The sequence below is a fragment of the Thalassotalea insulae genome (genome assembly GCF_030161395.1).
GTDB classification, from domain to species: Bacteria; Pseudomonadota; Gammaproteobacteria; order Enterobacterales; family Alteromonadaceae; genus Thalassotalea_E; species Thalassotalea_E insulae.
This window is the reverse complement of record NZ_BSST01000001.1, coordinates 2,305,424-2,363,094: the sequence shown is the minus strand read 5'-3', so window position 1 is coordinate 2,363,094 and position 57,671 is coordinate 2,305,424. Positions and strand designations below refer to the sequence as shown.

At 41.5% G+C, this 57,671-nt stretch carries 46 protein-coding genes, 1 pseudogene and 1 riboswitch (2 of these 48 running past the window's edge); of the genes and pseudogenes, 16 read left to right on the top strand and 31 right to left on the bottom strand.

Translation table 11 applies throughout. The features are described 5' to 3' along the window. The 5 genes in view from QQK06_RS10730 to QQK06_RS10710 are tightly spaced (at most 44 nt apart) and all read left to right on the top strand, a layout consistent with a single transcriptional unit that may run on beyond the window. Positions 1-596, top strand: the 3' portion of a protein-coding gene (locus QQK06_RS10730) for a glycosyltransferase family 4 protein (protein ID WP_284244658.1). 556 nt of this gene lie to the left of the window's left edge; 596 of the gene's 1,152 nt are visible here — the last part of the coding sequence; its start codon lies off the left edge, out of view; it ends in the stop codon at positions 594-596. Continuing rightward, positions 597-1,196: a sugar transferase gene (locus QQK06_RS10725; protein ID WP_284244657.1), complete on the top strand. Its 600-nt coding sequence runs from the start codon at positions 597-599 to the stop codon at positions 1,194-1,196. Continuing rightward, the gene (locus QQK06_RS10720; protein WP_284244656.1) at positions 1,189-1,815 is read left to right on the top strand and encodes an acetyltransferase; all 627 of its coding nucleotides are present in this window, start codon (positions 1,189-1,191) and stop codon (positions 1,813-1,815) included. Before QQK06_RS10725 ends, QQK06_RS10720 begins: the two co-directional genes overlap by 8 nt. Positions 1,816-1,838: 23 nt before the next feature. Beyond that, a complete protein-coding gene (locus QQK06_RS10715; protein WP_284244655.1) occupies positions 1,839-3,023 on the top strand; it encodes a DegT/DnrJ/EryC1/StrS family aminotransferase in 1,185 nt (394 codons plus the stop codon). 44 nt (positions 3,024-3,067) lie between these two features. Then, the gene (locus tag QQK06_RS10710) at positions 3,068-4,972 is read left to right on the top strand and encodes a nucleoside-diphosphate sugar epimerase/dehydratase (RefSeq protein ID WP_284244654.1); all 1,905 of its coding nucleotides are present in this window, start codon (positions 3,068-3,070) and stop codon (positions 4,970-4,972) included. A 9-nt stretch (positions 4,973-4,981) separates the two neighbouring features. Here QQK06_RS10710 and QQK06_RS10705 read toward each other — a convergent pair whose 3' ends face one another. Together QQK06_RS10705 and QQK06_RS10700 are read right to left on the bottom strand one after the other, a co-directional pair. Further along, a complete protein-coding gene (locus tag QQK06_RS10705) occupies positions 4,982-6,070 on the bottom strand; it encodes an MltA domain-containing protein (RefSeq protein ID WP_284244653.1) in 1,089 nt (362 codons plus the stop codon). A 7-nt stretch (positions 6,071-6,077) separates the two neighbouring features. Further along, the gene (locus tag QQK06_RS10700; RefSeq protein WP_284244652.1) at positions 6,078-6,626 is read right to left on the bottom strand and encodes a glutathione peroxidase; all 549 of its coding nucleotides are present in this window, start codon (positions 6,624-6,626) and stop codon (positions 6,078-6,080) included. A 57-nt stretch (positions 6,627-6,683) separates the two neighbouring features. Between QQK06_RS10700 and QQK06_RS10695 the strand changes: the two genes are divergently transcribed. From QQK06_RS10695 to QQK06_RS10685, 3 genes are all read left to right on the top strand, one after another. After that, positions 6,684-7,757 carry a M28 family metallopeptidase gene (locus QQK06_RS10695; protein ID WP_284244651.1) on the top strand — a complete coding sequence of 358 codons (1,074 nt, stop codon included), beginning with the start codon at positions 6,684-6,686 and terminating at the stop codon, positions 7,755-7,757. 212 nt (positions 7,758-7,969) lie between these two features. After that, on the top strand, positions 7,970-9,055 hold the full coding sequence (locus QQK06_RS10690) for an efflux RND transporter periplasmic adaptor subunit (protein ID WP_284244650.1): 1,086 nt from the start codon (positions 7,970-7,972) through the stop codon (positions 9,053-9,055). Further along, positions 9,055-12,159, top strand: a complete 3,105-nt coding sequence (locus QQK06_RS10685; protein ID WP_284244649.1) for an efflux RND transporter permease subunit — start codon at positions 9,055-9,057, stop codon at positions 12,157-12,159. Before QQK06_RS10690 ends, QQK06_RS10685 begins: the two co-directional genes overlap by 1 nt. 33 nt (positions 12,160-12,192) lie before the next feature. Here the strand turns inward: QQK06_RS10685 and QQK06_RS10680 are convergent, their stop codons facing one another. The 7 genes from QQK06_RS10680 to QQK06_RS10650 all read right to left on the bottom strand — a co-directional run bounded on the left by QQK06_RS10680 (position 12,193) and on the right by QQK06_RS10650 (position 19,535). Continuing rightward, entirely contained in the window at positions 12,193-13,113 is a 921-nt protein-coding gene (locus QQK06_RS10680; RefSeq protein ID WP_284244648.1) for a tetratricopeptide repeat protein, read from the bottom strand. A 154-nt stretch (positions 13,114-13,267) separates the two neighbouring features. Continuing rightward, positions 13,268-14,164 (bottom strand): choline/ethanolamine kinase family protein, encoded by an 897-nt coding sequence (locus QQK06_RS10675; RefSeq protein WP_284244647.1) that lies wholly within the window; start codon positions 14,162-14,164, stop codon positions 13,268-13,270. Next, complete coding sequence (gene pnuC, locus QQK06_RS10670) at positions 14,161-14,784, bottom strand: nicotinamide riboside transporter PnuC (protein WP_284244646.1); 624 nt, start codon at positions 14,782-14,784, stop codon at positions 14,161-14,163. The genes QQK06_RS10675 and pnuC overlap by 4 nt, the downstream gene beginning before the upstream one ends. Next, a complete protein-coding gene (locus tag QQK06_RS10665) occupies positions 14,784-15,050 on the bottom strand; it encodes a hypothetical protein (RefSeq protein WP_284244645.1) in 267 nt (88 codons plus the stop codon). The genes pnuC and QQK06_RS10665 overlap by 1 nt, the downstream gene beginning before the upstream one ends. A gap of 23 nt (positions 15,051-15,073) precedes the next feature. Next, positions 15,074-17,167 carry a TonB-dependent receptor gene (locus QQK06_RS10660; protein WP_284244644.1) on the bottom strand — a complete coding sequence of 698 codons (2,094 nt, stop codon included), beginning with the start codon at positions 17,165-17,167 and terminating at the stop codon, positions 15,074-15,076. A 76-nt stretch (positions 17,168-17,243) separates the two neighbouring features. Further along, a riboswitch (TPP riboswitch) is annotated at positions 17,244-17,349 on the bottom strand. A 77-nt stretch (positions 17,350-17,426) separates the two neighbouring features. Continuing rightward, the gene (locus tag QQK06_RS10655) at positions 17,427-18,284 is read right to left on the bottom strand and encodes an AraC family transcriptional regulator (RefSeq protein ID WP_284244643.1); all 858 of its coding nucleotides are present in this window, start codon (positions 18,282-18,284) and stop codon (positions 17,427-17,429) included. An 84-nt stretch (positions 18,285-18,368) separates the two neighbouring features. Then, positions 18,369-19,535 (bottom strand): FAD-dependent monooxygenase, encoded by a 1,167-nt coding sequence (locus QQK06_RS10650; protein WP_284244642.1) that lies wholly within the window; start codon positions 19,533-19,535, stop codon positions 18,369-18,371. Between the two features lie 403 nt (positions 19,536-19,938). Between QQK06_RS10650 and QQK06_RS10645 the strand changes: the two genes are divergently transcribed. The 3 genes from QQK06_RS10645 (at position 19,939) to QQK06_RS10635 (ending at position 24,218) form a co-directional block, all read left to right on the top strand. After that, entirely contained in the window at positions 19,939-21,012 is a 1,074-nt protein-coding gene (locus tag QQK06_RS10645) for a M35 family metalloendopeptidase (RefSeq protein WP_284244641.1), read from the top strand. A gap of 61 nt (positions 21,013-21,073) precedes the next feature. Continuing rightward, a complete protein-coding gene (locus QQK06_RS10640) occupies positions 21,074-21,574 on the top strand; it encodes a hypothetical protein (protein ID WP_284244640.1) in 501 nt (166 codons plus the stop codon). A gap of 130 nt (positions 21,575-21,704) precedes the next feature. Further along, positions 21,705-24,218, top strand: a complete 2,514-nt coding sequence (locus QQK06_RS10635) for an acylase (RefSeq protein WP_284244639.1) — start codon at positions 21,705-21,707, stop codon at positions 24,216-24,218. A gap of 55 nt (positions 24,219-24,273) precedes the next feature. Here QQK06_RS10635 and QQK06_RS10630 read toward each other — a convergent pair whose 3' ends face one another. The 4 genes from QQK06_RS10630 to yegD form a co-directional block, all read right to left on the bottom strand. Further along, positions 24,274-24,771 (bottom strand): thioredoxin domain-containing protein, encoded by a 498-nt coding sequence (locus tag QQK06_RS10630; protein WP_284244638.1) that lies wholly within the window; start codon positions 24,769-24,771, stop codon positions 24,274-24,276. Further along, on the bottom strand, positions 24,768-25,958 hold the full coding sequence (locus tag QQK06_RS10625; RefSeq protein WP_284244637.1) for an exo-alpha-sialidase: 1,191 nt from the start codon (positions 25,956-25,958) through the stop codon (positions 24,768-24,770). Before QQK06_RS10625 ends, QQK06_RS10630 begins: the two co-directional genes overlap by 4 nt. Beyond that, on the bottom strand, positions 25,952-28,036 hold the full coding sequence (locus QQK06_RS10620; protein ID WP_284244636.1) for a TonB-dependent receptor: 2,085 nt from the start codon (positions 28,034-28,036) through the stop codon (positions 25,952-25,954). Before QQK06_RS10620 ends, QQK06_RS10625 begins: the two co-directional genes overlap by 7 nt. Positions 28,037-28,159: 123 nt before the next feature. Further along, positions 28,160-29,521: a molecular chaperone gene (yegD, locus tag QQK06_RS10615; protein ID WP_284246610.1), complete on the bottom strand. Its 1,362-nt coding sequence runs from the start codon at positions 29,519-29,521 to the stop codon at positions 28,160-28,162. A 450-nt stretch (positions 29,522-29,971) separates the two neighbouring features. Between yegD and QQK06_RS10610 the strand changes: the two genes are divergently transcribed. Genes QQK06_RS10610 through QQK06_RS10600 form a run of 3 tightly spaced genes read left to right on the top strand, consistent with a single transcriptional unit; the run spans position 29,972 to position 32,690 of the window. Then, the gene (locus QQK06_RS10610) at positions 29,972-31,405 is read left to right on the top strand and encodes a class II fumarate hydratase (protein WP_284244635.1); all 1,434 of its coding nucleotides are present in this window, start codon (positions 29,972-29,974) and stop codon (positions 31,403-31,405) included. A gap of 8 nt (positions 31,406-31,413) precedes the next feature. Further along, a complete protein-coding gene (locus tag QQK06_RS10605; RefSeq protein WP_284244634.1) occupies positions 31,414-32,367 on the top strand; it encodes a DnaJ C-terminal domain-containing protein in 954 nt (317 codons plus the stop codon). Next, on the top strand, positions 32,367-32,690 hold the full coding sequence (locus QQK06_RS10600) for a chaperone modulator CbpM (protein WP_284244633.1): 324 nt from the start codon (positions 32,367-32,369) through the stop codon (positions 32,688-32,690). The genes QQK06_RS10605 and QQK06_RS10600 overlap by 1 nt, the downstream gene beginning before the upstream one ends. 247 nt (positions 32,691-32,937) lie before the next feature. Here QQK06_RS10600 and QQK06_RS10595 read toward each other — a convergent pair whose 3' ends face one another. Beyond that, complete coding sequence (locus QQK06_RS10595; protein ID WP_284244632.1) at positions 32,938-34,371, bottom strand: serine hydrolase domain-containing protein; 1,434 nt, start codon at positions 34,369-34,371, stop codon at positions 32,938-32,940. Between the two features lie 120 nt (positions 34,372-34,491). Here QQK06_RS10595 and QQK06_RS10590 point away from each other — a divergent pair, with 120 nt between their 5' ends. Next, entirely contained in the window at positions 34,492-36,513 is a 2,022-nt protein-coding gene (locus QQK06_RS10590; RefSeq protein WP_284244631.1) for a winged helix-turn-helix domain-containing protein, read from the top strand. A 142-nt stretch (positions 36,514-36,655) separates the two neighbouring features. Here the strand turns inward: QQK06_RS10590 and QQK06_RS10585 are convergent, their stop codons facing one another. The 14 genes and pseudogenes from QQK06_RS10585 to QQK06_RS10520 form a co-directional block, all read right to left on the bottom strand. Next, the gene (locus tag QQK06_RS10585; RefSeq protein WP_284244630.1) at positions 36,656-37,519 is read right to left on the bottom strand and encodes a YicC/YloC family endoribonuclease; all 864 of its coding nucleotides are present in this window, start codon (positions 37,517-37,519) and stop codon (positions 36,656-36,658) included. Between the two features lie 113 nt (positions 37,520-37,632). Further along, complete coding sequence (locus tag QQK06_RS10580; protein ID WP_284244629.1) at positions 37,633-38,733, bottom strand: permease; 1,101 nt, start codon at positions 38,731-38,733, stop codon at positions 37,633-37,635. Then, entirely contained in the window at positions 38,726-39,148 is a 423-nt protein-coding gene (locus tag QQK06_RS10575; RefSeq protein ID WP_284244628.1) for a MerR family DNA-binding protein, read from the bottom strand. The genes QQK06_RS10580 and QQK06_RS10575 overlap by 8 nt, the downstream gene beginning before the upstream one ends. Positions 39,149-39,278: 130 nt before the next feature. After that, entirely contained in the window at positions 39,279-40,211 is a 933-nt protein-coding gene (locus tag QQK06_RS10570; protein WP_284244627.1) for a DM13 domain-containing protein, read from the bottom strand. Between the two features lie 110 nt (positions 40,212-40,321). Then, entirely contained in the window at positions 40,322-40,513 is a 192-nt protein-coding gene (locus QQK06_RS10565) for a GMC oxidoreductase (RefSeq protein WP_284246609.1), read from the bottom strand. A gap of 24 nt (positions 40,514-40,537) precedes the next feature. Continuing rightward, positions 40,538-41,251, bottom strand: coding sequence for a transposase (locus QQK06_RS10560; protein WP_284244626.1), 714 nt, complete (start codon positions 41,249-41,251; stop codon positions 40,538-40,540). A 338-nt stretch (positions 41,252-41,589) separates the two neighbouring features. Next, the gene (locus tag QQK06_RS10555) at positions 41,590-42,075 is read right to left on the bottom strand and encodes a hypothetical protein (protein ID WP_284244625.1); all 486 of its coding nucleotides are present in this window, start codon (positions 42,073-42,075) and stop codon (positions 41,590-41,592) included. A 4-nt stretch (positions 42,076-42,079) separates the two neighbouring features. Further along, positions 42,080-49,573: an FG-GAP-like repeat-containing protein gene (locus QQK06_RS10550; RefSeq protein WP_284244624.1), complete on the bottom strand. Its 7,494-nt coding sequence runs from the start codon at positions 49,571-49,573 to the stop codon at positions 42,080-42,082. 143 nt (positions 49,574-49,716) lie between these two features. After that, on the bottom strand, positions 49,717-51,108 hold the full coding sequence (locus QQK06_RS10545) for an Ig-like domain-containing protein (protein ID WP_284244623.1): 1,392 nt from the start codon (positions 51,106-51,108) through the stop codon (positions 49,717-49,719). 96 nt (positions 51,109-51,204) lie between these two features. Then, positions 51,205-51,540: a hypothetical protein gene (locus tag QQK06_RS10540; RefSeq protein WP_284244621.1), complete on the bottom strand. Its 336-nt coding sequence runs from the start codon at positions 51,538-51,540 to the stop codon at positions 51,205-51,207. Between the two features lie 44 nt (positions 51,541-51,584). Continuing rightward, positions 51,585-51,941, bottom strand: a complete 357-nt coding sequence (locus QQK06_RS10535) for a hypothetical protein (RefSeq protein WP_284244620.1) — start codon at positions 51,939-51,941, stop codon at positions 51,585-51,587. 24 nt (positions 51,942-51,965) lie between these two features. Beyond that, positions 51,966-52,292 (bottom strand): hypothetical protein, encoded by a 327-nt coding sequence (locus QQK06_RS10530; RefSeq protein WP_284244618.1) that lies wholly within the window; start codon positions 52,290-52,292, stop codon positions 51,966-51,968. A 134-nt stretch (positions 52,293-52,426) separates the two neighbouring features. Next, positions 52,427-53,577 (bottom strand): IS3 family transposase gene (locus QQK06_RS10525; RefSeq protein WP_284244617.1). Its coding sequence is split into 2 segments (ribosomal slippage): positions 52,427-53,301 and positions 53,301-53,577, totalling 1,152 coding nucleotides; the frame shifts between segments, so codons are not numbered across the junction. A 64-nt stretch (positions 53,578-53,641) separates the two neighbouring features. Beyond that, positions 53,642-53,740: pseudogene (locus tag QQK06_RS10520) on the bottom strand (transposase); the annotation flags it as partial. A gap of 480 nt (positions 53,741-54,220) precedes the next feature. Between QQK06_RS10520 and QQK06_RS10515 the strand changes: the two are divergent. Next, entirely contained in the window at positions 54,221-54,538 is a 318-nt protein-coding gene (locus QQK06_RS10515) for a hypothetical protein (RefSeq protein ID WP_284244616.1), read from the top strand. 116 nt (positions 54,539-54,654) lie between these two features. Here QQK06_RS10515 and QQK06_RS10510 read toward each other — a convergent pair whose 3' ends face one another. The 3 genes in view from QQK06_RS10510 to QQK06_RS10500 are tightly spaced (at most 25 nt apart) and all read right to left on the bottom strand, a layout consistent with a single transcriptional unit that may run on beyond the window. Then, positions 54,655-54,972, bottom strand: coding sequence for a hypothetical protein (locus QQK06_RS10510; RefSeq protein WP_218532814.1), 318 nt, complete (start codon positions 54,970-54,972; stop codon positions 54,655-54,657). A gap of 25 nt (positions 54,973-54,997) precedes the next feature. Beyond that, positions 54,998-57,637, bottom strand: a complete 2,640-nt coding sequence (locus QQK06_RS10505) for an RHS repeat-associated core domain-containing protein (protein WP_284244614.1) — start codon at positions 57,635-57,637, stop codon at positions 54,998-55,000. A 16-nt stretch (positions 57,638-57,653) separates the two neighbouring features. After that, positions 57,654-57,671 carry the end of a hypothetical protein gene (locus tag QQK06_RS10500; protein WP_284244613.1) on the bottom strand. The gene runs 2,004 nt beyond the window's last position, so only the last 18 of its 2,022 coding nucleotides appear in the window; its start codon lies beyond the right edge, outside the window — the gene reads right to left on this strand; its stop codon occupies positions 57,654-57,656.

The window sequence follows — 57,671 nt, the reverse complement described above, 5'->3', positions numbered from 1 at the left end:
ACGAAGATTTTCTTATCGGCATGGTCGCCTATTTCTATGCTCCCAAGCGCTATCTAGGACAGAAACGCGGCCTTAAGGGCCATGAAGATTTAATTGATGCTCTAGCAATTGTCCGCCATCGATATCCAAGGGTGAAATGCATTTTTGTCGGCGGCCCCTGGGGCAATACCGAGCACTATTTTCAATCAGTGAAACACTATGCACAACAAAAACTTGGCAATACTTGTATTTTCCTGGGAACCCGCAATGATGTCGCCGAGCTCTACCCTCAGTTTGATCTGGCGGTGCACCCTTCGCATTCGGAAAATGTCGGCGGAGCGGTAGAATCTATGTATGCTAAAGTGCCAACTCTAACTACTAAGGTCGGCGGCTTTACAGACCTGGTGACAGATGGCGAAACCGGTTATTTAGCCCAGGCTAAAAACCCACAATCGCTTGCTGAGAAAATCATCGAGGCGATCGAGAATCCCGGGAATCGCCAGGCCATGGTAGAAAATGCCTATCAAAAAGTGCAGCAAGTCATGAATGTTAAAGATAATGCCAAGCAAGTACTGGCGTTTTATCAGCAGATATTGGCGGGAAGAGGCAAGCAATAGATGGTTAAACGATTATGTGACCTCATCCTGACGTTAACCGCCTTAATACTGTTAGCCATACCACTAGCATTGTTAGCCTTAGTGATCAGAATAAAGCTAGGCTCACCGGTATTATTTGTACAACAGCGTCCTGGCAGAGATGGTAAACTATTTAAGTTATTCAAGTTTCGCTCAATGACAGACGCTAAAGACACCGATGGCAAACTGTTACCAGACAGTGAACGTTTAACTTCATTTGGCAAGAAGCTCAGGGCCACCAGTTTAGATGAACTCCCCAGTCTTTGGTGTGTTATTAAAGGCGATATGAGCTTAGTGGGTCCAAGACCCTTACTTGAAGAATATTTGCCTCTATATTCCAAGGAGCAAGCCCGTCGCCATGATGTCCGCCCAGGTATTACCGGCTGGGCACAGGTTAACGGCCGAAATGCCATCAGCTGGCAAGAAAAATTTGAACTAGACACCTGGTACGTTGATAATCAATCATTATGGCTTGATATTAATATACTGTTTTTAACGATAAAAAAAGTATTTCAAAAAGCCGATATTAATGCTGATGGTGAAGTAACCATGGCAAAATTTACGGGGAATAATGATGAGTAAATTATTAATTATTGGTGCCGGTGGACACGGCCGAGTCATTGCAGATTGCGCCGAAGCAAGCCGACAATACTGTGAAATAGCCTTTCTAGATGACAGTTACCCGGAGCGAGAACAGAATCTAGCCTGGCCAATAATCGAAAAATCCTCGACCTGGAAAAGCTTTAAAGACGAATATAGCTTCGCACTGGCGATCGGTAATAACCAGGCAAGACTAGCCCTATATCGTGCACTGGATGAAGCTAACGTTCATTTACCCAATATTATTCATCCTGCCGCGATAATCAGCAGCCATAGTGAACTGGGCAAAGGTAATGTTGTTTTTGCCAATGCCGTGATAAATCCTGGTAGTAAAATTGGCAATGCCTGTATTATCAACACTTCCGCCAGTGTCGATCACGACTGTCAGTTAGCCGACGCCGTGCATATTTCCCCTGGCGCACATTTAGCCGGAAGCGTAAAAGTTGGTCAATGCTCCTGGTTTGGCGTTAGCAGCAGCAGCGTACAAGCAATTTGCATAGCCGACAATACTCAAATAGGTGCCGGTGCGGCGGTGACAAAAGATACTGAAGCCAATGGTTTATACGTAGGTGTACCGGCAAGACGTATCAAAGATATTTAATCATAATCAATTAAGGCATTAATGTGCTAAATACTGAATTTTCTCCCTGGCCAAGTTTTTCTGAACAAGAAGTCAGCGCTGTTGCCGAGGTATTACGTTCTAACCGAGTTAATTATTGGACCGGCCAACAAGGCAGGCAATTTGAACAAGAATTTGCCCATTTTAGTGACTGTCAATACGCTGTCGCTGTAGCAAATGGTACGCTGGCATTAGACTTAGCATTGAAAAGCCTTAATATAGCTGCTGGGGATGAAGTTATCGTCACCTCTCGTACCTTTATTGCCTCAGTTAGCTCCATCATTAATTGCGGCGCGACACCTGTTTTTGCAGATGTTGAACTTGATAGTCAAAACATCAGTGCCAACACAATACAAACGGTATTAACCGAGCGAACTAAAGCTATCATTTGCGTTCACCTCGCTGGCTGGCCTTGTGAAATGGATGAAATAATGGCACTGGCGAAGCAACACCAGCTCTACGTCATTGAAGATTGTGCACAGGCTCACGGCGCTAAATATAAAGGTCGCAGTGTTGGCAGTATCGGTGATATCGGTGCCTGGTCATTTTGTCAGGATAAAATCATGACCACAGGTGGCGAAGGCGGCATGTTAACCACCAACAGCGAAACAATTTGGCGTACCGCTTGGGCATTTAAAGATCACGGAAAATCTTACGCTGCGGTTTATGAAAAGCAACATCCCCCTGGCTATCGCTGGTTGCATGAGTCCTTTGGTACCAACTGGCGATTAACTGAAATGCAGTCGGCTATTGGCCGAATTCAGGTTCAGCGGATGCCCGAATGGCATCAACAACGTCAGACGAATGCTAAACGGCTTTTTAAAGCCTGCCAAGAGTTTCCTTTTATCCGCATTCCAACAATTCCTGAATACTTAGAGCATGCTTTTTATAAATGCTATACCTTTATTAAACCGGAACTGTTACCTGAAAACTGGACAAGAGATAAAGTTATCGATGCACTTAATCAGGCAGGAGTGCCCTGTTATTCCGGCAGCTGTTCAGAAGTGTATCTGGAAAAAGCCTTTAATGATACGCCCTATAAACCTGCAAAATCATTAGCAAATGCCAAACAACTAGGTGACACCAGCTTAATGTTTTTAGTACATCCCAGTTTAACTGCTGAGGAAATGGCGTTAATGAGCGAAAAGCTCACCACAACGTTGCGCACCATCAAAGACATCAACGATTAACTAGCGACTATGACAATTATTAAATTATTACAAGGTGCTCTAGTATGATCCGCAGGATAGATTTAATGCCAAGCTCATTAAAGCTAATGCTGGCATTAACTTATGACGTGATAGCGCTAGCGCTGGCATTCTTTCTCGCTTATTTTTTGCGACTCGGTGCTTCTCATATCGAAATTTCTGCCGCAGAAGCCTCGGTACTGGCAACGGTAACTTTAAGCACCATGTTGCTGTTTTATTTTGCTGGTACCTATCGCAGTGTAGTTCGTTATTTTAATGCCAAAGCGACATTGAAAATTGCCGGATTATTAATCATTGCTACGGGTATTTTCTACCTCGCAGGTCACCTATATGGTGCTTTTGTACCACGTTCAGTTCCAATAGTATTTTTTACCATAGCCTGTTTTTTTATCGCTGGTGCCAGATCATTAGTAGGAGTAATCACTGGTAAAAAGTGGTTTGACGAGCGAGAAGGCGTAGTGATATACGGTGCCGGTAATACCGGACAGCAACTGGCAAATACCTTATTACTGGGCAATCAATACCAACCATTAGCCTTTATTGACCAAAAGAGTCATTATCATAATCGTGAGTTACTTGGCATTAACATTTATCCGCCAAAGCATATTAGTAAACTCATTAAACGATACGGCCAGTTCAAGATCTTAATTGCAGTTTCAAAGCTCAATAAAAATCGCATGCAGGAAATCATTGCTGGGTTAGAACCTTATGCGCTGGAATTATTAACCATTCCCAATATGGCAGATATCGTTTCAGGCAAGCGTAAAATAGACCAGTTCAGAGAAGTGTCGGTTGATGAACTACTAGGACGAGAGCCTGTCGCTCCCGACCCTCAATTGTTAGGTGCGAATATCAGGAATAAAGTGGTAATGGTTTCAGGCGCTGGTGGCTCTATCGGTAAAGAATTGTGTCGGCAAATTATCCATCAACATCCGGCCAAGCTAGTGCTACTCGATGTCAGTGAAGCCTTGCTTTATGAAATTAATCAGGAACTAACGGTTTACCTTAAAGAACATCATCTTGCTATCCCGCTGGTGCCGCTGATCGGTAACGTGCAAAATGGTATTTTGATGACCTCGATCTTTCATAGCGAAAATGTACAGACCATCTATCATGCCGCAGCTTATAAACATGTCCCACTAGTAGAAAATAATGTTATAGCGGGTATTTCCAATAATGTCCTTGGCACTTATGAAATTGCGCAGGCAGCGATCTACTGCGGAGTAGAAACTTTTGTCTTGATCTCAACAGATAAAGCAGTAAGGCCAACCAATGTCATGGGTGCAACTAAACGTCTAGCGGAATTAATCCTGCAATCTTTGGCTCCTAGAGATCATAACACCCGCTTTGTTATGGTACGTTTTGGCAATGTCTTAGGTTCATCCGGTTCCGTTGTGCCGTTATTTAAACGCCAGATAAAAGCCGGCGGACCAATAACCATTACTCATCCCGACATTATCCGCTACTTTATGACCATCCCGGAAGCAGCTCAGTTAGTGATCCAGGCCGGTGCAATGGGCACCGGTGGTGATGTATTTGTCCTTGATATGGGCGAGCCGGTAAAAATTGTCGATTTAGCACTCAATATGACCCATTTAATGGGCTTAACGGTTAAAAGTGATACTCATCCTGATGGTGATATTGAAATCGTCTATACCGGCCTGCGTCCAGGGGAAAAGCTTTATGAAGAACTATTAATAGACGCCGATGCCCAATCGACTCAACACCAACGCATACTGACGGCAAATGAACATTCATTAACCTGGCCGGAAGTTAAGGCTATTCTCGATCAGCTCACCGACGCGATGCGTGATGAAGACATAACGAAGCTAAGGGAAATATTGCAACAGGCGCCACTACAATATCAACCTGATTCATTACCGCAACAAAAGCCAGATACGCCCTCACAAGCCGATGCAGTTAATCACTAACCCGTTAAATCATTTACGCAATAACAACCAGGCATTAGCATAATCAGGTAAGTGCTTATTCGCCTGGTAATAATCAGACCAGCCACGATAACTGCCCCGCAAAAAATCGAGCTGAAACAAATTATTATCAAAGGCTCCACCTTGATCGGCCAGCACCCCGAGTTGATTAATTTTCTGCTCGCCAACATTATAATTAATTAAAAACAGTTTCCCAAGACCAAGCTGAGCAACATTACCAGCAAATGTCACGTTTTCTTTAACGGGTATTTTACTAGCCAGCGTTTTTCCATAACCTAAAATACTGCTGACTTCGGCAAAATACCAATAGCGTGCCTGCTCTCTCTTACCTAAGGTGTAATCATAGGCAATATCATTATTACGATGGACGTTAAAATAGCGACGAGTATCGTTAACTTCCACTACCCCTGTTCCTTGTAATAGCACATCATGCAATGCTTCTTCAGAAACCCAAATTAAAGGCTTTGCCAGCTTTTTTTGTTCTAGCACACCCGTTAATATTTGCTGACGAGTATATTTATATCGGGTTAACTGCGCTTTTTGCTGCTCAGCTTGTTCCAGAGTTAACCCGTGTTCATCATACGGCAAACGATATAGCGCCTGATTGTATTTCGCTGTTTTTTTATCGTTCCCTGTCAATAGCTTAGTGTAATATTTAGTCAAGAAAATCTGCTGCTCAGGAATATTCGTTAACAGGCGTTTTTTGACCTTATTATTACTGTGCGCTGCAAGATGATCCGCTTGTTGCTTATCCGGCAGCCAACGATAAAAATCAAAATGTTCAATCAGGTATTCGGCAGTTAATTGAATATTTTGCTGTTGTAGCTGGCAAACAAACGCCAAGGTTTGCTGCACACGTTGCAGATCAACCCCTTTAAATAAGCCTTTACCGGCGTGAACGGCAAACTCATCCTCTGGAAATACCTCAATATAGGTCTGAGTGTTTTTAGCAACCTGGCAAAGATCCGATAAATTAACCTGCCACTGACCATTAATAGCCGGCTGCGGCTCTAACACAAATTGAGCTATTGAAGAAAATGAGGTTAACGCTAACCATAAGAAAATTGTTCGACTAAACATATAATGACTATTTTTTCACAACTAGCGATTCTATCGCGGAAATAAAACGTTCATCGTCTGGCGCCACTCGCGGGCTAAACACCTGCACTTGCTGCCCTTTACCATCGATCAGATACTTGTAAAAATTCCATTTAGGTGACGTAGATTTTTCTGCTAAAAATTTAAAGACACTATTCACGTCACCGCCCCATACCGCAGTTGGCGTTAGCATAGTAAAAGTGACACCGTAATTAATAAAACAAATCTCCGCAGTTTTCGCTTCATCATCCTCTTCCTGAAAAAAATCATCCGAAGGAAAACCAATCACCACCAGTCCTTGCGAATGATATTTTTGATGAATCGCTTCAAGCTCTTTAAAGTGAGGAGTATAGCCGCAATGACTCGCAGTATTCACTATTAATACCGGTTTCCCCTGCGTTAACTGACATAAATCAACCGACTGACTCGAATGTAACTTTTTAAAACTGACATCCAAATAATCAGGACAGCTAACCGCGTAACTATTGGCAATAAGCAGCAGTAAAAATAGCGCTGCATAAATAGATGATTTCATCATATAATCTTAGTTAATTTCCATATCAAGCCACTATAACAAAAAAGAGCATAAAATATTGTGATAAGACTAGCGATTATTTTTCTGGCCCTGCTGAGCGCACTAGCTCAAGCCAAAACCACTTCCTATCATGCACTGGCAAATCATTACCTCAAGCAGCTGGCCGATCAACAATCAGGTATTGGTGCCCGCGTTGCCGGTACAGCTAAAGAGCAACAAACCGCCGACTTTATTAGCAAAACATTGAACAACATCGGCTATCTGGTCACTGAACAAAGCTTTAATTTTGATAACGATAAAGTGTCGAAAAACCTTATTGTTAATAGCAATCCAAAACTTAAGCAAACAATTATTCTTGCCGCCCATTATGACTCCACCGGAGCAAAAGAAGGCTCACTAGGGGCTACAGATAACGGCGCCGGTGTAGCGGCAATGCTGGCAATCGCCAAAGCAATACACGACCAGCCACCACAGGATTATAACATCCGCTTCATCGCCTTTGGCGCGGAAGAACAAGGATTAAAAGGTTCTAACTATTATGTCCAACAGCTAAAAAACGCTGCCGATGAAATTGGACAAATCAGTGCAATGATCAATTTTGACACTATCGCAGGTGGTGATTTTGTTTATGTCCATAGTGCTCACACCAAACCATATAAGTGTTCTGATGCCCAAGACAGTTACAATGCTGATACTCAAATTAGAGCAGCATTATTAAATGCTTCAACAAAAGTCTTAGGCAGCAAAAAACAATACATCATCCACCCTGAGTATCCAGGTTATCCTGCGGGCGTCACCGGCGCTTGGTCAGATCATGCACCATTTGCCTGTGCCGGTATTCCAATTGCCTATGTCGAATCAACCAACTTTACCATTAACGGTAAGGACGGCTTTGATGGTTATTCGCAATCAACCAATCCGGCACTTTGGGATTGTTATAACAGCAAAACTCAGAGCGCTTGTGATCGGGAAACCGAAAGCCAATGGGGTAAAATCTGGCATACACAATACGATAACTTAGATAAACTTGAACAATTATTCCCATCGAGGGTCTCACAGCAAGTTACTGATAATGTTAATGTTCTGATAGAGCTACTCAGCCATGCTGCGACCTATTTCGCCGCCCGTAAATAACAATAACAGCCACTCATCGGAAAAAATAAGCGAGCCGTCGTAACCCTGTTGCCTTTCGGCGCTCGCTGTCGCATTTTGTTACTAAGAACCGTAATAACATTGAAATAAATCTTCGTCCAAACGGTTCATATTCAGATATTATTAATCAAGAAGTTTTCTCAAAGTTAGCATACACTTATAAGTTAGCTTTTAAAGGATCATGAAGTAAAACTATGAAATTATTCCGTACCAGTATTGCTATCGTTACTTTCGCCCTTTCTATGAACAACGCCACTGCACAGCAAGGGCCAGCAGCCAATGTTAATGTAGCTACTATCGTTGAGACCACCTTATCCCCGGTTGCCTGGGTTTCTGGCTCAATTGTCAGTCGTAATAATTCTAAAATTGCCGCCGATGTCTCCGGTCGCCTAATCAGCCTAGTCGATTTAGGCACTCAAGTGAAAAAAGACCAAGTGATCGCCCAGCTTGACGACCGTCCGCTCTTGCTAAAACGGAATGAAGAAAGTGCATTGGTCGCAAATGCCGAAGCGAAACTGGCATTTGAATCTTCCGAAGTAAAAAGAAAAAAATCCCTGGTTAAGCAAAAACTTATCTCGAATAAAGAGCTAGAACAAAGTATTGCCAATTTCAATATTGCCAAAGCAAATGTTGAAGCAGCAAAAGCTAAGCTCGCACAAATTGAGCAAGATCTCCAATACACTCAATTAAAGGCCCCGTTTGATGGCATAGTCGCTGAACGTTTAAGTAACCAAGGGGAATATGTTAATAACGGTACTGCGATCGTTCGTTTAGTGGAAACCGCCAATATTGAAGCTGCGCTTTACGCACCGTTAACGGCTTATCGTTACTTAAAACAAAGTAAGCAATTAGCAGTCAAATCGCCACTAGGTGAAGGTTTAGCGGATATTAAAATCATAATTCCGGTTTCAGATTCCCGTTCACATTTAATGGAAGTACGCCTTGATATGTCGACTTTTGACTGGCCAATTGGCTTAGATATTAAAGCGGCAGTCGCAACTGGTGAAAGTAAACAAGTACTAGCAACCCCACGTGATGCTCTGGTATTGCGTCGTAATGCCACCAGCATTTTTATTATTGATAATGAAAACAAAGCACAGCAAAAAGAAGTCACCTTAGGTATCAGCGAAGGTCAACTGGTGGAAGTGATGGGTGATATAAAAGCAGGTGATAAAGTCGTTATCCGTGGCGCAGAACGTCTACGTTCTGGACAAAGTGTTAATATTAAATCCAATAACGATGCCTTAGTTTCCGGTAAATCATTAGTGAGTAACAGATAATGACATTAACTGCTGCCTCCCTTAGAAATCCAACCGCAGTTATTGTCGCGGTGTTACTGATCTTACTATTTGGTTTGATCAGCTTATTCAAATTACCAATCCAATTAACCCCGGAAATCAGCAAGCCTCAGATAGTGATTTCCACCGGCTGGCGTGCAGCGGCGCCGGAAGAAATTGAAGCTGAAATTATCGAACGGCAAGAGGATGTTCTAAAAGGATTACAAAACTTAGAATTACTCGAGTCAAGCTCCAATCAAGGTCAGGGCAGTATCACTTTAAGGTATAAAACTGGAGTTAATCTGCAACGGGCATTAATTGATGTTATGAATGCACTGAATCAGGTACCGAGTTACCCACCAGATGCAACAGAGCCTGTCATCGCTGTAGGCGGTGCCAGTACTTTCGATGCTATCGCCTGGTTAGCATTAAAACCAACGGCAGGGAATAATAACGATATCGTCAGCTATCAGGACTATACCGACGAAGTGATTCAAACTCGTTTAGAGCGAGTCGAAGGCGTTTCACAAACCAATGCCTTTGGTGGATTAGCAACTGAGCTACGCATCACTTTTGACCCATACAAGGCAGCAACTTTAGGTCTTAATATTCCAGAAATTGCCAGCACCTTAACGAATAACAGCGATACCTCTGGCGGTTTCAATGAAGTGGGGCGGCGTAAATATACCTTACGTTTTTCCGGCAAATACGGTGTTGAACAATTACAAAACATGGTTATCGACTGGCGCGACGGTCAACCGATATTATTACAAGATATCGCTAAAGTAGAACTAACCCTGGCAGACAGAACCGGTGTGCTAACACTCGATGGCGAACCTGCAATTGCAATGAACGTACAAACAGAGCAAGGGGTCAACGTTATTCAAGTAATGGATGGCCTGAAAGCTGCGATTGATGAACTGAATAATGGGCCTTTAAAGCGTGCTAATCTACAACTGATCCAGATGTATGATGAAACCGTCTACATCGGCCGTTCCATGAGCCTAGTAAAAAACAACTTGCTCATCGGCATCATGTTAGCGATCACGGTATTATGGTGGTTTTTAAGAAAATTCCGCGCCACCTTAATCGTAGCACTATCGATTCCAATTTCTTTAGTGATCACGCTAGTGGTTATGTATAGCGCCGGCAGAACCCTCAACATTATTTCCATGGCAGGCTTAGCATTTGCGGTGGGTATGGTGCTGGATGCCGCAATAGTCGTGCTAGAAAACATAGTGCGCTTGCGAGAGAAAGGTACTCAGTCTGACGAAGCGTCGTTAAAAGGAACCAGCCAGGTCTGGGGCGCCTTGCTATCTTCGACCGCAACCACAGTCGCGATATTTTTACCTATTGCTTTTTTGGAAGAAATTTCCGGTCAGCTATTTGCCGACTTAGCCATCACCATAGCCGTTGCTATTGTCGCATCGCTATTAATCGCAGTGACAGTTTTACCAACCGCGGCCAGACGCTTATTAAGCCAAGTATCAGAAGAAGATCCTCATCAACACTGGTGGTCGAATATCACTAAAGGGATCATGCATATTACGTCAACCCCAACAAAACGTGCCTCCTGGGTGTTTGGGTTAATGTTATTCTCTTTTATCGGCAGCTACTTAATGTTCCCGAAAGTGGATTATTTACCGAAAGGTAACCAAAATTCCTTTAATGCCTTTTTATTACCACCACCAGGACAAAGTTATCCGGCAGCACGTTTTGAAATGAGCGATGAAATCAATCGCCGCCTGATGCCTTATTTAAAAGGAGAAAAATCACCGAAAATAGAGCATTCATGGCTTGGGTTCTTTGGTAATTTTGGTTTTATGGGTGGACGTGCCCAAGATTCTGATGATATTAAAACTATCGTCAATATCGTTAATAGTGAAATCTTGGCAGGATTTCCGGATACCATTGCCTTTGCCTCGCAAGAAGAATTGTTTGGTAACTTAGGTGGTGGCCGTCGTATTGATATTGATATTCAGGGTAATGAAGTCAATCAATTGTTAACTGCCGCCCAAGTTGGCTTTGGCGCGGTTAGTCAGGCATTACCAGGTGCTCAAATCAGACCGACTCCGGGACTTAGCTTAGCGGAACCTGAAATTCGCATGATCCCGAATGAGCGTAGCATTGCCGAAGCGGGTTGGAATCGCCAACAAGTATCGACGATTTCTCGCGCTTTAGGCACAGGCCTGTATGTAGGTGATTTCTTTAACGGCCAAAAACGTCTGGATGTTTTTTTACGTTCTACGGACTGGGACACACCAGAAGAGTTAGCAACAATCCCACTTTATACTCCGAAAGCAGGAGTACAACAGGTCGGAGAGCTGGTTGATGTTGTCCGTACTGCAGGTCCAAGTTCAATTCGACGCATCGACAGAAAAAGAACCATTACTTTGCAAGTAACACCGCCAGGTAATATGAGTTTGGAAGATGCCATCAATACCATTAAAGAACAAGCCGAGCCTGCGATATTGGCACAATTACCGGAAGATGGTGCTATTAGCTATCGTGGTTCTGCCGAAGCGTTGACAGAAGCGCTCACTAATATGAGCCAAAGTTTCGTTCTCGCATTAATCATTCTTTATCTGTTAATGTCCGCATTATTTCGCTCATTTAAGGACAGTTTACTGGTACTGTTTACCATTCCATTAGCGACAGTTGGTGGTATCGCCGTACTACAAATTACCAACCTAGTGATCTTCCAACCGCTGGATTTATTAACCATGATAGGTTTTATTATTTTGCTTGGGCTGGTGGTCAATAATGCGATATTACTGGTCTATCAAACCCGTATGGGTGAAAGCGAAGGTTTATCACGACACGATGCAGTGCAGCAGGCAGTCAGGCTACGCTTAAGACCGATTCTTATGAGCACCTTAACCAGTATTTGTGGCATGTTACCGCTGTTACTGATCCCTGGTGCCGGCGCCGAACTTTACCGGGGCATTGCTGCGGTTATTGTCGGCGGCATGAGTGTTAGTACTGTCTTTACCCTGATCTTCTTACCGAGTTTACTGCAAATGGGTAAGGTCACAGATCATAGGTTCAGCAATGAATTGGCATCAAATAACACTGATAGCAACTTTGCCACCAACGACGTAAATTAGACGTCGTTGGGGTTATGGCAGTTTAACTAATAATTATTGTAAGCCCCCAGTTCTCACGTGTGGCTTAATAGTATTTAACCCCTGCCAGAAGTTGATAATATTGAATTTATCCTGGGCGTTAATCGCTGCTTTACAGTTAACATTGTCATTGCAGCGTTTTCCCTTAATACGCGAACCTGTACTGGAAGAAGTATAAATCCCCTGGCTTTCGATAAAAGCCAAATTATCCGTTAGAAACGTATCGATATTGTTGACGACTTCAATACGCTCAATATCCGGATCATCGTTCGATAGATTAAATATATCCACCATTTTCGCATCTGCTAATGCCTTAGTGCTATCGACATTAGCTAAATACTGTAAACGTGCAGCAGCCTCTTGATTATTAGCAGCTATATGCTGATACAGCATTTTTGCATCTTCCAGTTTAACTTGCCCGCTTAAGCCATATTCATAAATCAGCCCGAGTAAATATATCGCCTTTTGATTTCCGCCGGCTATTGCTTGCATTAACCATTGCTCGGCTAATTTATAATCCTGTTGAATATATTGACCTTGCGCAAATAATAATCCTAGCTGTAACGCCGCCTGATGGACTTTATCATTTGCCAGCTCAGCCAGCATATTAATACCGCGTTCAACATCCTGCTTCTTGCCTTGTCCGCGAATATACATATAAGCTAGAGATGCTTTTGCACCTGTTTGTCCTTGATTCGCCGCTTTTTTAAACCAACGACTTGCCTTACCCGGATCCGCTTCTACCCCATAACCATTTAAATACAGGTAAGCTAGAATTTCTTGTGCATCTGGGCTGCCATTTTTAGCAAACTTTTTATATTGCTTAAATTGGCTTTTACAATCAGCGCTATCGCAACTAAACACTTCCACAGCAAATAACTGAGCACTAAACACAATACAGAATATGGATACGATGGTGAATTTTATTGTTTGCATAACTGATCCTTAGTAATGAAATTTCAATAGCTTAATTTAGCATATCGCGTTTTGGCGAAAATTTAACCACGCGTGGATAAATAAATGTCACAATATATTTCCTGAACAGGAATAATGATTAAAGGAAAATACAGATAAAATAACGACTAATACGTTAGTGGCAAAGGAGCTCGAATAAGGAAATTGGGGTGATCGCCAATTGATCAAATTGCAGTAACTGCTGATGAGCTAATAATAGATACTCTTGATTATTATCAGCAGAGCAAGCATGGTTCAAATACCACAAGCCATTTATTAAATAACAACAAGCTAAGTAAGTATTCACTTCACTCTCTTTTATACTAGTGTTTGCCCGCTGACAATATTCAGTGATAACAAACTCTACGCTGGCTTTTGGCAGGTTATTTACCGCCACCAGCATTGCCAAATCAAATTCTCTGGCTCCGACAAAGGCACACTCAAAATCCAGTAACCAGGCTTGTTTACTATCTACAATAATATTAGAGAAGTTGATATCGCCATGACACAGCACTTTAGTTTCGGCTTCGGTAAAACTCACTAGTTCGTCAGCAAGTTGACTCAACTGTAACTGTTGTTCATTGTTAAATTGCAGCTGAGCAATTTGTCGCTCAATGATGGTGCGTATCGATAAGTTACTAATCGCAGCATCAGCTGTCAGCTGATGACAATGTGACATTAACTGCAGCGCTTGTTTAATCTTTTCCTCAAGTGGTAGTTTTAAAGAAGCTAAGGTTTTACCATCAATATAAGCAGTCACCAGCCATTGTTGATCAAGGTAAATAATTTTAGGACTAATCGCAGCATCAGCAGCAAGCTGTAATGATAAACTTTCATTACTTGCGCTAACTTGATGATCAGCTAGATACTTAACGAAATATCGCCTCACGTACTGAATTGAGTTGCTTTGACATTCCACCAGATAACAATGATGACTTAACCCTTGGGGAATTTTCTTTATCTTGCTGACTGCCCCATCAAAACAGGGCAGCTGCAAAATCGCTTGCTCATAATGGCAACAATCGACAGTCATTTTAAAGCAACCGCATCATCGCCTGCGAAGCCTTGCTGATACCTCGCTGACCATTGCAGATAACCATAAATAGCCATCACCACATACAAGACGAATAACAACGCTGTCGGCTGGAGGTCTTTAGCAAGATACAAGTATATAGATACTGCATCAATAACCACCCAGTAAAGCCAGTTTTCCAGTACTTTTTGCGCCACCAGATAGGTTGCAAACACCGCAAATACGGTGGTTGCTGAATCCAAATATGGAAAATCTGTTGGCGTGAAATTAGCCATTAACCAGCCGAATATCAAAGAAAGCACTGATAACGCCGCGATGATTTTACTATGCCGATGTAACGGCCAGCGCTGAATATGCACCGCTTGATGATCAAGCTGAGTCAGGCCTTGCCAGCAATACCAGCCATAGACTGCCATTACCAGATAGTAAAGCTGTAACAGGCTATCCATCCACAGATAAACATCATAGAAAATCACTGTGTAAATCAAAGTACTGACCAATGCTGCTGGCCAGCACCAGATATTTTCTCGTGCCGCTAACAGCACGTAAAGCAATGCACAAATAACCGCAAGCCATTCCCAAAAAGGTAACTGGCTAAAGTATTGAACAATTTCAGTCATTAACGCTCTGCTTCCACCTGGCTACGGTTGCCGCCAATAAACTTACAAACAAAGACGGCCGCATTTAATGATTGATGGACCTGCTTAATTTCCGTCATCACCTTAGCCACCGCCAGATCGTATTCACCAAAAACTTGAGTACTCATGCCATTAGTGACAACTTGCAAACCGTCAACGGCTCTCAGTCGTTTGATAAAAGCCCAAATTTCTGCCTTGAATTCTTGTTCTGCTAGCGGGTACAAGCTGATCTCTATTGAAATATCCATGTTCTGCTCTCAATGAATTAATGCTAAAACTGATAATTAAGGGTAGCACCCAATACCGCAGGTTCACCTAATTGATAATACGCTTTGCTGTCGTAGCCATCTCGTGGATCATTTCCAAAGTAAAATCCTCGAGTCACGTAATCTTTATCAAATATATTCCGCGCCCATAATTTAAGCTGCCAGTTAGCCTGCTGGTAGCTAATTGAACCATGCATCAACACATAACTATCGGATTTCTCCGAATGGCTGTCGGAAAAATAAAAGTTATCTTTGCCATCAAGATTGACATTAAAATACCACTGATCGTTAAGATAATAATTGATACCGATATTAAATTGATACTGTGGCGCATGGGCTTGATCACGACCACTTTCTATAGTGCCGTTCGCATAACGATAACCTTCAAATTCAGTTTCTAATAAGCCAACACTGGCATAATATTCAGCTTGTTGCGTCACCTGCCATGCTGCTTCCAGTTCAATGCCGTAGTTATAACCACGAGCCGCGTTGTCCCAGTAACTGATAAATTCGCTACTGCCATCGCTACGTTCATCTAAGTGATAACTACTGATCTGGATATCATCGCGTTTCATATAAAATGCAGCCGCTCTAATATAAGCATCATTGTTGAGTAATTGACGCTTATAACCCACTTCATAATTCCATAAATATTCCGGCTTAAACACTCGTTGCTCTTTTGTTAAGCTACCACTGGTATTCACGCTTCCTGATTTATAGCCCTTGTTAATCGCAGCATAGATCATGGCATCTTTATCCGCCTGATAACTAAGTACTAACTTGCCACCAACCATAGAGTCATCTGGTGAAAATTTCACCCCTTGTGAATTATGATAATCACTGTCACGTTGTTCAACGCGCACACCGGATGTCAGAGTAATTTTTTTAGTTAACTCACTATCAAGCTGAGCAAAAACCGCGGAATTTTTTGCGCTAAAATCTGAGCTAAAATCACCGTCTAAATAAGTATATCGACGCGTTAAGTCTTCATCGTCCTGTTTAAAATATGCACCGATCACCCAATCTGTGGTGTTAGCAAATAACTGACTGCGGTTATTTGACACTAAACGAAATTCCGCCGTGTAGTTAGTGCGATCTCTTAAATAATGATCGGTCGAGGAATACTCATAAGGATGCATGCCCTGATAGCTCCAATCTTCGTCATAGCCATAAGCGAGATCCGAATCCATCAGGCTGAAAATAGAAACAATATCAAAGCCGCTAAATTTGCGGTACATCAGTTTAGCGCTGGCCGCTGTGGTTTGCTGCTCATCAAATCCCGGCTGGTCTGACAATGTATTGCGATCATTATCTAAGGAAAAGGCGTCATAGCCATTGTTAAAATCCGCATGGATAAGCGCTAAATCTATGGTTAATTCTTTACTGGCCTCAATCGCTAACTTACCACGCAACATTAATTCATCACGATTATTAGTATCTTCGCGGTCAAGGTAGGTATTAGTGATAAAACCATCACTGCTATATTGCTCGGCAGAAAAGCGGTAATTTACTTTATCAGATGCAGGGCCTGACAACGCGAGTCCAGCACTATAACTATGGTAGTTTCCCGCAGATAAACGAATCGCCCCTTCAAATTCATCACTTGGCTGATGACTTGACATATAAATCAAACCGGCGAGTGCATTAGCGCCAAACTGCGTCCCTTGAGGACCACGAAATAGCTCGACTTGTGCAATATCAAAAGTCGAGGCAATACTACCAATGCCGGAAAAATCAATATTATCAATAATAAGGCCAACCGAAGGGTTAATCGGTTCCTTAAACTGGCTGCGTTCACCAATACCACGAATTTGATAATATCGCGCCCGCTGTGAACCACTGGAAAAGTTGACATTCGCCGCTGCACCAACAATTTCTTCCAGATTTTGTCCGTTACGAACAGCAATATCTTGCTCGGTCAATACAGATAAAGAAGTGGCGGTATTTTGTAAGTTTGTCGTACGATAACCAGAATGTACCTGGATCACTTCAATTGATTGCTCGTCTGCGGTTTGATTGGTGGCTGAAGATTCAGCGTACGCAGCATGCGTGATAAGGTTTAATAGCATGATAGCGATAGGCGTTTTTACAAGTTTCATTGGACTCTCACAACAAAAACCAGCGGTGAAAAGTAAAACTAGTAAAAACGATTAACAAACAGTTATTTGCTAATCAGTTGGCTAATTCAACCATCCCTACGCCGGCATTATCCGTTTCAGGTAATAAGGGTATAAATTTCTCAGTGCCAATGATAAAAAGCGGCACACCCCTTGGTTTGAGCGCGATCGTACCAAGTTAACAGCAAATGTACAGTAAAATCATCCGCAGTTTGCTGCTTTGTAGTAATAGCGCTAGTAATTACTGAACGGGCAAGTAAATGTCAGTCACCATTTCCTGCTCCGAGACCTCAGGGAAGAAACTTACTCGATGAAAAAACAGCGGAAAGTCACGCAGCTCATATTCATTATCCTGCAGCCAATTTTGATAGAGAAAATTCACCGACGTCGCTAACGTATCATCGCTGCCAACATGCCGAACTTTAGCGCATTTACCAGCCGGAATAACCTTATTAACAATCCCATCATAATTGTCAGCTAGCGGGCGCTTAACAGCACAGGCTAAATCAAAACGGTAATCCTTATCCGCTGTGATGCTAGGATCATCATAAACGAGATTAAATGTTTTACTCTTGCTTGGTGAAAGGCCATGGGCTTTTCGCCATTGGATAAACTTCTGGATGCTCGCTCCGAGCAAATGTGGTGCAGCTCTGTGCTCCATAACTGCGATTAGGGTTTCAGGAAAATCTACAATGCTAACTGCTACTTGGGTATTCATAATTTTTGTCCTCAGCTCAACTATCGTCTGATACTTTGTCTGCCATAATGCCCAGTCAGGTGATAACCTAAAATCTGACGGTGATAGCTTAAAGCATCGCTTAAACGCCCGGGAAAACGCTTCATGACTGTCATAGCCAGCCGTTATCGCAATATCGATAATGTTGCTATCACGATACGCTAGCTGATATGCCGCACGTTTGAGCCGTAATAATCTCGCCAATGACATTACCGACATGCCAAAAAATAGCGAACATTGGCGATGAAAGTGATATTTCGACAAGTTAGCAAGTTGGCATAACTGTTCAACATCAAGATCTTCATCCAGATTAGCTTCGATAAAACGCACTACCTCAATAAATCTGGTTTGATATCTTGTCATCTAATCGTTTCTCCTCAGCGCTGAGATAATACCCCTGACTCTTGCGTGACACTTGACCAAAATTGCTCAATTTTGTCCTATATGTCAAACAGCCAAAGGTAAACCACTACTCCACGCATTAGCCATTCCGATAAGTGCACTGTGATAATCGGTATGCTTACTGGCTAAGTTTCTTTGTTGACAAAATTCATGGTCTTGATTAAAAATCGTCTGTGCCAGTTGCCGCCCGACGCTAATAATACTTGAGGTTTTCTCTGCTCTTAATTCAGTGTAGTGTCGACAGGCATCTGGAAGATTACTACTATGCTGAACTAAACAGTTAACCAAATGCCAGGCACTTTCCAACGCCTGACATGCCCCCTGACCAGAAGTTGGCAAAGGCGCATGCGCACTGTCGCCCAGTAATACTACATTATTTTTATGCCAAACCTTGATTGGGTTATGGTCATGAACATAAATTTTATGGATCTTGGTTAATGGCGTTTGCTCAATAATATCAGGAATTATGCCATGCCAGGACGCGAAAACTTCGTTAAGTTCTTGTTTGTAGCGTGCAGGATGTAACGGCTCTATTTGCTTAGTGGCAATGCCGCCAGCCCAATACGCTTTAGATTTAGAAACCGGCACAATACCGAATCGCTCACCAACTCCCCAATGATCAGCCACGGCCAGTTCAGTAAATACTTCTGACGAACTTTCAAAAATACCAATCCAATTGATAAAGCCTTGATAAATTGGCGCGTTATCTCCATTGACATAAGCTCGCGCAATCGAATTCATCCTACCTTCAGCACCGATAATCAGTTCAGGGGCAATGACTTTTCCGTTACTAAAATTAATTTGGCTATTGACGCCGGAACCAGTAATTTCAATCACTTGATGCGAATAATGAATAGCAATGCCTAACGCCAATGCCCTTTTGGTGAGTATCGCCATTAAATCTTTTCTCAAAATGGCATAACTGTCATAGTGCATTAATTGATTAAGTTCTCGAATCTCTAAAGAACCTAACGGCTCACCATCACGGGTAAAACGACTCATATGGGTAATTTTTCCGGAGACTTCAGCGACCAGCTCTAACACCCCTAACTGCTCAAGAACAAATGACGCATTTGGCCAACAAACGATTCCGGCACCAATTTCAGCTAACTGATTATGTCGCTCATACAACTCAACCTCAAAGCCTTGCTGCTTTAATAAAATCGCGACACTTAAACCGCCAACGCCACCACCTAACACTGCTATTTTCACTATCACTCCTTGGTAAAGCCTAACAATCAATTTGGCATTTCAACGCCATCACCACACTTTTTTCATTTATGGTTAACTGAAATCAGATGAGATAAGCCATAGATTTAATAATAATTACGCCATGATTACTACCGGCAACCTGAGAATAAAAGGTTAATATGCAAGTGAAATTGTTAGCAAATATTAGCCTTACCATTAATCAAGCAGTTAGCAACTCACAAACGAATTATTAAAATCTATACATTCTCCCATCACCTGTCGTATTTGAACGAAAAATTGTCGCGTTCCTACTAGCCGTTGATTGCGAGATCATTGAAGCTGGGGCGTCAGCTAACCACTGATCAAACAATCAATAATATAAAAACTAACAACAATAGAGTTCACGATACAGAAGGATACCCCTATGAAATTTACCGCAAAATTTCTGCTTACTATCTTTGCTGCAGTAACATTTACAGCAAATGCAGCAAAACCTGCGTTAGACGTTAATCTTGACGTTGAAGCACTAGCAAATGGCGATGTTAACGCTACTTTAACCATTACCAATAATCATCAAGGCCAGCAAAAAGTATTAAGCTGGTACACAGATTTAGCTGAAGAGCATATTTTCCACGTTACCCGTGACGGCGTTGAAGTGCAATTTATGGGACCACATTATAAACGTCCGGCGCCAACGGCAAATGATTACATCAAATTAAAATCTGGCGAGTCATTAACTAAAACCTTTGAGTTAACGTCTAGCTACGATATGAGTGAAGCAGGCCAATATGACGTCACTTATGATGTTAAATCTTTGCACCTTTACAGCAATTATGGTCAACAGAAAAAAGCTGAAAAACATGCTATTGCAGGGTTAACATCAAACACTCAATCTGTATATCTTGACGGTGTGCTAACTAAAGGCACTGCCAATAAAGGCAAGCCAGGTGGTGGTTCAGGGGGCGGTGACTGTATCGACGGTACTTGTTTTACTGGTCGTTGTTCAAATAGCCAACAAACAGAAATCATCAGCGCATTAGCTGCAGCTGACGGTATTGCAAATAACGCAGTTAGCTATTTAAACAGCCATTCTGCATCAAATACCAGCGCTCGTTATACTACTTGGTTTGGCACTGCTAACTCTAGCCGTTACAACAAAGCAAAAGCTAACTTTGAAGCAATTAACGACGCTATCGATAACCAACCAGTAGCATTTGATTGTAGTTGTAAAAAATCTTACTTTGCCTATGTTTATCCAAATCAGCCGTATAAAGTGTATTTATGTCGTGCATTCTGGGATGCGAATGAGTTAGGTACTGATTCACGTGCTGGTACTATTATTCATGAATTGAGTCATTTCGACGCAGTAGCAGGTACAGATGACGTAGTTTATGGTCAAAGCGGTGCAAAAAGTTTAGCCATTTCTGACCCTGACCAAGCATTAAACAATGCAGACAGTCACGAATATTTTGCTGAAAATACACCAAATTTAAATTAGTGCAAAATCACTTGGTTAGCTACACTAACTAATAGCTAACCTTATTATGGAGTGATAAAGGATGTTTGAGCGCTTTAAAGCCTACTGGTTTACTAGCTTGATTTGCATACTGTTCTTTATCACTTTTTTTGCCATGTCCACCACTTCTCATAGCATTTTACAGTGTGAAATATCTGCTGAAGATAGGCAGCAATCCACTAACGGTGTAACACTTAGCTATATTCTGACCAATATATCAGCCCAACCAGTTAAACTATTAACTTGGTACACCCCACTAGAAGGCTTTATGACCGATCTATTTAAAATAGAGGATAGCCAAGGTCATGAATTAGCTTATCAAGGTCCGATGGTGAAGAGAATGACACCATCAGCAGAAGACTATATTGTTATCGAGGCGCAAGAAAGCGTTTCTATCAACCTTAACCTTCAAGATGCCTATCCAATAAATGTAGGCAGTTATCAAATTTCACTGCGCCCGAAAATGATCCAACTGCAGTCGGCACAGCGCTCATTATCCGCCGAGCTCTGCCGCAATCAAACCATTAGCATTAACGTGAAATAATAACTCGTCCTCCTGTTCAGTCTACAAAACTCTCCACAATTCTAACAGTTGTACAAATAATGCGCTTGTGCTAAAACTGGTACGATCAGATAAAAAATAAACAATAATAGATAGCATCGGAGAGCTGATTTTGAAAACGATAATCCCCCCTATAAAAAAACCATTAACCTTACTGACATTAACCTGTTTATTAGCTGCTTGTGGTGACGATTACAGTTACAGTACTACTGAGAGCTATCAAGCACCTGAGCCAAATACACCTACGACACCAGTAACACCAGATCCTGTTCCAGCATTTGATAGTGATGGCGTATTAAACGCGAATATTCGCTGGACCGACTATGGCGTACCCCATGTTACTGCCGATAATTTACAAAGCCTGGCCTATGGTGTCGGATATGCATTTGCTAAAGATAATATTTGCGTACTGGCCGATCAGATTTTAAAGTTTAACTCACAGCGAGCCAAATATTTTGGTCCAGATATGGTACCAGGCTCTGGTGATTCTGAGCATTTGATCAGCGATTTTGGCTACCTGGCATTAGACATCAGACAACAAGCCGAAACCAACATTCGTGGCATGTCTGCCAATAGTCAGGCATTACTTTCAGGCTATGCCCAAGGTTATAACCGTTATTTAGCCGATACCGGAGCAGAGATCGACGCTTCTTGCGCCGGACAACCTTGGGTACAAGCGATCTCCGATGTCGATGTTTTAACCTACTCGCTCGGTGTCGCGCTGTTACCGGGTGCCGCTAACTTTCTAGGGCCAATGTTTTTAGCCGCGCCTCCTGGCGAAAGTTATGTTCCATATATGAAGACAAGTGTTGCACCAGCTCAGGCAATGAAATTTAGCCCAAAAGTGAAAATGCCAGAGAAAAATCCTAATGACTTAGGTTCTAACGGCTGGGGCTTAGGTAAAGATAAAACCGAGAACGGTAAAGGCATGGTGCTGGCCAATCCGCATTTTCCACATACTGGTAATTTAAGGTTCTGGCAATTTCACAGCACCATCCCAGGGTATATGAATGTTATGGGTGGCTCATTATCTGGTATGCCAGGCGTAATTAATATCGGCTTTAATGAAAATGTCGCCTGGACTCATACTTTCTCCAGCGCCGAACATTTTGTCGTCTACCAATTAGCCTTAGATAGCACACGTAGCGATCACTTAACTCAAGTGATTGACGGCGCGCCTCGTCCCATAAATATGCGAGAGTTAGCAATAGAAGTTGCCGTAGCACCAGGACAGACCATCACGTTAGCGAAAAAAAGTTATCACACAGTGCAAGGACCTATGATAGTGGTACCAGGCAACTTTGAATGGGATACGGCATCAGCTTACGCAATAAAAGATGCCAATGCTGCAAACTTCGATATTATCGACCATTGGTTAGCAATGAACCTGGCCGGTGATATTGAAGAGTTTAAGCAAGCTTTTAAAAATTATGACGGCGTAATTTTTAACAATACCATGTCGGCAGATAAAAATGGCGATGTCTTTTATATCGATGACTCTACCGTGCCTAATTTAACGGCTACCGCAATTGAGCAGTTAACCACAAACCCACTACTTATCGGCGCTAAACAACTGGCAGGCTTTACTATCTTACCGGGTCACCTCTCTGCATTTGTCTATGAAGGTGCGGTACCTTATGAACAAGCCCCTAAGTATCAAGGCACTGATTATGTACAAAACTCTAATGACAGCTTCTGGCTTACCAATGCTGCGATGCCAATTACGGGGGTTTCTCCACTTTATGGTCAGGTCAGTAATCAGCAAAGTTTACGCTCTCGCATGGCACATACCTTGTTAAGTGACGCTGCAGGCAGTGATGGTTTATTCTCACCAATGGAAGTAGAAAATGCCTTATTAGGTAACCGTAATTATCTTGGTGAAGCAGTACTAAATGACCTACTGAGCTATTGTAGTGCTCAGGGCTCAACCCCAGTGAATGGCAAAGATATCAGCGCCGGCTGCAGTGCTCTAGCAAAATGGGACGGCACCATGAATAACAACAGCGCCGCTGGACATTTATTCAGAGAGTTTGCCTTTCAGTTTGCACTCGATCCGCAATGGGCAACGCCTTTTAATGCGGAAGATCCAATTAATACGCCAAACGGCCTACTCAACAATAACACCACGTTGGCGCAATTTGCTACCGCTATCACTAAAGTGGAGAATGCGGGTATTGCACTCGATGCCGTATTAGCAGATGTACAATTTGTTGAGCGCAGTATGCCAAACGGTGCTCCATCCGGGGTAAAAATCCCGTGGGCAGGCGCACATAATATTGAAGGCGGCTTTAACGTCTTTACTGCGCGTGCCGGTAATGATGGCACCTTATTACCGCGCCATGTTTATCCAGCGCAAGACAGCAGTTCAATATTAAGCACTGAAGCGGGTGGCTATCATATCGGTTATGGTAGTAGTTGGATGAGTGTCGTTAACTTTACCGACGATGGTCCGGTTGCCCGCGGTTTATTAAGCTATTCGCAATCTCGCACTTATGGCGACGAGCATAATACCGACCAGTCAGAGCTTTATTCGTCTCAGCCACAACTACGTCCATTACGTTTTACTGAAACTGACATTGAAGCACATAAAATCGCCGAAATGACCATTTCAACCGCTGACGAATAATAAACACCGCAAAATAAAAAACCAGTCACTACGACTGGTTTTTTCTTTTTAATCGCTAGTCAGTTTTGCTAAGTTGACTCTGCTGCTGCGCCCAGCGCTGTAATAATTCAGGCTTTAAGACACCACTGACGCCAATAGCGTCACGCCCCGGAATAAAAAAATAACTGCGCGGTAATTCGCCATGCCAACTAGCGTCTAATTGCTGCCGAAAGTCATTAAGCTGGCGATCGGCAATGTAATAATGTTCAAACGGCTGCAAAGCAAACTCTTTTACCACCACTTGACGCTCTTGATGATATTGAACACCAATATCGGTATTCACCAGCACTAAAGGCAAATTAGGATACTGCTGAGATAATGTCTGCAATGATGCCAATTCATCAAAACAGGGCGGACACTCAAGTGACCACAAGATCATCAGCCACTCCTTATCGACATCACGCATTTTCAACGCAGCCACATCTTTAGCGCTTAGTGCTTGAGGTGTCGCAGCTTCAGCACCTAAGGCTAACAATGTGGTTAATACCAACATTCGAATGATTAATCGTTTCATAATGCATGTATCCAATGCTGCTGATTCGCACTGTGCCAGGAAACCAGCGGCGACTTGCTGCCAGCAATAACAAAGGGCCGGTCGGCCGAACCTTTCACTTGATGTAACTGCTTGGCAGAAGTGAAAGTTTTACCATAATCATTAGACGAACTGTGCCATAAACTATAGCCGCTATCGTTTGCTTCAAGCCAAACAATATCAACGCGATTTTTCCAGCTCAGCATATGCGGATGAGCGGCATTTTTGCCATTGTTACCAAAAGCTAGCGGCTGACTGAGATGACTACCCTGATCATCAGAATAAGCGTAGAAAATTCCCTTGCCTTTTTCCCCCTGATTATACCAGGTCATGTGATAGCGATTATTACGGTCAATACTCAAGGCGCCCCCCTGATGCGGACAGCCATTAATCTGCCATCTGTCATCAGAAACTTTCACCGGTTCTTTCTTACCATCTAAGGTTAACAACGCAAATTCACGGGTGTTTTGCTGATAAATATGGCGCCACAATAACGCTGCCTCACCTTGCTGATTAGTATCAAATGCCAGCCGACAACATTGGCAGGTCCCCGAAACTAGCCTTTGGTTATTAAATGCCAGATCGTTTTTTCTCGGCCAGCCTTCAGCAAAATAAATTGACGAACCATTTACTGCGCTTTTGTCTGCTGCCAGCACCTTATCGCGACTATCTAACCAAATTAACGAGACCTTACCGCTATCCGACACTTGCATTTCATTAAAACTATGGCCAGCCAGTAAACCGTCATCATTAATAGTTGTTGCGACAGCGAATGATTGACCATTATCTAGAGAGTAACTAAAGCGAATATCGGCGGTAAAACGTTTTTCCCGTGGTGACGCCCAGGAAAGATAAATACCGCCCTGACGATCAAAGGCAATTTTCACCCGGTTTTCACCGCGCGACGATATTTCTTCTGGCGCAATATCCACCTTGATTGCTGGCGCAAAATGCTGACCATCGTTGCTTGAAACCTGATAAAAAAGTTGCTGTTGTTGGCTCCATACCCGCCATATTTTGCCGTCTGGCGCTACCGCGCTGGTGACGGTTTGACCACACTCAACCGCAATGTGCTGGCAATCAGTTGTGCGCTGCCCAATAGTAGCTTTATGTTGATGAGCCTTGACGCTCGCGATTAAAAAAAATAATACAAATATGGCTCTTACCATTGATAATGTACTCCCAAATAAACTGTCCGCGCGGCCGCCGGCGAGAATTGCATTTTACCGTAACTGATGCGCGCTGAAGATTCATATTCTTTATCCGTCAGATTAATCACCCGAGCGTTAATCGACAGCTGTTTATTGACCTGATAATGACCTTTAAAATTTACAACACGATAGCCATCTGCTTTAGTGGTATTAGCATCATCCATCCAGTATTGACCTACCGACTGAATTTCAACCATGCTGGTTAATTGAGGTAGCCAGCTTGGGTGATAACGTAAACGAATATTAGTAATAGTTTCAGGCGCACTCATCATTTCATTACCAGAATAATCCTGATAATCATCAAACTTGTGTTTAGAGCGGGTATACGCGACAGTGGCATTTAGCTGTTCATTGAGTTGCCAGTTAGTAGCAAGCTCAAGCCCTTTATGAATCACCCGGGTGGCATTCACCAGATAACGCTGGCCATCTTGATTATAACTATGAACAATACCGTCATCGACATCCATATAGTAAACAGCCGCATCAAAGGTGATGGAGTCACTATTAAGCTTATAGCCTAGCTCATAGGTATCAGACACTTCAGGTTTGAGCGATGAAATACCCTCTTCGCTGTCTTTCGTGGTGATATGATATAAGCTTCCAGCACTTGGCAAACGAAAACCATTGGCATATCGGACAAAGAGACTGCTATCAGGGCTAAGTAAATAATTAACACTGGCCTTGGGGCTAAAATGATTAAAGCTGTCTTGACGATCTGCCATACTCAATTTTCCGTGGCCGATGTCACCAAACACAGTTATGTGATTATCAAAATCATAGTTAGCATAATCATACCGACCACCTAAGGTGAGCTGCAGTTCATCAGTCGCCTGATATTTATATTGCAGATAAGGCGAGATCCCGGTATATCGGGTCGTGTCATCATAAAACTTCTCACCTTTAACAAAGGTATCAGCTCCCCACCCCGTGGTGGTGACATCGAGCGGTTGATAAGAAAGCTGCTCACCTTCAGAAAGTTCAATATCCAAACCTATGGTAGTCTCAGCTTTATCGGTTAGCGTAAAATTACTCATCGCCAGTAGCCCTAATGAAGTCACCGAAGATTCGATTTTAGGCGTGTTTGTGTTCCAGGTCGCGGTGTAATCGTTAGTGCGATAGCGAAGATAAGGGATCACTGAATACAAGGCATTTGCGGTAAACTTTTCCCATTGAGTGGAGAGTCGCAAATATTGGGTTTTTCTTAGCGGATCGACAGCCAGAACTTCATCACTGAGCCCAGAGCCATTGCGGTCACTCTGCCATTGCGATTCACTCAAATCGGCAGCCATTTCCTGCTCAAGGTCTGACATCACTAATAAACTAGTCAACTGCTCGTCCGATGCTAGCTGATACTCATGGCGCAGACTTAATTCACCTCGTGTACCGGCGGTATGATCACGCCACCCCTGATTATCAAACAGCGACGCTGAGACCCTAAATCCAGATTGTTGATCAAGCATATTACTATGACTAAATTGCAGTTTACGATAATCATGCTGACCAGCAACCAAATTGAATTCGCTTTCCTTTTTATCAGCAACTGGCTTAGATAATACATTAATGGTAGCCGCCACCGCACCCGAGCCGTATAGTGCAGTGCCCGCGCCTTTTAGCACTTCCATCCGTTGCACACCCGCATTAAAGCTCGACCACCACAAGGCATTGTGATTAAAAAACGCCGGCGATTGTAATGGAATATTATCCTGCAGATAGAGATAGTAGCCACTGGTGTTATTTGGCATGCGAATGGCTGCTTTATGTCCCTGACCACCCGCTAACTGATCAATATAAACCCCCGCTAGACTATTTAATGAATCGGCCGGATGCTGGCCATTATCTAGCGCCATTTCTTGTTCGCTGACACTGTGTACCGACATTGCCAGTTCCGTATCAAGATTTTCCTGACGGTTAGCGGTTACTGTAAGACGCTCAATATTAGCCTCTGGCTCACCACTGTCGTTTGCCAAAACACAGGTTGCAGAAAATAACGGAAATAAGGTGGCACTAATTGATAGTGATAAAAACTTCTTAGTCACGGTATTACTTCTCCAAAAAATATTGCAGAAATAATACCGTTAATACAATGAATTGAGATGTGACATAATGTCGCAGTTTGGCTAATTTTTCTTAAGAAACCAGTGTTTAGATCAATAAATTGATTAACTAAAAATGCGTTCGGCCCAACGGGTCAGACCGCCAGTAACACTGCCAAAATGATCACCTACCACTAACGGCACACCTGGCAACTGCTGCTGTAAAAATTCACTGATCATTGGCGATTTTGCCGTACCGCCAGTGACAAATATGACATCCGGTTGACAATCTGCCTGAGTAATAGCTTCTTCCATCAAACTAGCAATTTGATTCAGTTGGCTATTATTCGCCTCTATCATCAGCTGACGCGACACCTGCGCGCTTAAATTATCAGTTAAATCGTCAAGCATAATTGATTGCGTTTCGTTTTCAGACAACTTAATTTTCGCCTGCTCAGCGCCGTTAACTAAACGATAACTGAGTTTATTTTGATACACCTTGACTAAACGCTGTATGAGTTCAGGCTGCTCGGCATCGCGTACCAATTGTTGCAAATAACGGCCATTTTTTTCGCTGTAAAATTCCGTTTGTTCATTGACATTATTAATCGCAACCGCCTGATAAAAGCTGTTAACTGGCATAGGTTTACCGGATTTTAACGCACTATCAATACCAAGCTCCGGCATAATACCTTTCAATGCAAGTTGGATATCAAAATCGTTACCACCAATACGAATACCACTGTGCGCCAACAGGCTACTTTCACGTGCTGTATTGGCCTGATATTCAGGCCCCATTAACAACATTGAACAGTCGGTAGTACCACCACCAATATCTACCACCAGCACTTTTTGTTCTTTCGTCAAGGTCGCTTCAAACTCAAAACCAGCAGCCACTGGTTCATACTGAAATTCAACGTCTTTAAAGCCAACACGTTTAGCGGCATTAGTTAACACAGTTAACGCCTGACGGTTACTTTCTTCACCTTGCAACCCCTGAAAATTGATCGGCCTGCCGATCACAGTTTGCGTAATTTCCCGTTGTAATTGTTGCTCCGCCAACATTTTAATATTAACCATCATTGCCGCGACAATATCTTCAAATAACTGAATTTGCAGTGGCAATAAACCACTAGTACCAAGAAAGGACTTCGGCGATTTGATGTAATAACCTTCTTCTGGTTCATCGAGATAATTGGCCAGTGCCGATTGACCAAAAGAGAGTTCAGCCGCGATGCCGTCTAAGGTCAGCTCTTGCAATGCACGCTGGGCTTGCTGTAACGGCATGACTCGCTGCTTTTTAAACGCTAATTGCTCTGTCTTCGGTAATTGTTGATTTAACCAGTGAACGATAATTTCCCGGCTCGGCGCATATAAGGTTGAAGGAATAAAACGACCATGCTGACCAAGCGATAAAATATCTGGCGCACCATTTTGCATCACACCAACCGCGCAATTCGATGTACCGTAATCAAAACCTATCATTATGTTATACCAATTTGATTAATAATTTGCTCACTCAGCGAGAATTAAAAAGCATAGAAACAAGGCGTAGATTGCCAAGAAATTCCCTTGTTTAAATCAACAACACTGCATATAAGCCTTTTAAACTCGCCCTTTTGGAGCTTGTTAGCAGCGCGATAACTGCTGAAAATTTACTTGATGTAGAATGACTATATCTGTGCAAATTTTATTTGTTCTCACACTTGCTAACATAGCTCTGAGTTGACTAAATAATTAGTCAACTTGGTATTACCCCCGAGCCGCATGTGCGCTCTTATTCGTCCATGAACCCACGCTATACCGTACATCCTGCACATAAAAAAGTCGCGTAGCATAACGAGGATTAATCGTTGCCGCAAGCAATAAAACCATCAGCCGCTATACTTGATGGTACGCGAAAAGCACGTGCGAACATAACCTCATAAGGCGCTTGAAATGGCTAAGAATTTAACGACTACCTCCCATCAAACTCAGCAAGCTTTAACAAAATTTCCTGCTGGAACAATAGATGAGGGAGTGCTTTGGGGTAAGCAAACACAGCTGTCACTGAAAAATTTCAATATTGGCAGCCAATGCTTTAACCCTGCGTTTATTGCCGCATTAGTGACGATTAAACGCGAAGCGGCTCAGATTAATCACCAGTTAACAAAACTTGCTAAACCACATGCTCAGGCTATTACATTTGCTTGTGATGAGATACTACAAGGTAAGCATGCCAAGCAGTTCCCATTACGGATATGGCAAACCGGTTCAGGCACGCAAACGAATATGAATGTCAATGAGGTGATAGCAACACTAGCGAATCAATTTCTTGCCCAAGACAAGAATACTCCAGATAACGCCATTCATCCGAATGACCACGTTAATATGTCGCAATCTTCCAATGACATCTTTCCCAGTGCCATGCATATTGTTGTCGCTCAGCAAACTCACCAACAACTCTTGCCAGCAATCACCCTTTTAACTGAGCGACTATCGAACAAAGCGGCTGAGTTCGACGGCATTTTTACCGTTGGTCGCACCCATTTAATGGATGCCTTGCCTGTTAACGTCAGCACAACATTTTTAGCCTATCAACAACAACTCATGACAGCGAAGCAAGCAATTGAGCACAGTATGGCTAACGTTTATCAACTGGCGCTTGGCGGTACGGCTGTGGGTTCAGGTGCTAATGCTCCCGAGAGTTTCGCCGAGCAAGTGATCGAACGTCTGGCGACACACTATCAGCTACCTTTAGTTCAGCATCAAAACTTGTATGCCGCAGTTTCGGGGGAAGATGCGTTATTACGTTATAGCAGTGCACTTAAGCAATTGGCAGCAACGTTACTCAAAATAGCAAATGACGTTCGTTTACTCGGCAGTGGGCCACGCTGCGGATTAAATGAATGGCTATTACCAGCGAATGAACCTGGTAGCTCGATTATGCCGGGCAAGGTAAACCCAACTCAGTGTGAAGCGTTAAGCATGGTGTGCTTACAGGTATTTGGTAACGATTTAACGGTTTCTATGTCTGCGGCCAGCGGGCAACTGCAGTTAAACACCTATCGCCCGGTAATTATTCATAATGTACTAGAGAGCATTCAACTACTCAGTGATGCCATGAACTCTTTTGCCGATAACTGCGTCGATGGACTCACCCTCAATCACAAGCAGATTGAAAGTAATATGCGCAACAATTTATCTGCCATCACATTATTAGCACCTAAACTCGGTTACGATAAAGCAGCAAAAATAGTGCATTGGGCAGTAGCACATAACGTTTCATTAGCGGAAGCCTCACAATCACTAAACTTACTCAGTAAAACAGAATTAGAAAACTTGCTTAATGAACAAATGCAGGCACAAAAAACTGCCCAAAAACGAAGCTAGGATGAATTATGGAATTTAAAGATTACTATCAAATTCTTGGTTTAGAGCCTGATGCCAGTGCCAAAGAAATAAAAACCGCTTACCGAAAACTAGCGCATAAATATCATCCTGATATGAATCCCAGTGAAGGGGCAGATGCAAAATTTAAAGAAGTTGCCGAGGCATATCATGTACTTAACAACCCCAAAACCAGAGCTGAGTTTGATGAACTTAGGCAATATGGCGCGCAATCCCCCTATGGATTTCAACCACCACCCGGCTGGCAAGCGTCTCACGATGCTGAATTTGAAAACACTCAACAATTTGGAGAAGACTTTTCCGATTTCTTTAATGCTATCTTTGGTCAACGGCCTCAGGGGTTTACTCAGCGACAAGCACATCAACATCGCCCTTCCCGAGGTCAGGACGTTGAAGTTGAATTACCCGTATTTTTAGAAGAAACATTACAACAAAATGAAAAATCCGTTGAATTTACCTTGCCAGCCGATGAATATCTGCAACAACAACCTATTAAAAAACATCTCAAAGTAAAAGTTCCTAAAGGCGTGTCAGACGGCGCTAGAATTCGCCTGAAAGGACAAGGTAAACCCGCATATAAAGGAGGTGTAGCAGGCGATTTATATTTACATATTCGTATTGTGCCACATCCGCTGTTTGATGTTTCCGGCCACAACCTAACCATTACTGTCCCCTTGGCACCGTGGGAAGCCGCCTTAGGCGCTAAGATCACCGTACCAACATTAGATGGAAAAATCAGTTTATCGATTCCCCCCAACAGCCAATCTGGCGATAAATTGCGCATTAAAGGTAAAGGCTTACAAACGCAAACCATTACCGGCGATTTATTTGCCATTATCAAAATAGTGCTACCAGAGCAAAGCAGCGAACAAACTAAAGAGTTATGGCAAAAATTAGCAGCAAATGCAGCGTTTGAACCCAGAAAAGAATGGAGGGACAAATAATGAGTGAAGCATTATTGAGTATTTCATTTAATGAACTCTGCCAGCTCGAAGGCATAGAAAGCCAGCTGATTATTGAAATTGTCGAATATGAAATAGTTAGTCCGCTCAATAAGCAACAGGCGCCTAATGATCAACAATGGTTATTTGATACCAGCAGTATCCACTGGATCAAAAAAGCGTTGCGCTTACGACACGATCTGGAAATCGACTGGGTCGCCATCGCCATAGTGATCAAGTTAATGCGACAAAAAGAAGCGCTGCAAAAAGAAAATGACGCCATACGACGCCAACTAAGACGATTTGTTAAAAATGAAATAAATTAAGCGCTATTCCTATTAGCGTGGCAACGACACTATAACAATGAGCTGGATTGCAGATAATAATGTAAGTATCCAGCTCATTATGTAACGTAGTGGCTTAGTAAAGTTGTCTATTACATGTTCTCACATCTGATCAGGGAAAGATCAGACCGAAAAATAACATGCGCCGTTATGCTCGACACTCATGTAGATGATATTGATATAGAATCAACTGACTAGCTCCGTTGCTACTCCCTACGACAACTAATAGTTAAAATAATTGTTGAAACTTAGCCAATACCGGTCGGGCAGCAAAGCTATGATTCGATAGAATCACAATACTAAACCGAGAGTCTAGGTTTATGTCTAAATGGGTACTCACTCCCGGAAAAGCACCACTGTGACCAACAACCTTTTGCCCGTTAACTGAGCGCACAGTGAATCCAAGTCCATAATTTTCAGCTCCTAACGCCACCTGCGCAGAGAATGCCTGAGACAACATCTCATCATCCAATAATTGATGTTTCAACAATGCCTCAACAAACTTCATCATATCTGGCGCCGATGAATAACAACCTCCCGCGGGGCCACCTCTTTTTTCATGAATGAATAAATTATTACGCCATTGTTTCGCTACACCGTGATAGTCATACCCAATCGCTGCATTTTTTACTGGGTATTGCAGGTCAAGACATTCGGTATTGTGCATACCAGCGGGAGCAAATACGTGGGTATTTATCGCTTGATAATACGTTTGGTGAGTCAATTTTTCGATGATAAGTCCTAAAACAAGCATACCATCATTGCTATATCGGTATTGGCTCCCCGGTGAAAAATTCATGGTAACTTTTGCGAGTGTTTGCATACAGTCTTGCCAAGACTCTACAATTGAATTTTGCCCTTGTTCACAATTTACGCTGCCTATGCCAGAGGTATGAGATAATAAGTGCCTAATCTGTATTTTTTTTAATTGCTTGTCGTCAGTATTTAATGGCAAATACTTAACCATAGGATCAGTCAAACTCAATTGACCATCTGCTACCAACTTCAAAATAGTGACAGCGGTAAACATTTTATTCATTGACGCTAAGTTAAAACGAGTCTCTATGTTATTTTTTATGTCAAAGCGCTTGCTTGCTAAACCGCTGCTGTATTTAAGTATTGCTTTATTGTTCTTGGTCACCATGACTGAGCCAGAAAATGCCTCATTAGCAGATAAATGTTGTAAATATTGGCGCAATAAATTCACGGCATTATCAGTTGTAGGTTTATCTTTCGCTGCCACTTGCTCAGGTTCAGCTCTAAATCTTAAACGAGTTATCTGCATTGGCAGCTGTTCAGAAAACGTAAGTTCAGTGCGATAAGCAAATTGAGTGTTTTCTGACGTTAAATAAGCGTCTGCCCTAAGAGGCGTAGCATCTTCATCGACAAAGGCGATTGAGTCAAAATGGAATCCACCATGAAAGTGACTTTCTGCCGCCAGATAATCCGCGTAACTGTTTACTCCGCCAACCCGAGCTAACGTATCAGCATCTATGTACTTTTCAACAAACTCCCGCTGCTGTTGATAACTCTTAGAATTAATTGCCTCTACCAATTGCAACGTAATGTCCTTTGCCATCGTTAAAGTCGATACTTGTTCAGCTCTTGCTGGTTGTGTGATTGCTGTCAGCAAAATAACCAAAGCAATTATATAATTTCGCATTTTATTTCCTTTATATATTAAACTACGTGGCCACTATTCTGTTTTTAAATAAAATGTCGATGATGAAAAGGGTAAGTTTTTGTGATTTTTATGTTAGGTCTTGATAAATAAGGGTGTTGAGTGACTTCTTACTCGTTAAATCAATTAAGTGAAAAACCATTTTTTCTGAATCAATGTTGTATTGATGCAAGCCGAAACACCATCAATAAAAACAAAGATGTGCAATCTATTGAACCCAAAGTGATGCAGTTGCTGCTGGTACTCGTCGTTAATAATGGCCAAGTGGTCAGTCAAGAACAGTTATTTAGTTTGGTGTGGCCAGAGTCAATTTTTAGCCCTGGATCCATTAGACGAGCGATCGCTTTACTTAGAAAAGCGTTTTTAGAGTGTGGCGAGCCTGACATAATCACCACTTACCCCAAACAAGGCTATGCCTTAAATGCCAATATCAAAACCACAGATACACAGATCACCAATAAAAAAAACTTAGCTGTGTTATTAGGCATAGCGGTGACAATATTATTAATTTTTATCATGTTTTGGCTTCAACCCAGCAGCACAACTTATGTTGTAAAAAGTGTTGTTCCCATCACAGCAACCAACGAGCTTGAATTTAAGGCTAAAGTATCCCCTAACGGTAAGCAGCTTGCTTTTTTAAGAACAAGTAGTAATGCCGAGAGGATGCTGTGGATAAAAGAGTTAAATAATACGAACCGGGAAGATCAATTGATCAGCGGTGCAGTGGATGAATTCACTTGGTCATTAGATTCAAAAAGCTTGATATTTCAGTATAAAGAGCACTCCAAACAACTGAGTCAAATTAATTTAGACACTCAAGTGATTAATCACATTAGCTTTCCAGCGCATATTACTCGCATCAGTTCACTGCAGATGGGGCAATTGCATCAGGTGTACTTTCTAGCAAAAGATGACACGGACATTACAGAAGAACATATCGGCTCAACGCATCTTGTTTCAGTTAACCTCCTGACTGGCGAATTGACAAAAATAAAACACTTTTCAAGTAGCTATAAACCTTACGAAATAAGCATCAATAAAAAGGGAGACATTATCGCATTAGCTGGGTTTAATGGTGTAGGTAAAACCGAAATTCACGCCATTGAATTGAGCAACGTCTCTGGTGCTAAGTCGCTTCAATCTCGCATCATCGCGACGCTCAAGGTTAATCGTTATTTTTTAAGCTGGCACCCAAATAATCAGCAATTAGTGCTTAGCGATGGTCGTGCGTTATCAATTTTAGCTCTAACCGGTGACGTGCACGAGATAAACTACAACAGCTATGACTTTGTACAACATCCGCAGTTTTCAATTAGTGGCGATGAGATCATATTTAGTTATGCAAAACACGATATTGATATCAGCCTCTTGAGTCGAAACAGCTTAAATGAAACTATTGAGCTAGCCAACTCCAATACCGTAGACAGAGCGGGAATTTTATCGCCAGACTTAAAACAACTGGCATTTATTTCCCACCGAAAAGGCTATCCGCAAGTTTTTGTTCATGATATCGACAGTGGTCGATTAACATTGGTTTACGAAAATCACCAACAGTGGCTTGGCATTTCGCAACCGGTTTGGCATTCAAATAGCGAAAAATTAGCTTTCTCGAATTACGATTTTCCTATTGTAGTAAATTTTGAGAAAGGCACAGTCCATACCAAACAGTACACTCACTCATTAGGTGTGGTATCTGACTTTTACTCTGATGGTGAGCATGTGCTGGTTACTTCGCGTTCTACTGACAAGCTATATAAAATTCGTTTATCCGATGAGTCGCTCATTGACCACTTCAATACAAAAGCGAAAACGCCGCTGTTAGTCAATGATAATGTGTGCTTTCCAAAACAAACGGCATTAGTTTGTGAAATAGACGGGGTAGAAACCAAGGTAAAAGAATTCCAACAAAATATTCGCGATTGGCATAAATCAGGAGACGACATCATCGTTAGCTTGACATACAAAACGCTAGCGCTCGAGCCCAAAACATTGTCTTTAGAGCAAACGATTAATATTCGTGACAAATCACTTGATGTAACAGGTGTATTAAACGATCAATGGTTAATTGCTGAATCCATTAATACCGAGAAAGACATTATTTCCCTGATGTTAGACAAGCAATAATAAGCCGTTCAAAGACGAAATTGAACGGCATATTTAAAGGTTCATTGACCAGCGCAGAATGACTAAGTACTACTATAAATGAGTTCCGAAATACACCTGAAAAGGTTTTCACTATAAGGCTTGTCAGTTTTCCAGAATACAACTATTCAATATTTTGGATCTGCTCACGCATTTGTTCGATCAATACTTTTAATTCAACCGCAGAGTTGGTGATATCGCTATTGATAGATTTTGAGCCTAAAGTGTTCGCTTCGCGGTTAAATTCCTGCATCATGAAATCTAAACGGCGGCCTTGGGCTCCACCTTTTTTCAATATGTTTTTGGTTTCTTTAACATGACTGAATAGCCGATCAATTTCTTCATCAACATCCATTTTTTGCGCCAGCATTACCAGTTCTTGTTCAACCCGAGTTGATTCCAGCTCAATTTTCGCTTCTTCAAACTTATCGGTAATACGAGTACGCTGCCACTGGATTACTTCCGGCATATGCGCTTTTACTTTTTCAGCTTCAAGTACTATGGCATCTAAGCGCTGCTCGATTAACGCTTTAAGATTGCCTCCTTCGCTCGCTCTGGCGCTAATAAAATCCGTCAATGCTTGATCAAACCCAGCGAGAATATCTGCTTGAATACTGTCCATATCGGTTTCTTCAGTTTCCATTACACCAGGCCAGCGCATAATTTCTAGAGGATTTACCTGACTGTTTAACGTTTGTTCGTTAATCCAGCTGGCATGCTCTAATAATTGTTGGGCTAAATCTTTATTAAGCGACAATTTACCTTTAGCGGCAGGGTTGGCATTAAAACGTAACGCACATTCAACTTTGCCTCGATTTAGTGCCTTACGAAAACGCTCTCTTAATACTGGTTCAATGCCGCGAAATTGCTCGGGTAAACGAAAGTAGGTTTCTAAAAATCGTTGGTTAACGCTGCGAATTTCCCAAACAGCATTACCCCAGTCACCTTTAATTTCAACACGTGAAAAGGCGGTCATACTATGGATCATAATCTTTCCTATTAACTATTTTTATAAGAATGAACAGCGAAATTATGCCTGAGCTTGGCCAATTTAGCTATTATCTGCGCCAAATTGGCCGTATCTTTCAGTTAATCGGTGAATTAACCAGCAAAGCCGGTGTTAAGTATCCAGCCAATTAGCAATACCTGTGGCACGGTAATCAGTGGTAAAAACAAGGCGATTTTCCAGCTTTTAGTGGTATCTTTTAATACCATAATTTCCGTATAGTCAGTTGAAGCACCGGCCATTAAAAAGGTGAACGAATTACCCGGTGCTGACGCTCGGGTGATTAAATCAGCAGCAATTGGTGTTGAGCCTTCTGAGCACACTTCAATAATCGTCGCTGCCAGCAGAGTTAACAATAAACCTCCGGCGGTTGCACCAAACCAGGTAGCAAAACTATCCTCTGGCACGAAAGCGCGAATTAGCCCTACCAATACAATACCAACCGCGACCCAACGAAAAACCATGCGTGAACCTTTAAAGCCGTTTATGATCATATTGATTAGCGCTTTCGGTGAATAATCAGCATTTTTAGTTAGTACCTTTAAGGTTTGTTTAAAGTTAAAATCATCAGCTAGTTCATGTGCATGGGGGTTTTTAGGTAACTTACCCGACTTTTCTAGGCGATCAAAAATATAACCACTTATCCACGCTACCACCAGTGATAAAGCGATAAATACCAGTGTCCACTTAAGGCCTATCAAACCAATCAAGATAAAAGTCAGCGTAAAGGAATTCCAAGGGCTAGCGATAATAAACGCCATTACTTGCCCTAAACTGGCTCCTCGCTCATAGAGTTTCATCCCAACCATTAAAATACCATGGTTACATAGGTCGAATAGTAGACCAGCCATTGTTGCTCTAAACAATCCAGAGACAGTATGTCCTTTACCAATGGTGGCAATAACCACATCTTTAGGTAAACGATTGAGCCATCCAACTATTAACACGCCAAATGCCATACCTATCCACATGGCGTCTAGCATCTCAACTGTGGTAGCACTTACCGTGTAATACCATCTTTCTGACGGAGACTGTAACCAATACCCAACAAACGCGATCAATACAAATATCGCTGAGCCCCACATCAACCAATCAATGCTCTGCTTATCACTATCACAGCAACTTGATTTCGCTGATTGCTCAGTATTTGTATTTATAGGCTTGCCAGGTTTATCAGTATTGCAGCAATTAGACATGATCAGACTCCTCTTCGATTAGCCCCTCAATAAGGTGACAAACATGGTCTCCAGTTGGGTTGCAATCAGGCAAGGTTTGCCACGTCGCCAATGCATTTTGCATTTTATTGCAAGTAGTTTGCATGGTTTTGATTTTTGCCTGAGTTTCCGCGATACGTTGTTTCATGATCTCTCGCACCGTTGGACAAGCTGAGTGTCCCAACTTAGATTCAGCAATAAAGGCTTCAATATCTTGTAATGAAAAGCCCAATGACTTTGCCTGAATAATAAACTGTAATCGTTTTTCATCAGCTAACGAATAGGCTTTGTAACCATTATTTGGATCGGTAGATGGAGTTAGTAACCCGATACGCGTGTAGTATCGCACGGTATCAACATTGAGTGCCTGGCGATCAGCAAGTTGTTTTGCTTTCATAAAGTGCCCCTAATCATCTTAATTATAGGCACTATAAAGCTATGAGCTACTCATAAGTCAATCATGTGCGTTAATTTATTTTTAAATATGCGACTAAATATCCTCTATTGTTAATATTTAGTCTGCATCCTTATTCTGGCGTGAAGGTTACTTGACCAAAATTAGCATTAAAATCAACGCACCAAACACTAATACCATTGAGATCATCCAAAGTTTTCCCATTAGGTAAACGCAAAATCATCTCGTCGTTATTAAACGGCATGCCGTTAATAGCCTGACTGATCGGGAAAGCCTCTGCTTCACTGTACTGATGGTCGATTGCCGCGTAAAAATAGACTTCAGGACCACCACCGTCATAGCTAAATTCCGTCACTTTAATGGTACAATCATCCATAATTTCCGCGCGGCCGCTGACGTTATGAGCAAAGGTTTCAAAATAACCATAATAGCCCACCATAGGATGCGTTTTATCGCAGTTAGAAATGCCTTGATCGTTTAACTCCGCCAAAGTTTGTTGAAAATGATAAACCGCCATTTCAGCTGAGATCAGCATTTGGTGAAAACCGCCATTATCAAAGACTAAATCAATTACCTGTTCGTCAAAATCTGGTGCAGCAAAATCGATATACATTCCTTGCGCGGCGCTATGAGCAGCAGCGGTAATTTGAATACCGTTATTAGGATCACCATCAAAGTCCAGCGTTTGTAATAAACGCAAAATATTAACCACTTCTGGGTGATTAATATCACTCGTCCCAACAATATCTAATGGTGTCATAACATTTTTTACTAGCACTGCGCTAAAACTAATATCACCAATAGAAAAAGTGACCGTTTCATTAGCTTGGTAGCTAAACTCTCCTTCGGCATTAGTCATGCCATTACCCGAAGCAGTAGCATAATTAAGTCCCTGTACTGCGGAGTCTAAAAACATGCCTGTAAAGGTAGTTGGTGTAGTATTAGTTAGTGGTGTGGGTGTAGAAGATGAACCGCCACCTCCTCCGCCACCGCAGGAGATGATTAATAGCGAGAATAGACTAGTGATTAAATAGTTAATTTTCATAATAAAAACCTTTATTTTGTTTCTATCATGAGTATTACACTAGCTCACTTCGCAATCCTCACAAAAGTATCACAATTTCATACAATTCAATCACAAGCGATAAAATTACACTAAATCTGTTGCCAGCGTTGTTTGATATGTTCCGCAACGCGAAATGCATTGGCATAAATAGTAAAGGTATAAGGCACACTACCGCCGGTTGGCATAAATGAGCCATCAGTGATGTAAAGATTATCTACTTCATGAGCCTGACAGTATTTGTTTAATACCGAGGTTTCGGGATCATCACCAAAGAGTTCAATGGATAGTTCAATAGTTCAATGGGGTCAGATCAATTGATTTTCCCTGAACTTTTGAGAACGCCGGTCACCACCCCGTTGAGCTGGCGTTATTCTCCTCTTTACCATTGCTTGAACTTCTGATTGAAATTGTTGACCACCCAATACCCAGCCTTTATTCGTACTATCCCTAATGGCAGTAATATCTGATGTAGCAATATGCCGTCTAAATAATGCCAGATAGTTTTTGCATTGCTCTTTTTTATCTTGACCTAATTGTAAATAACAGTCATGAGGCGTAATCAGCTTTGATGTTTCGCCAAGTGCATTTACCTTAAAACTTGACCACTGATAATCCCCAGGATGCTCAACCATATTCGCCCGTACCGGGTTCATTTCAATATAACGACTGACAGTAAGAAAGTAATGATTATTATCCACCAGTGTAGATTTATAACGCCCTTCCCAAAGCGTGCCCGTGCGGCGGTACGATCGGTTAATGTATTGCACATAATAGCGACCAAGTGACTGCATTAATTTGCTGACGCCATCCTTAGTTGATGGGGTGAGTAATAAATGCACATGATTAGTCATTAGTACATAAGCATGTACCGCCACATTAAACTGGTTACTGTATTTAAAGAGTTTATCTAAATACAACTGATAATCGGCTTCAGCAAAAAAGCAAGCACTGCGATTATTGCCCCGTTGAATAACGTGTTGCGGAATATTAGCTAAATTTAGCCGAGGAAGACGTGCCATTGTTCATCCTTAAACAATATACTCGTCTAATAAGTTAAGCAGATGTTATATCAAAAGGCCAAATCAAACTTTTCAATCGGATCTGACCCCTTTGATTTTTGTTGATGGCGAAACATTTTTTTATCGATTGGAGTCTGAATAGGTATAGTAGCGTCTGCCAGCTTTGTCACCAACCCAAAGGAAGCGAAGCACCAATCCCAAAAGTTAAACGCCAGATAAAAGAAAACCAGCAGTTGCTGGCTTTCGTTTGCTTGGCTTAGATTGCTCCCAAACTAAATAAAGTTAAGGGCAGAGTGTTTGATGATTTGAAATCAATCACTCTGAACCTTTGGTTTATTCTATAGTGTTATCCACATGTATTTAATATACCAACCATCACTTAAAGGTTTGAAGCACTGACCCATTTCTGTATCTTCTAGTTCGCCACATAGGTTTAAATTAATTTGTTCAGATTCAGATAAGATGAAACCTACATGAAATTTCTTTCCTTCAATTTCTATTTCTCTATAGGTGAACGCTAATCCTTTTTTTAAGCGTTTAACAAGAGATGCTTCTATTTTAGTTAATTTATTAACAAGAACTTCATCTTGTAAAAATGTTATTTCACCATTAGAAAATCTAGCTTCCACTTCATTATTCCTTTGAAGAGAAAAACTATTCAGCGCACTGTTTGTAATAAACTTTTCACTAAGCTCCATATATTCGCTTTTGTTCAAATAAAAATGTGCTTTCCCTGTGTGCGAAAATGGGTAGCTATCATATGCAAAGCAATAAAATGCACCAATAAGAAGAAATATAAAAATAAAAAATTTCATTTTCATCATATGTTTACTCAAAAAGTTCTTTTGCTGAAGAATAATTCCAATTTTCAGAAATGCTATTTGGCCTAACAAATTCTACGATATTAGTTGAATTATAAGCTTGTACAAAAACACTTGCATCTAAATCTGCCGCTAGGGCTTCGTAGTATTGATATCTGCTGTTTATAACCTCAAGTGTCGTACCCGGTTTGCTTGCTATAACTAATGCTGCCATATTTTCAGAACCTTGCGCACATTCAATACAACTGGCAAATAAACCTCCATTATGCTGAAGACCTTTAGCGTAATTGATGCTTGGTTTCGAGACCACATAGCCATCTTTACTATATTGTACATAAGCACCAACATCTTCATTAGCAAATTCACTATCAATTTCACCCGAATTGTAAAAATCTCTTACTTTCTTACTTTGAGCTAAAGCATGTTGCAAAGCCGCTTTTCGATTCGAGAGGTAATGAGCCTCATCGTTAAACATCCTAGAGAAAGCTCCCGTCGTTGCACCATTGGCAAATTTTCCACCTGTCAATTTAGAAACTGTACCACCAACAACTGCCGCAGCCATAATTCGACCTAAACTGAATCTAGCTGAGCTAATGCCATTGATACTCTTCGCAAATCCTTGTGCAACACCAGCAGCTAAGAAGCCATGACCAAACTTACCTCCTTGCAGTACGCTTGTGATCCCTCCCACCATAGCGTGAGCAGCTATTTTTCCAACTGTTGCAGCGGTAGTTAACTCACCCCCACTAAAGCAAGATTGACAATTTGCCTGTGAAAATGCTTCACCAACTTGATAGAAGGCCATCGCAGTGAAGGCCCCCCTCAACGCCCCAGTAAATACGTTTCCACCATTAGCAGCAGCTCCTGCTGCACCAGATGCGGCACCGACAAGAGCGTACCCCGCTTGCCCACATTGTACATTTCCACCACAGATATAAGTGCCTATGGCTGCTACTATTAGCCCCACGTAAGGTCGTATTTTTTTCCATGTTTTACTCCACCAACTGTAACCACTTGGATCTGTTAATGTCAGAGGGTTGTTTCTCACATAAGCATAGCGGTTATAGCTTTGTGAATCGCTTGGTGCTTGGATAATAGGATCAGCCTGAAGGAATCGACCCAACGTTGGATCGTAGATCCGACCGTTCATATGAATGATATCGGCATGATCTACTGATTCATGACCGGTATAACCCCGGGTCGTCAGATCCAGTGCTTGTGCCAGAGTTAACGTAGTAAAGCTGTTTAGGGTGTCAATGACATTGGCACTATCAACAACCGTTTTCTTACCCCAGACATCAAAATAAAGCTTCTCTTTGATATTGCCGTCGACATCGGCAATGGTATCAATACTGCCCAAATGATCGGTTAACAGGTAGTTGATTTCCTGGGTGCCATTACTGCGTCTAAGCTCAATTGCTCCCGGCAGGCTACGGCGGGTCGTCACTACATTAGTGTTAGACTTGCTGATCACTTCGACATTACCCACATAGTAAGTGGTGGTAGTCACCTGCTGGCCGTCTACCATTTCCGTTGTCACCCGCTTATAACGACTGTTATTGGTGCCGTAACTAAAGAAGGTAACACTGTTATCCTGCGTGTTTTCAATACGGCTTGCCTTGTCAAAATAGCTGTATTGAATGCTACGGCCGCGGCCTGAGGTCATATTACCGTTATCGTCATACTGGTATTCATTAACGGAGCAATTTTCACCGCTGCCAATACCGGTTACAGCATGAGGACCAGTGCCCGCATAACAATAATGCCCTAACCCTTGTTTCCATTTAATATTACCGTTTTCATAGTAGCTGACTACTTCAGTACCATTAACTGTGGTTAAACGGTTAACGTCGTCATAACCAAAGCTTTCTGACTGGCCTAAGGTGCCTGCTTTTAAGGTATTATTGGTACGGCTACGTAAATTACCTAAGGCGTCAAAGGTATAGACATTATCCTGAATGCTAACACCATTACTTTCGGCGGTAATCGTTTTTAAAAAGCCAGTTACTGTGTCGTAATCTTTAATCGATGCAATGGCACCATTATTTTGACTAAAACGTTTCACATTGCCTAAGGCATCCATTTCAGTGATTTGCTGATAAACAAGTCCATTAGCACTATCGCGTGCTTCCGTTTGTTTATACAGATAACCTCTAGTGTTGTAGTGGTTTTGAATACCACGGCAACTGCCAACCACTGAACCACTGCTATTAAAGCAACCATTAAACCCTTGCGCAGGGTCAAATTGCTGGAACACCCTGCCATATTGGTCAAAAGTGGTTTGCTGGGTATAAGTAGTGGTGTTATCAATTAAGGTTTGTACCTTATTGGCTCGGCCAAAACTGTCATAGAAATACGACTTAACCTGAGAATTATGGCTTTCAGTGCTTAGCCTGTGCTCATCATAAACATAGTCAATGGTATCAACTATCGGGCTGTTGTCGTCTGTACCATCACGCGTTTGCTTGGTCTTCATACGGCCAACACTATCACGATAATTTCGCGTGGTATAACCGCGTGCTGAAGACTGTAATACCAATTCACCCAACGCGTTATGCTGATAACTCCATACGCCTTTATCTGGGTCATTCATGCTGGTTTTACGACCATAATTGTCGTAACCAGTGACAATCTCTACGTTATCGATGCCAATGACTTTGGTCAAATTACCGGTAGCATTGTAATAATAACGAATGGTGCTGCCAGCATTAGTAGCTGCATTGTCTTCAACTGACGTCAGTTCACCCAAGGCATTCTTGGTTTCGGTTTTAACCTGTGTTTGTGCTTCATTATCATTTGGGTTAACCGTGGTAGTAACCGATAAACCGCTGTAATCAACTTCTGTTGTCACACCACTGGCTAGACTTGAGTCAGTTATACGACCATAAATATCATAAGTAAAACTATCCCAAGTTTGTGCATTAGCGAATGCAGGGGTTGACTGACTAATGACTCTGCCATGCTGGTCATAATGCGACTCGCTGACAATCCACTGACCATCAAACGCCTGCTTTTTCACCGCAATTTTTTGCCCTAACTTATTAAAGTAAGTTTTAACCGTCGGTTTGCCGTTACTGGTTACGGTTTCAACATAATAAGAGCCACTGAAAGAGGTAGTATCTGACGACCTGGAGACAACAGATTTTTGTCCTAAGCTGTTGCTGGTGAAATATTGTCGACCGAAAGTATCATAATCGATATTGGTTTTTACGCCATTAATGTCTGTGGTTTGTGTCGGTTGCCCATAACCGTTGCGAGCATTAATCGTTGTTAAACTGGCAAATTTATCATTGCCTTGAGAGACAACAAAACGACCATTGCTATCATATTCAGTAACCTTACGACGGAATACTTTGGTAATGTCATCCTCAGTCGTTACATTAACACTACTACAATCAATAGCCCCTACATTGGCATGACTAATGGTAGTAGTTTCATTGCCCCAGTCATCATAACAATGCAATGTCGTTAGGCCGTTCACACTTTCGGTTTTCAGCATCCCTTCATTAGCATGGTTTGCTGCGTAATAACCAAAGCTGGAACTGCGTACAATATCCGGTATTACAGGAGCATCGGTGCGATCATCAATACGTTCATGAGTAACTGTCGCATTAGTGATACGCCCTAACCACCATTTTGGCTCATCATCAACATCATAGACATTATCCGTTGTCACTGTACTCAATGCAGTAGTGCTAGTTCCTTCATAGGTATCAACCACTACTTTAGTTAAATTGGCATGGTTATCATTGGAATCACCATACAAACCATAAGAGTTGGTAGTAACCACTTTACTCACTTGTGTTACGCTATTACCTGAATTAACACTATAGTTATTTTCAGTAGATGTTCGTAAGTAAGGATAAACTACAACACCACCATGCAGTGATTTCTGCTGCCAGCTATTAACAGCATAAGATAAGGTATCACCTGCGTCGTTTTGTACCAAGGTATCTTTTGGCATACCAATATAGGGGAAATCCTGATGGTAACTGGTAGTTGTTGTCACTCTTGTTTGGTTGTCAGTAGTCATAAGCTTTTCAAAGCCCAACATACCACGACCGCCAGCCTGAGCTCTTAATGCTTCATACCGATAACTGACGCTAACCGTATTGCTACTATCAAAGGTATCATTGACATAACTTGGCGCATCTGATGTCACCTGACTGACAACAAACTGCGGAGATATGATATCAAAAACAGGTGAGCCTCTACCATAATCCAGATCTTCTGCACCTTGACCTTTGGTATAGACACTTGTGTCTGTTAATTGTTCGTAGTCAATTGTTGTTTCTAGGCCAAAACCATTGGTAATTTTATAAATGGTATTGCCTGGCGTTATGTCTGCGACTCTGGTTTTTCGATAATAAAAAACTCTATCATCGAAATCTATATGGCCAATATCAATATATCCATCAGCATCCCAGTCACCCAACATCACAGAATCTTCACTTTCTTTATAGTCAGATTCATTTGCAATAGTTTCAGCGTCTTCAAAAGACCCATTATCTTGATATTTAACTAACCACTTTTTATCTGTTTTACTGAAATAAATAAAATCACTCTGTCCATCTTTATTCACATCAATAATTTGTGTACTGGTAACATCATCTGGTGAAAGAAGGTTACCATTAGAGTCCCTCATCACTAATGTTGCTCGATGAAAACCAATACCTGTTCCAAAATACAAATGGTAAATACTGGTATTTCGTTGATAGATCAAATCTCCTAAACCATCACCGTTTAAATCTCCAACATGAACAAATTCATCATCATCACTGTTCAGCTTTTGATAACTATCAGAAACCTTATCTAAAGCAACATAGCTAAATTCGCCATCTTGTTCTTGCAAGGTATAAGCTTGCCAATACAAATACGTAAATGTCCATTTTTGATTTAAATCACTGTAAACATCGGCAATACGAACAGCGATATCGGCAACACCATCACCATTAAAATCGCCAGGAGCTATATTTGTAGGAAAAAGATTGACGCGTGAACTATTATGAAAACAAAAACCACTATAATTCGAATCACTACAAGTTTTAGTTGATACTGGTTGGCTAACAGGAAGTGATACTGACTTAGCACTTGCTAATAAGCCACCTACATTCTGTGCTATCTTAGTACTGTTATTGTAATGAAAGAGCATATCAGGTAGTGCATCAGCATTAATATCATGGAACAGTACATCGGTGCCGGTATCTGACGTATTGATATTCAGGTTTTTGTCAAAACTAGATGATGTGTAACTTCTCCCGGTTCGCTCATTTTCAATAACAGAAATAGTAGGATCGTCAAGATCATAAACGTACCAATAATTTTTTCCCGCATATGCCTTGTAGTAAACAATTTCTACATGGCTGTCACCATCAAAATCAACCGGGTAAATTTTAATATCCTGATTGTCTTCAATACTAAATGAATCTAACTGGATCGATTCTTGAAATGTCCCCCGATTATTGTAACTGACATTCATTTCATAGTGGCCAGAGACTTTTACAACATAAACTAAATCGTTAAAACCATCACCATTTAAGTCAAACGGCTGAGAAGCTACAATCGTATTATCTTGTAGTTGGCGCGAATTATTAATGCCATAGCGATTCGTGACATCCTTGGCATTTTCGTCATACCATGTAAATTCCGTCGCAGCAGGTATACAAGATGAATCGACACATTCCTGTATTTTATTGATACGTTCGATAGCAGTATAAGGATCTGTTTCATAGCCTAAAACATAGCGCCTGATTTCTTCACTGCTATGATTTCTGATAATGATTTTATCTAGCTGCGCTTTACGCGTTACTTCCTTACCGGAAACAAAGCCAAATGGTATATCTTGGCGTGACGAATTATCTTTATAATCAAATTCAATTTCATTACCACTATATACTATTGAGGTTAAGACTTGCTCATTTTCACCAATATCACTGCTGCTTGCTGTACCCGTCTGATAATAGTAATAAATAGAATTACCTGATTTCTCTAAATTATCACTGACGCTGGATAAGTTCCAAACAATGATAGTGCCATCACCTGTTGATTGATAACTGTCGCTACGGCTTTCTTTGATATCACTGTTACCATAATAACTAATTGAACCATCTGCTCTTTCGACAGTAAAATATGCTGGCCCATTGCCAGCTGAGCCATACGATATTACCCGAGTTTGACTATCAATTTCTGTTCTATATTCTGTAGTGTTTTCCCCATAATCCCCGGTACTTACTTTCAATAGCTTTTGGCCATTTAAACAGAAACGATCATCGTTTGTTAATGTCAGTGAATGATTTACACCGTCTTGTTCAAATACTTGACGACAACGGGTTATCGCAGACTGTCCACCGATATTCCAGCCTTTTCCTAATGGGCCATTACCACCAGCTGAGCTGTAATTTAACGAAACCGAAGGCGTTACTCCGGCAATACCCTGAGGTAAACTTAGTGGTATTGAATAGGTTGCAGCACCTGATTCATCAACTCTGAATTCACCCGGAGTAAGCACACCAATCGTTTCACCCACTGCTCCCGAAGTTGGCGCACTTGCCAATGCTGGCGCAGTCGGCGATTCTGGGTTTGCCGGTTCTTCAATGATTGTTGCATCAACATAACCGTCTGTGGACTGGGCGATAGTAATGGTTTGACCACTAGTACTGGTTAATAAGAAATCCTGACTGCTATCACCAGAGAAATCACCAAAATCGATTTGATAATCGGTTAACGTCAATTGAGCAAATAAACTATTCCATTGCGCCTCATCTAAGGTAGTAACCGTATAACTGCCATCAGAGTTAGGTACTAATGAGATATACTGACTACCATGGGTCGCCGGAAGCTGAAGATATAAAGTATCGCCCTGTTGATAAACATCGGTGATATTAACGTGCTCAACGTCAAAAACCGCATGCTGTTCGACCGTTTCACTAGCATCACTCGAGGTTACTCGGGTAATTAAGGTATAACGACCTTCTGTCAATTCACCAAAATCAGCAAAATATAAACCTGCGCTATCTGGCTCGGTAACTGTTTTAATCCCTCTACCAGTTAATTCAAACGCTACCGTTGGAGCCGCCTCTCCCTCAGCCATTGTTACTTGTGTACGAGCAATAAAGTTGACGTTAGATGCCACCTTGGGCACAACAGATTCTGTATAGGGATAATTAATATAAACCTTATCTATCGCTTCTACGCCGCTCTCACAGGAATTGCTACTAATCACTTCAACCGGTTGCTGACTGCGTTTGGCAATAGACAAGAAATCAAACGTGCTAAAGTCTGCACTGAGTAACGATGCCCACTTCTGCTCATTACCTGATGAAATACAGCTTGGCAGGCTATGGGTTTTAGCTTCAGAGGTCGAAAACACCGTCATGGCATTTTCAACATCTAATGTGGTTACCGTATTATTAGCATAAGCGGGGAAAATACCCGTTGTTAATAAAGTGCCGAAAAAGCCATGAGTCAGATAGGATAAGAATCGAGTCTTCTTATTGTTCATCCCTGAGTCCTTGTTGTTTTTATTTTCTAATGCCAAAGGCAATGTTGAATTAAATCTATGTATTGCTGATGTTAACATATTGTTTATTAAATGCATTGAATGTTTTTCATTAGTTAATTGCTCTATTAGCATCGATTTCTGCCTCAAGGGGTACCTAGCAAGTCTGTATGGATATCTAATATTTTTTTGTCGGGCATAGTTTTTACCACAGTACGTGTTGCAGTAATAAACTCATTCTCATCAGCTGGAAAACGATTGCCATTTAAGTCAACGCAATACCATTTAGTTTCATGCACTTCTTCAGTGTTATAGACATAAGGTCCTACATGACCTGCAGGAGCCCTAACAGCCTCAGTATTAGAGCCAATGGATACCGAACGGCAATGTTCGACATTACTGATATCCCAGTAAAAAGTAGTGTTTTCGCCCGTTTGAACAACAGCAGGCACCCATTCAAATCGGTTAACTATAGGAGTATTGGTAACCGGTAATACATTAACCGTAACAACCGTTTCGCTAGAAACATAAGTGCTATTGTTAAGCTTATAAGCAAAGCTTTCTATTCCGATAAATCCATTATTTGGGGTATAAACAATTGAGTTATTCGCACTATTTACAGAAACAGTGCCATTTGCCGGTGAGGAGTGTATTTCGACAGGCACTGATTGCTTTGAATCGTTACTGGTCACATCAATAGTAACGGACTGATTTTCATAGGTATCAGCCACATCAGGAGAGGTTGGGACGTAGCTTACCGAGCTATCTTCCATCAAATTAATAAAATGGTTAACAGTAGCGCCACTAGGATCTGTCACGCTATAAGATAGATGTGCATTAGTGTTGAATATTTTCTCACTAGTCGGCATAAAAAAGACAACTCCCGGTTTTGTATTGCCATTACCATCTTTCAGACTGTAATTTCCCACGTAGTCCCAGTTTTCAGCGTAGTCAATCCTAATTTTGACTGTCAGTTCTGACATATTATTATCAACATCGGTACTTTCATCCATGGTTGGCAGTTCGATGACCAAATTATTGATATCCTCAGGCTTGAAAGTGCGGTAATAGAGAGAAATATTGCTTGGAAATGCTGGCGCGTCATTCACAGAGTTTATTGTTATCTCAACTTCGGTTGTTGAACTGGAGCCATAGCTGTTAGTTACCGAATAGGTAAAATAATCTTTACCAAAATAATTTAACGGAGGTTGGTAAGAGGCCACTTCAACCCCTTGGGCATTAGTTATTTTAGTCACCGTGCCCTTGGTCGCCTTAGTACCTGAAAATATTTTGCTGACATATAGTGTATTATCGGTACCACTCAAATTAACATCATTTGATAAAACATCTATTTCTGTTGTCACATCTTCATTAATAGTAATACTGTCGGCAACAGCTTCTACCTGCCCGGGAATAAAAATAGTAATACCATTAACTGATATAGGAATCCATTGACTGGCATTAGCTGTTAACATTGTGAGCGTTAACCCCCCCCCTAACAATGATTTAACACAAGATAGCAATGATGGTTTACTCATTTTTATTCCCTGAAATTTAAAGCCAGACAAAATGCTTGGCGGATTACCTTTTTATTTTGTAAAAAGTGGTGAAGTAGCTAATAAGGGCCTAAGTACTTAATTAAAAGCAAGGCTTATCCAATAAGGATGTTCTCTATCACCCCAGGCATTACAATGATTGGCGCCTTTTACCACCACAGGCTTATTTTGGCTGGCCGCTGAAAGCAATAATGCATACATGGCCTTACCCACCTCAGTTTCTAATTCAAATGCCCATTCATGACTGGAGCACTCAGGTTGGCCCGTATGTGTTTCAACATTAAACATCACCACAGGCGCTTTTGTACCGGCACCATCATGAACATAAATTCTTGTTATTAACCCAGAGCCGTCACCGGCCACAACTTGTGTATTGACAAAGAAAAAAATCAACGCTGTTAATAATGTTTTCATTTTTTACCTATATTTAATGAGTATGATTTGTTAACGAATAAAATTTAATCTAGACCAACGCTATAAACCAACGCCATGGTATTTCTAGTGCAACCATTATTTTGATCTGTACCAGGAGTAGTTGACGCTCGATACCAAAGATTAACCTTCTTTTCCGCCATTTTAGCCGCCAACAACAAACTTAATTTACTCTTTCCCGCTTCAGTTGTAGTGTCAAAAGTAAACTGATAACCAAAATAATTACAGCTATCCGTTACTGGTTTATCGGTACCAAACGACACATAGCCATCATTTTGGATGTACAATTTATTTATCGTATGCCCGGCACTATAGCCATTCTCAGCTATTACATTTCCCGAGAATATTCCAATAACAGCGCTTAAATACAATGCTTTATTCATACTATTTCCCTGAATTAATGGTTTCTAATGCTGTAACATCATGACTTTAATGATTGGCCAAACATTGCCATCACATGTAGCAACAGCAACATTGAGTTTTTTACCTGCTATAAAAGCCTTTGTGGCGAGGGAGAGAAAACTATCAAAATATTTATCTGCATCAAGCAAGGAAACTGTTTTAGTCGCAGTGCAGCCAGAAATCGTAACACTATCCAGCATAACAATTTGCAAATGACCATCGGCAACGATGACTCTTTGCGGCGTAAAAGGTGGGTGATATTCTCGAGCTTGGGAATAAAATGAATTAACTGCCAACAATGTAAGCAATAACACTTTTATAAGTAATCGCATTATCTTCCTTGAAAACTAGGGCATTCCAAAAATTAGGCCTAGTATACTGAAAGTTATATGATTGTAAATATTTGTAACTTTTAACAATTGCTTTGAACTTTACCTTGAATCAGATAATGTTCTGCGCAACTAATTCAGGACACTTTTCTTAAGGAATTTTGTTCATAATCTATTGGCGACAGATCACCATTAGCTGAATGAAGTCGTTCTAAGTTGTAATAGCGCATATACGCCGTTACATCATTTCTCATATGATTACGAGTCGGTTGTGGCACTTTCAGTAACCAGTCATGTTTTAGGCTGCCGAAGAATCGTTCAACAACCGCATTATCCCAACACGCACCAACATCGCCCATACTGGATCTGATACCATAATTTGTCAGTAAATGACGATATCGCTTACTGGTATATTGTGAACCTCTATCCGAGTGAAACACTAGCCCCTTTGGTGGTTGGCGTAAGTTATAGGCTTTAATCATCGCTTTACTTACCAAATCAGTCGTCATGCGCTTATCAATATGCCAACCAACGATACGACGAGAATATAAATCCATAACAATGGCTAGATACATCCAACCTTCACCAATCCTCAAATACGTTACGTCACCAGCCCACACTTGATTTGGAGCGACAGGGTTAAAGTTCTGGTTCAACAAATTATCAGCAACAGCATCACTGTGCTTACGCTTAGTTGTTACCTTGTAGGCCACTCGTTGAGTAACAACTAAGCCAAGTGTTGCCATTAACTTTTGAACGCCATAATCACTGACATTAAAGCCCTCTCTGCGTAACTTCTTTCTAAGCTCACGATAACCCAAGCTATTTCTACTTTTCTCGAAGAAGTACTTTGCCTTTCGATATAAGTTCAGTTGCTCTGCTGTGATGATTTTAGCTGGCCGTTTGAGCCAAGCGTAATACGCAGAGCGGCTGATATTCATAATCTGGCAGAGTTTAACTACTGGAAATGCAGAAGATAGCTGCTTTATCGTTTTGTACGTTACTTGGTTTCCTTTAGCAGGAGGGCGCTGGCCTTTTTTAATATCTCTTTTTCCATCCTTAGCTCTCTATTTTCCTTGCGTAACCTCAGCAGTTCAGCCCGCTCATCGGCATTTAAACTAGCACCTGATTGCTCTGCTTCAAGCTTGGCTTTCCAGTTATAAAGTAATTTATCCGTGATACCCAAAGATGCGGCGGCCTTTGGTACGCTGTAGCCTTGTTCGGTTACTAATGCGACGGCTTCTTGTTTAAATTCAGCCGTGTAACTTCTGTTTATTCGTTTTGTCATTTAACACTTCAATAATTGGATTATATTCCATTATTAAAGTGTCCTGTTTGATTAAAGCAGATCAATAATCGGCTTCAGCAAAAAAGCAGGCACTGCGATTATTGCCCCGTTGAATAACGTGTTGCGGAATATTAGCTAAATTTAGCCTTGAAAGACGTGCCATTGTTCATCCTTAAACAATATACTCGTCTAATAAGTTAAGCAGATGTTATATCAAAAGGCCAAATTAGACTTTTCAATCGGATCTGACCCTTTTGATTCCTTGACCCTTTTGATTCCTAATAAGTTAAGCAGATGTTATATCAAAAGGCCAAATTAGACTTTTCAATCGGATCTGACCCTTTTGATTTGACCCTTTTGATTCCCGGTAAATTCAAAAATGAACTTGGTGGTGCCACACTGCCGTATTTTCAGCAAGGTTCAACTAGGGCAGTGTAAGTTAAAATCAATGGTTCAGCCCTTTTTGATTTTTTAAAAGGGCCAGAAATTAACCCTGACCCCATTTATTGAGAAACTAACTCTGACCCCATTTATTATTAAGACGGCCAGAAATTAACTCTGACCCCATTTATTTTTCGCTTTCGTTATCTTTTTAAAAGCTATTTTTCTATGATCACCTTAAAATTTTTACGGAGCTTTGATCATGAAGACTATTGTTAAAGACTGGCGCATCGTTTCAATTTTTGATGGTGAAGAAATGATCGGGAAAATTTTATGGGGTATATGTGTCGATGACATGACGTACCGATTCGCAACAAATTCTTACATTAGCACATCAAGAATAGTGAAAATTTCACCTAACAATCAATTAATCAAAACCGCTAGCGATAGCCTTTATCAAGTTATTGGCGAAGGCAAAAAAGCAGAAGTGCAGATGAAAGATTTTGAACTTCTTCGGCACGGATTTTCGCCTGAGCAAATCACCCAATTGAATTTGGCACCAAACGACTATTTTCATTGAACCAAAAAAACAAAACCAGCTTCCGCTGGTTTTGGATTTGAGAGCAAAGCTATTTGATCTCGATAGTTGAATCCTAGCCTCGAATAGCGAGGTTTTGGATTCAATTATGACCAAAACTAACTTTGATTTAACCAGTCAGAATAGAGTTTCTTGAGAATCACTTCATTGTCATCTTTCGCCTTAAAAAACTTTCTCTGAGAGCTAATTCGAGGAATTAAAATCATCAAAAAGAATATAGAGAGAAGCGGAAAGAATACTTTAATAGAAAATTCTATTGAGCTTTTTATAGCTATTTCAGTGCTACTGCCGAAAAAGTATTCTTCTAAAAACTCTAAAACAGCAAAGACTAAAGTAAAAATTAATGTCCTCCAGAAGGTTTTGAAAAAGCTTCTGGGAAAATCAATTAAATAAAAAGCCAACTCACGTTTCGTCATAATAATCTCGGTTTTCTTAATGTAGTTAACAATGTGGATTGGCTGGTAAACACTTACCCATTCTATCGTCAATGCCTTGAGAAACCTTGTCGCCTACGCCTCCATTTACAACTTCTTTCGTTGCTTGCTGGCCTAGACCACCAACGACACCAGATTGGACACCATTGCTCAATGTCTTACTAGTAACATTTTTGGTTTGACCATTTGCCATTTTTGTCAGTTGCCCCTTAAATGATGCACCTTTATTACCAGTACCACTAGTTATGCCGGGGACTTTTACAGAAGGTACTTTCCCAGCAACTGTAGCCACAACACCAGATGTAACCACTTTACCAAAGCTAGCCTCTTTACCTGAAACGGCATTTGCAGTTTGGGTAATTCCTTCTCCTACAGTTGCACCTAAACCATTAGCAACCGTTAGCGGAACGCCATTCGCTAAAAGTGCGCCTGTTACTGCTCCCCCTGAAAATGAACCTATTGCTTGCTGAATACTCAGATCTCCCCCTGAAGAAATTAGATCTAAGGCTAAACTAACAGTTCCACCTACCAGCCCACCAACGAGTGACTGCAAAAATTCCCCCGTAGGATCAACATTATTAATCGGATCATTTCCAACATAGGCATAAAGATTCATCTGGTCTTCATAACCTACAGGGTCAGTTTGCAGGAATCGACCTAGCTTTGGATGATAAATCCGTGCTTTGTAGTAATTTAAGCCAAGTTCAGGCAAATACATTTGCCCTGTATAACCAAAACGGCCAACATTGCTACCATGTGGAATACCATAAACGTCATAAGTGTTAATGTTGGTCATGACTGCGCTGTTATTACTGATACCAACGATAGAGCCTTGATAATCACTGTGCAGATACTGACGATTGGCGCTACTGACCGTACTACCGCTGTACATCACTATAGGTTCATCAACACCACTGCCATGAACATAGCGCTTTAATATAGTACCGTTAGTATTGTACTCGGCTACCAGGGCATCGCCATCATAAAGAAAACGTGTGGTATTACCGCCACTAACTATTTGAAACAGACGCCCTCGCGGATCATAAGTGAGGGTTGCGTTATCAGAGCCGGTCGCCGTTAATAACCGATTCTCTACATCATAAGTATAAGTAGTGTAACCATCAGAAGTGAAGTTACCCCAAACGTCGTGAGAAAATGACGTATTATCAATTCCAGTGTACTGATTGAGGCCATTAACGGCATAGGTACCAATAAAGTTATCATCACCTGCGTAATTAAAGGCCTCATTAGATAAGGTTTTTGTTGTTATTTGGCTCGCCGGGTTATGGCTAAAGTCGTAACGAGTCAGCGAGTTCCCCAATAATGAATGCTCTAAAAGGTTTAATCGAGTAATTCCATCATAATCATAATGCGTATTGTTATTGGCACCGCGATTAATATCACTACGTATTCCTTTATTATTATAAACTTGGGTGAATATTGACGTGCTGGCACCTTCAAAAACTTCATCCAGCCTATCCAGACCATCATAGCTATATGTAAAATACTTATTATCAGGGTGGGTAATACGGGTACGGTTGCTATTACTGTCATACTGATAGCTTAATGTTTTTGTCGTGCCACCCATAGTAGTGGTACTACTGGTTTGGCGGCCAAAGCCATCGAAGACATTGGTTATCCCCGTATCGGCTGTATCATCGGCATCGCCGTCTCCGTTAATGTCAAATTTCGCCGTTAACTCCAACCCTCGTAAATCATAGGTGTAATATACATCTTCGGTGGCGGTGTCAGGCCAGTCTTTTTTAATCAGCTGATTTAAATTGTCGTAGTCATACTTAATGATTTTAGTATTCGCAACACCATCATCACTACGTTTATGTAACTCTTTTAGGTTACCATTATCGTCATAAACATATTTTTCAAAATCTAACGGGTTATGTGAACCACCGCCAATAGTGGCGGCATCGGGGAAATACCAATATTCCAACCGGCCATGCCCATCATAGGTTAGTTTCGCGTAATTACCCTTGGCATCAGTAACACTATTACGACGACCACTGGTATCGTATGTGTTAGTAACATAGGTTTGCTCAATGGCAGTACCGACGGCTCTTTCTTCGGTTAAAACCTGATCAAAGCCATTATAGGTATAACGAAAAATTCTGTCCGGTCCAAAGTCCCCCGCAGTTCCTAGTGTACAAGCACTGGCAGGCAAAGAGCCATATACCGAAGGATTCATCCGAATCGCTTTGCAATGCACTCGCCCATAATCATCATAACTATATTGTACTAGCGTATGTTTAGTACCATTTGAGGAAGATGTGCTCTCCGTTTCTTTCCAGCCTCTATCGTTGTAGGTAAAGTTTTGTTGAGAAGTTATACTAAATCCTGACCAGATAGCGGGTGCAATAGTTTCATCTTGCCAGCTAGATAGCTCCCCTTGCTCAATCTTTTCTAGTAGACCGCGCGAATTGTAAGTATTGCGTGTTGCCAAATACTTGAGCTGCCCATCCTCATCTGGGTCTGGATTAATTACTCCAGTCAATTGACCGTTAAGGTTATAACGCATGCCAGTGGTATAGTCACTAGCCGATTGTGATGCCATTGCAGATAAACTCAATGTTAACAAGGCAAGCAAGTAAAAGGAGTTAGTGATGGTTAATAGCAATGATTTAAATGTTTTCATTTTAATTCACTCTTCCTTAAGGACACGTCGTCAA

What these genes read in the sequence shown, in the direction of transcription:
- QQK06_RS10605 (WP_284244634.1), top strand. Translation starts at nt 31,414, where the DNA reads ATGGAATTTAAAGATTACTATCAAATTCTTGGTTTAGAGCCTGATGCC.
- QQK06_RS10570 (WP_284244627.1), bottom strand. Translation starts at nt 40,211, where the DNA reads ATGAAAATTAACTATTTAATCACTAGTCTATTCTCGCTATTAATCATC.
- QQK06_RS10655 (WP_284244643.1), bottom strand. Translation starts at nt 18,284, where the DNA reads ATGACAAGATATCAAACCAGATTTATTGAGGTAGTGCGTTTTATCGAA.
- QQK06_RS10550 (WP_284244624.1), bottom strand. Translation starts at nt 49,573, where the DNA reads ATGAACAATAAGAAGACTCGATTCTTATCCTATCTGACTCATGGCTTT.
- QQK06_RS10720 (WP_284244656.1), top strand. Translation starts at nt 1,189, where the DNA reads ATGAGTAAATTATTAATTATTGGTGCCGGTGGACACGGCCGAGTCATT.
- QQK06_RS10610 (WP_284244635.1), top strand. Translation starts at nt 29,972, where the DNA reads ATGGCTAAGAATTTAACGACTACCTCCCATCAAACTCAGCAAGCTTTA.
- QQK06_RS10675 (WP_284244647.1), bottom strand. Translation starts at nt 14,164, where the DNA reads ATGACTGTCGATTGTTGCCATTATGAGCAAGCGATTTTGCAGCTGCCC.
- QQK06_RS10640 (WP_284244640.1), top strand. Translation starts at nt 21,074, where the DNA reads ATGTTTGAGCGCTTTAAAGCCTACTGGTTTACTAGCTTGATTTGCATA.
- QQK06_RS10515 (WP_284244616.1), top strand. Translation starts at nt 54,221, where the DNA reads ATGAAGACTATTGTTAAAGACTGGCGCATCGTTTCAATTTTTGATGGT.
- QQK06_RS10665 (WP_284244645.1), bottom strand. Translation starts at nt 15,050, where the DNA reads ATGGATATTTCAATAGAGATCAGCTTGTACCCGCTAGCAGAACAAGAA.
- QQK06_RS10725 (WP_284244657.1), top strand. Translation starts at nt 597, where the DNA reads ATGGTTAAACGATTATGTGACCTCATCCTGACGTTAACCGCCTTAATA.
- QQK06_RS10705 (WP_284244653.1), bottom strand. Translation starts at nt 6,070, where the DNA reads ATGTTTAGTCGAACAATTTTCTTATGGTTAGCGTTAACCTCATTTTCT.
- QQK06_RS10575 (WP_284244628.1), bottom strand. Translation starts at nt 39,148, where the DNA reads ATGAAAGCAAAACAACTTGCTGATCGCCAGGCACTCAATGTTGATACC.
- QQK06_RS10625 (WP_284244637.1), bottom strand. Translation starts at nt 25,958, where the DNA reads ATGGTAAGAGCCATATTTGTATTATTTTTTTTAATCGCGAGCGTCAAG.
- QQK06_RS10630 (WP_284244638.1), bottom strand. Translation starts at nt 24,771, where the DNA reads ATGAAACGATTAATCATTCGAATGTTGGTATTAACCACATTGTTAGCC.
- QQK06_RS10600 (WP_284244633.1), top strand. Translation starts at nt 32,367, where the DNA reads ATGAGTGAAGCATTATTGAGTATTTCATTTAATGAACTCTGCCAGCTC.
- QQK06_RS10585 (WP_284244630.1), bottom strand. Translation starts at nt 37,519, where the DNA reads ATGATCCATAGTATGACCGCCTTTTCACGTGTTGAAATTAAAGGTGAC.
- QQK06_RS10530 (WP_284244618.1), bottom strand. Translation starts at nt 52,292, where the DNA reads ATGCGATTACTTATAAAAGTGTTATTGCTTACATTGTTGGCAGTTAAT.
- QQK06_RS10505 (WP_284244614.1), bottom strand. Translation starts at nt 57,637, where the DNA reads ATGAAAACATTTAAATCATTGCTATTAACCATCACTAACTCCTTTTAC.
- QQK06_RS10700 (WP_284244652.1), bottom strand. Translation starts at nt 6,626, where the DNA reads ATGATGAAATCATCTATTTATGCAGCGCTATTTTTACTGCTGCTTATT.
- pnuC (WP_284244646.1), bottom strand. Translation starts at nt 14,784, where the DNA reads ATGACTGAAATTGTTCAATACTTTAGCCAGTTACCTTTTTGGGAATGG.
- QQK06_RS10595 (WP_284244632.1), bottom strand. Translation starts at nt 34,371, where the DNA reads ATGCGAAATTATATAATTGCTTTGGTTATTTTGCTGACAGCAATCACA.
- QQK06_RS10560 (WP_284244626.1), bottom strand. Translation starts at nt 41,251, where the DNA reads ATGGCACGTCTTCCTCGGCTAAATTTAGCTAATATTCCGCAACACGTT.
- QQK06_RS10690 (WP_284244650.1), top strand. Translation starts at nt 7,970, where the DNA reads ATGAAATTATTCCGTACCAGTATTGCTATCGTTACTTTCGCCCTTTCT.
- QQK06_RS10685 (WP_284244649.1), top strand. Translation starts at nt 9,055, where the DNA reads ATGACATTAACTGCTGCCTCCCTTAGAAATCCAACCGCAGTTATTGTC.
- QQK06_RS10555 (WP_284244625.1), bottom strand. Translation starts at nt 42,075, where the DNA reads ATGATGAAAATGAAATTTTTTATTTTTATATTTCTTCTTATTGGTGCA.
- QQK06_RS10580 (WP_284244629.1), bottom strand. Translation starts at nt 38,733, where the DNA reads ATGTCTAATTGCTGCAATACTGATAAACCTGGCAAGCCTATAAATACA.
- QQK06_RS10710 (WP_284244654.1), top strand. Translation starts at nt 3,068, where the DNA reads ATGATCCGCAGGATAGATTTAATGCCAAGCTCATTAAAGCTAATGCTG.
- QQK06_RS10540 (WP_284244621.1), bottom strand. Translation starts at nt 51,540, where the DNA reads ATGAAAACATTATTAACAGCGTTGATTTTTTTCTTTGTCAATACACAA.
- QQK06_RS10545 (WP_284244623.1), bottom strand. Translation starts at nt 51,108, where the DNA reads ATGAGTAAACCATCATTGCTATCTTGTGTTAAATCATTGTTAGGGGGG.
- QQK06_RS10510 (WP_218532814.1), bottom strand. Translation starts at nt 54,972, where the DNA reads ATGACGAAACGTGAGTTGGCTTTTTATTTAATTGATTTTCCCAGAAGC.
- QQK06_RS10660 (WP_284244644.1), bottom strand. Translation starts at nt 17,167, where the DNA reads ATGAAACTTGTAAAAACGCCTATCGCTATCATGCTATTAAACCTTATC.
- QQK06_RS10535 (WP_284244620.1), bottom strand. Translation starts at nt 51,941, where the DNA reads ATGAATAAAGCATTGTATTTAAGCGCTGTTATTGGAATATTCTCGGGA.
- QQK06_RS10680 (WP_284244648.1), bottom strand. Translation starts at nt 13,113, where the DNA reads ATGCAAACAATAAAATTCACCATCGTATCCATATTCTGTATTGTGTTT.
- QQK06_RS10645 (WP_284244641.1), top strand. Translation starts at nt 19,939, where the DNA reads ATGAAATTTACCGCAAAATTTCTGCTTACTATCTTTGCTGCAGTAACA.